Raw genomic sequence first — 57,671 nt, 5'->3', positions numbered from 1 at the left:
CGGGCCGATTCCCTCCAAAAATTACCCAAAAATCCCAACATGTTTTGGCTGGTAGATCCCAGCGAGCCTGGCACCTTGCTTCAGTTTTCCATTCCCTTTACCGAAATTACCCACCCCGAACTCTTTCGAGCCGATTCCCTCTTTGCTGATCAACAGCTCGTATTAAAGGATTGGATAGTCTTTCGATCTGCTGTGAATTTTCAGGAGGAGCTGACACTTCCCCGGCCGGAGCAGCTCCTATCCAATCGGCAAGTAGATCAGCTGCAATTCTTTCTCGAACAGCTGTATCAGGCACATCGGGACTACCACAGTCGGGATTTTCTCACACAAACCGGCGACTGGTTTTCGCAAAAATGGAAAAATAAGTCGGGGATTTTGGAGAAATTTCAATAGCAGCGCATTCAACAGGACCGCTTACTTTATGCGGAAATAGGTATCGTACACATTTCCGGTGAAGAACTTTCCAAAACTGGCGATCGCCCTCAGCCCATCTTCGGTGGATTGGGGATGAATGGCCTTTACCGTTCTCAATTGCCGCAACAAATCGGCTACCTTGATTACCAGTTTCCCTTTCCCTAGAAGTTTTCCACCGGCATGGGTCCCTTCGTACAGGGCAATAAACAGCGTTGTGGTGTCTTTCCATGCATCTACCACCCGATCGTTTTCGATTTCTTTAAACCCTTCAAAGTAGTATTGATTCCCATCCGGATGCAGTAGACCTGCCGTATACTTCATTTTTTTCTGCCTGCTGCTCCCATTCTCGGTAACAAACAGGTTAAACTGCCCACCGCATGCCGTCAAGGCTTGATCTCCCAGGGCTGGAGTTTCCATACTGCCCAGCATGCTTCCCGGATGCTCCTCATTGGCTATAAATTCGTCGATATCCTCCGTTTGGATGGTAAGGGTAAATTCAAACGGTGTATTTTGCTTTTTGCCCCTGGCAAAGCCGGCCTCGAAATCCTCCGTTTCACCCCAACCAATAAATCCTTTCATGGTCTCGGTAAACTGCACGCCGGTGCCCGTCGGCGTGGAAGTACCTGAGCCCTGCTTTTGCATTTCTGTGAAATCATGGGTTAGTGCGTAGTTTTTTTCTTCGGCAATCAATTGGCAGCTTCGCTCTGCCAATGCACTGATTGTCAGCAGGGGGTTGGTGCCCACAGGCCTTGGAATAACCGCTCCGTCCATCACGTACAAGCCTTCGTGGAGTTGTTCCCCTTCTTCGCCGGCAAATACCTGCCCCTTGTGGTCCACCACACCGAGTGCGGCATTGTCTCCCATGGCACATCCTCCCAGAGGATGCACCGTCACCAGGTCGTAATTCATCAACTGATTCCAGGTAGGATTCGGGATCTTGGTTCCGCCAAGGGCTTCCGTTGCCTGGTACATCTCCCCATTTACCTTCTTAAATATTTCCTGTTTCCCGACACCCTGCCAATTGATTGCCAGCTTGCCTTGTTCGTCCATTTTAAGTGATCCATTACCGTCGTCATGGGTCATCACCAGGTATACCTGGGTGCGGGCCAGTGCTCCGTGGAAGGGCCCAAGAAAGAGGCTCCGAATTTCCCGCCACTTCTCTTTGAAATAGTCCTTGAACCCCCTGTCCGTATCCCTTCCCACCAGCCGTGAAAAACCGATAAGGGCCTTTGGCATGATGCCCCGGATTGGTCCGGGAATGGTTCCTTCTTCCAGCGTCATGCCGTCCTCCAACGATTCTCTTTCCCGCAAGTCGATGATACTGGTTATGCAAGGACCCACCTCGGCAACTGCTTCCGTCCCTTTTTTGCCGAGTCCGATGCCGTTGATGCGCACGTCGTTGTTGTAACCAAAACCCAGTACATCGCCGTTTCCGGTAAATCGCTGTCCCAGACGTTTGGATAGCCTAAGACCCATGGCAGCAGAACGTAAGAGAATTTCGGTAGAACCCAATGCACCTGCACCCAAAATCACGTTCTTTGCCTGAAGAAATAGCAAGGGCGCATCAAAAAGATCCCTTCCGATGCCGATGGGGTGAAAATACACCTGCCAGTAAGCGCCTACTTTCTTGACATAGCGCACGTTGATTTCGGTAAATATCTCTGCTCCGTGGAAGTAGGCATCGGGCAGGTAATTCATGGCCGTAGTATTTTTTGCGCCGATATTGCAGCCCGTCACGCAGTCGCCGCAGTTGGTGCATTTTGGCTGATGCACCCCTACCTGATTGATCTGGTCCTCAAAATTCACATTGATATCCAATAACCGGAAGGGTGCAGCCATGTGCGCCGCTGACTTGCGCATGGCTTCCGTTTTTTTCAATACAGGGTATCCGTTTTTGTTTTCCGGATAGGGACTGGGCCGTAGCATGGACCAGGCCCGGGCCACGCCAGTATCAAAGGATTTCAGATCTTCCCGCAAGGCCCTGGGCCAGGCCTCGTCCTGCATCACCCGTGACTCAGGTCGGATGGACACGTTCGCATTGACCAGAGAAGTACCTCCCAAGCCGCATCCTTTGAATACATTGATTCCGCTGCCCATGGTAAACTCGTACAGCCCGTTTTTTTCCAGGTCGACCGACTTTCCACCAACAAAGTTCATTTCACCCGAGGCCTTGATCAAGGTATCGGGAAATTCTCCCGGGAGGAATTCTTTTCCCTTTTCCAGCAGGCAGACCGTCTGACCACTTCGTGCCATGCGGGATGCCGCGATGCTTCCTCCGTATCCCGATCCTACCACAACGTAGTCGTAGGATGGCTTGATGCTGGTTAATGGTTTAGCGAGTCGTTTCATGGTGTATCGTTATAGGATCTTCTATCAATTCATAATTTATGGGTCCACCTTCAAATCGGGGGTTTTCTTCGGTACCGGTATTTTTCCAATTACGCACCACCTGCTTGACACCAATGGGATAAATGGTTAGCCCGTCCGCTGTGACCGCTATTCGAAGGAAATTTTTATACCCTTCCCATCGGTAGGAAGAAGAGGCTTCGGTAATGTGGTTCTTTAAAACCACCACACTAAACGTAAGATATAGCCCAAACAAAACACCACTGATGATCCCTCCTACCAGCACCATTTCCCCAATGAAAAGCAGGATTTGTTCGACCGAGTTTACATCCAAACCCAACGATTGGAGGTTGGTGTACGAGAAGAGCCAAAGAAGAAAATAGAAGTTAAGCAGGTGAAGCAAGGCATGGACTGCTCCGGCAATATAGTTCAGGTTTTTCTTTCCGGATTTGGTATCGGTGAATAGTACCAGACCGATGAGCAGCAAGATATTAAGAAAAAGGGCACTGGGATGATGGCTGATTCCACTCCCGATTGTTTGAAGCACCTCGCCCAAGCCTCCGTCAAAAAGGTTCTGAGCAGCGAGTCGTTCCATCAACGACGTTTCGCCTTCCACCTTGGTCTGTAAAATCCAGGAGGTAAATACATGGTAAATGCCGAAGAAAAAAAGCATGGTCAGGCTAAAATAGGGAAAAAGCAGATTCAGAAAGCTCAGTCTTATCGATTCTTGCCTCGATGGATAAAGCTTTTTCAAATGGGATGTTTCGCCACCAAGGCTTTCGATTTCGGGTTTCAAGGTATGGGTCGGATGCATGAAGGCGCCACCTCCCCCCGCAGTAATCAGCTGGCAGGAAGCTTCCTGCAGCTTGCCGGTTTCGTACCGGGCGTAGTGGTGCAAGTCACCCGTTAGTATGGCCTTGATTTGTATGGACTTGTTCTTGGTCTCGTAGTCTTTTTCTCCCTTCCCAAAAAGAACCTTGTCGATAAAAAATTGCAACCGATCAAAGGATTCGTTTTTATCGTCAAAAGACTTATAAACCCAGGAAGGTTCGGATGTGCAAAGAATGATTTTACTTGCTTCGGTAAAATGGGTTTTGGCAATTTCCCGGAAATAGCAAATTTGGGGGTAATCGATGTCGGCATTGAGCTGTACGTCGATGGCGATCAACCAGTAATCGTGAGGTAATTTCAAGGCAAAATAACTCCGGCTCTGCTGGGTGCGCCAGTTGCCTAGCGATCGTTTTTGGGTAAACAAGCGGAGGAAGTTGGTAAGGCCGTCGTACCAATCATGGTTTCCGGGAACTGCAAACACGTCCGGCCGATTCTCATCTGCCTCGTTTTTGGGAAAAGCCGCCTGATAGGGTCCCCGCAGGCGGTTGGTGTACTCGATGATTTCTGGGGTAGGATATACTTCGTCGCCACCCATAACCAGCACATCGCCCCGTTTCAGGGATTTCCCCCGGAGCGTGAGGGACTCCCGGGCCAACAGTTCAGCAAGCGTGTAGGTGGGATTAAATCCATCGCCTAAATCTGAAATAAAATCAAACCAAAATTCCTTTTTCTCAGAGTAATCGTGGATTTGAATTTCCTGATCCAAGGCTGCAAGCATTTCCCTGCGGTCAGCAAAATTCCCGAAAACCGAGGAAAGCACGGTTTTTACACCGGTAAAAGCCAATTGACGGGGATCGTACCAATTGACCATGGGTTTCTTTTCAAACTTCATCGTACATCATTTTTTTTATCTGTTTCAGTTTAAATCCAATTCCTCCCCTACTTCCTTCATTTGTTATCGCCAGAGCCTTCCAAAAACTTCTAAGTCGTGCGCCAAAGGATTGGTACAGGCTTCCTTCCATTACGATTTCGGGATCGGCTTCCATTTTGGGATACAGCACCAACTCCAATGCCTTGAATTCCATACCGGCCAACCAGTGCCAGGGGCTCTTGACTTCAAATCTCGCCAACAGGTGATACGTACGGCCGTCAATAAGGAAATTGGAAGCGATTTCTGCTACGATTCCCTGGCTGTCTTTGATCGAAAAGTGACCCGCTGTCCCTGGGAATTCCTGGTCTAAATGCCCCAGGTAGAGACTGGAATAAACTTCCGTGTTCCCTTTCCCTTCCCATTCGGTATACCGGAGAAAAACCCGGTACCTGACCTGAGAAATTTCGTCTTTCCAGGGTAATTCCCCGGAATAGTGCAGGCTAATCGCCAGGCAATCACCCAAATTGCGCGTAGCGGTGCTGCGTTCATCTAACGGCGTGCCCGATTTGGGAATGGCAGACAGGTACTCGGTAGCATCGCTATATCCCATGGCCATCAAATCCCTAGTGGTAATCCGGTTAAAAAACAAATCGGGATCGAGGGGAAGCGGTAGTTGCGGGCGAATGACAAAAACCTGGATGGGTTTTCGCTGTCCAAATTCGGATTCCCCACGTAAAATCCCTTTGTTGATCCATTTGATCTGTTCAAATTCCTCCCACAAGCCGCCGTTTGCACTCATTTCAATGGAATGAACGTACTGACGCAATGCACCGGGTAAATAAGCCGGATAGTTTCCAATGCCCCATACCACCCAGATTTCTTCGGCTCCCCGCCTGACGGCCTCCATAAGGTTCGCATCCTTGATCCAAACGGCGTCGATAAACCAATCCTCTCCTACCTGCAACGCCGGCATGACGATGGGTAAGGAAACCCCAGCCAGCAGATGGTTTTCGTGCACGTCTTTCGCCGGAATGGCCTGAACCGATTTTTTGGAAAAATTGCAAAGAGAGAAAGTAATGGGAAGCTTTTTCTGGCGAATACTTGCTATATCTACTCCGAAATGCGGGAATACCTTGCTGCGAATCGCATCCGCATCGCCCATCCCTTTCATCCGCCAGGGTCGTAGGTAGTCGGTGACGCGGGCTGGCGATACAAAATGTGCCATTTTCAAATCGGCCCAGCGATCCATCAGCGCCTGTACCTCCATTCCGGACGCCAGCATGGCCGCATTAAATATGCCTCCCGACGTTCCATCCACGTGATCAAATTGCAAGCCCGCCTCTTCCATGGCCTTCAACACCCCCACCTGATAGGCAACGCGTATTCCGCCGCCGGCCAATACCAGTGACTTCCTGCTTTTGGATTCGTTCGGATGGGATGTAATCAGCATATCATGGAAAGTGCTACGGGTGGCAATGGATAGATCGTTTTTGTGAATCGTTGCAGCGCAAGACAACGCGTCAGCGCAAAGTCCTCAGGTAAAGCAGAAAAACAATGCCGGAAAACAAATCGAAAATAGCGACGCTCAGTGCAAGAATGGAAAACAGGCCCTTGAAAACGCCTACCGTTACCGCAACAAATGCCCCAAACTTTTGAAAGGATGACCAGAGGATGATTTGCGTGTTGCTCACCGAGCCATAGACTGCATGCAAGACCATTCCGCCGAAAAGCGCCATAAACATGCCGACAATGGCAAACAAATGGGCCGATTCCGGAGTCGCCGCTGCTTTCCCCACAAAATTCAGGACAAAAGACGGATGAATCAATTGAACCAATCCGGATAAAAGCGTGATAAATGCGATCAACACGACCAGCAACTCAATGTAGCGGGTAGATATTCCGAATACCTTATCTTGATTCATGACCTTGGTGGTTTGGTTTTGCTTTGGCAATAAAGAAGTACATGGTGATTCCCCACATCACCGTGAGGATAACCCAACGAATGTCGTTGAGCCACATCCATTCCTGCAAGAGTACTTGCAACCTGGCTTCATCGGCCACTCCTGCTTTAAATTCATTGTTGATCTCTTCAATAAAGGCCTGCTGCACCACTACCGGTGCCAAAAGTCCCGGTATCCAGGCGATCGGTACCCAGCGCAGACCGGTTTTCCATTCCGTGATTAACATAATTACCAAGGCTATCGCCATAATCGGAATGGTGATAAAGAAAAACCGTGTGGCCAAATCCGTTTGCGGAATAATGGCATCGTAATAATTATCGAGCGTCAGGGTATTGGGGTAATTCGGAAACCAAAAGAAATGCAGGGACCAAAACATGCCCAGGTATATAGAGGCACAAAAGAAAATGTAGGCATTGTTTAGGTCAAGGAGGGTTTTTTTGATCGGGTTCATGACAGTGCTTGACTAGGGGTTTATATTCGAAATTTCTCGTAATCGGTAATCGACGGCGGCGGCAGCCAGTCCTCGCTATACCCCAGTGGGTAGACCGACTCCAATCCTTCCGGCATTTCTTTGGGAGGATCCGGATAAGTCATGAACCAACACTGGAAATGGTCGTCCAAAATACCGTTGGTTGCTGGCATAAAGGTGGTAAAAAAGGGATCGGGTGAAAGATCAATTCCTCTCAGGGCTGCTACGTTGGGATGATCTCCGATATACAGGTTTCCTTTTGCCTTGCCAAATAGGTTGATCCCAGCCCGGGTTTCAAAATAGATATAAGAAGCCATCAGCATGTTCCGAAACCTGCAGTAATTGGTGGCGCCTACTTTCAATTTGATCGAGGGTGAGCGGGGTTTTTCGATTTCGATGCGGAACACAAATTGTCCGTCTTTTTCGTATTGGCTGCTAACCCCTTCCGGGGATTCCAGAAAATCCAGGTTCGCCTGGTGCTTTGGCATGCCCCATATTCCCTTTCCTCCCTTCACCGAGATTTCGCTGCTTACCGGCAAATCCAGGATATACTGCCCGGTCCCGTAATGCCCCAAAAAGAGTGCATTGGCAATACGTGGAGCCGGACGGGCACCCCGGGTGCAAGCAATGGCGATGCTGTACTCGATGTACTTCCCGATACTGGTATCCAGGTAATCGATCACGGTGATTAACAGCGCGGCCCTACCGTTGGGAAGTTTCAGGGCGTGAATTTCGTTTCCCGGAAGCAATTCGTTCGCTTTTTGCCAATCACAGGAAAAACCGGCCATCAGAGCTGGGGAACGCGAAGAGCGAACCGGCATCTGATAAGGTATTCCATCTACCAGCGCGTACCTACCGGCATATCGTTTGATTCGTTTAGGAGGCATACCGTTTTCTAACCATTGTTTAATTCATTGATCATTTTTGGAAACACATCTAGGTGCGCATTCTTCCCGAAAAATACATCCAGGTGACTGTACGCATCCAACAGGTACAGTTTATGAAATCCTGGTTTTGCGCTTTCCAGGTAGGCAAATGTTCTTTCCTGGCTTTCTGCCAGAAAACACTTGTTCTTTTTCCCTCCAAACAGGACCATGCGGGCATCCGTACGGGGAGCTTCGGACACGTAATCGGGACTACCCTCCGCTACCGGTACCAGTGCTCCGTTTTTCACGCATTTTTGCATGTGTTTGAAAAAAGAGAGCGGTACATGGGCAAATTCGTATTGAATCCAATCCATTGTTTTTTTATCCAGATTTTCCAATTCCCACAAGGCCGGAAAACCGGAACCATAGGTGAAACTCACCATCTTTCCTACGGTGGTATCTTTCTCCCAGTGAGTGGCTTTTACCACACTGAGCAACAGTTTGGATTTGAAATCCGGTGGAGAAAGCCCCCATTGGGGGTCGATGTAATCAAAAAACCGGCTGACCAGGGGAACCAGCGCCTTCAGCTTAAACCTGGAAAACGCCGGTACTACCGGATGCAGGGAAACGGCATTGCTGATAATCAATGTTACTTCCGGCAACAAGCCCATCACCGCCGACATCATAAAGCTGGTACTACCCTGACAGTGGATGATAGCCTTGATTTCTTTCGCTCCAGTCAGTTCCACCACTTTCTTCACTGCCGCGGGATGGTCGTACCGGGCCACCTCATCCAGGTTCCATTCATTCGGCTCCAATACAATGGAACCTCTCCAATTTTCCAACCAGACATCGTAGCCTTCTTCGGCCAATTTGAAAATAATGTTGTTTGGGGTAGGTGGATTAAAAATCATGCTGCTTACCCCTGCCCCGTGCACCAGCAAGACTGGCCCCTTGGAAACATTATTCGACTTGAAATGCTTCAACTCGCAGGGAAACCCATCCAAGGCTTCAAATTCTATGCTCTCAAACTCAGCATTCATAGAAATTATTTTTCATTCGCATAATTTACCAAAATAAAATGAATTCGACATGCATTTCTCAAGTAATTTTCAGAAGCAAAGCGGCAATACGCATTCGTAATCCAACGGATCGTTTGGTTATTAGCTTCTTTCGTTGACAGCCCCAATCTTCTGAGCGCTGTGCTCCCGCAGTAAAACGCCGGGCCATCCCCTTCCACCCATGGCCATTCGTCGGTGGATTAACGGCGGATACCTGAAGCAGGTCCGAAATAAAAATTTTATCTTTGACCGCAAACTAAATCGTCGTTTTCCATGAAATTCATCGCAACTTTCCTTTTCAGCAGTCTGGTACTGCTTCTCGCAAGCAGCTGTAGTCAAAACCCGCAGCCGGGGGAAGCAGCGGACGTGGCAGCCATCAAGGCCATGAGTCAGGCAAGGGCCGATGCCTTCAACGAGGGTGATGCCGGCAGTATCGCCGCCTATTTTACCGAAGACGCAGTACTGATGGCACCCAATAGCCCAAAAAAGACCGGACCCGCAGCAGTTGCCGCTTACTACCAAGAAATTTTTGACAGCTACCACACCGAGCTGGAAAGTGGGTACGAACACGTAACCGTAGACGGGGATTTGGCATTTGGAAGAGGCTTTGCCAAGGTTACCCTGTTTTCCAAAAGTACCGGTGACACCCTGTACTCCACCTCCAAATACCTAAACATCCTGGAAAGACAGGCGGATGGCAGTTGGAAAACCACACACGATATCTGGAATGCCAACGAATAACCAAAACGAGACGGGGATTGACCGGTATTAAAACGGATCCACGTCTATCAAAAACCGAACCGGGCGGAATTTCCTGTCTCCCTGAAGCGTGCGTATGGCTTCCATCAGTTGCACCTTAAACTGCTCCTGCACCGAAACCGATTTTTCCAGCTTGATCCACAGTTCAAACAGGTACAGGTTTTTGATCTTTCCTATCAGGGATTTTTCCGGACCCAGCAAAATCTTTTTGGCCTCGATGGAAGCCAGCAGATTTTTCAGATGTAGCGCCGCCTGCTCGGCGGTTTTGACGTCTTTGTGCTTGGTGGTGATCTTGATGTTTTTGACAAAGGGAGGGTAAAAAAACTGCTTCCGCTCCCGCAGCTCCTGCTGGTAAAAACCCCTGTAATCACCGGCCATTATCTGTCTGAAAATCAGTTGGTCCGGACGCCTCGTTTGAATGACTACATCACCTGTTTTTTCCCGCCTCCCGGCCCTACCCGCCACCTGGGTAATTTGTTGAAATGCCCGCTCACCAGATCTGAAATCCGGAAAATAAAGGATCCGGTCAGCGTCCACAACTCCCACTAGCGAAACCTTATCAAAATCGAGTCCTTTGGTGATCATTTGGGTACCCACCAGTATATCCACATTGCCGGCGCCGAAGTCTTCCAGGATACGCTGGTACCCGTATTTGCTGCGCGTGGTATCCAGATCCATTCGGGCAATTCGGGCTTCGGGAAACAGCAGGGAAAGGTTTTCTTCAATGCGCTCCGTCCCTACCCCTACGGTAGTGATTTTATGGCTTCCGCAGGCGGGGCAGGCCTTTGGAAGTTTTTCTTTAAATCCGCAATAATGGCACCGGAGTTCCTCCTGGTATTGGTGGTAGGTCAGGCTCACGTCGCAATGCTCGCATTCGGGAATCCAGCCGCATTCCTCGCAGGAAAGATACGGTGCATATCCCCGCCGATTTTGAAATATCAGGACCTGCTCCTGCTTGTTTAACGCCTCCTGTATCTTTTCCCGCAATATCCGGGTAAAGTCCAGTTTGAGGAGGTTCTTTTTCTTATCGGCGAGGATATCGGCCAGATGAAAGTAAGGAAGTTCGGCATTTCCATAGCGTTTCTCAAGGCTAACGTAGCCATATTTCCCCGTTTGGGCATTGTAGAAGGATTCAAATGCCGGGGTGGCCGAACCCAAGAGCGTCTTCGCCTGATGCATCCAGGCCAGCATGATGGCGGCATCCCGGGCCTGAAATCGGGGTGCCGGATCAAATTGCTTGTAGGACGGCTCGTGCTCCTCGTCTACGATTACCAACCCCAGACTATCAAAGGGCAAAAACAAGGACGAACGTACGCCAATTATAAAATTAAACCTCCCACTGAGCACGCCTTGCCAGACTTCCACCCGTTCGTTATCGGAGTACTTCGAGTGAAACACGCCCATTTTGCTTCCAAATACTTTCTTTAACCGAAACACCAAATGGGTGGTCAGGGCAATCTCTGGGAGCAGCAAAAGTACCTGGGAGCCACTTTCCAGTACTTCTTTTATCAATTGGATGTAGATTTCCGTTTTCCCGGAACCCGTAATTCCCTGCAGCAGCAAGGTTTGCTTTTCCTGAAACTGACGCTGTATTTCTTCAAGGGTCTGCTGCTGAAGGGGCGATAATTCCACCTGATCCTGGCCGGTTTCCAGCTCATCAAACCGGCTTATCGTCACCTTGAAGGCCTCCAGTATCCCTTTCTTCACCAGGGTATCGATGGAACTTGGCGAGCAGCCATGGTCGATCAAAACCGATTTTACAATTCCCCCGGTATTTTGCTCCGGTTTTTGAAATACCGGCAGTACCTGCAGGTACTTCAGCAGGACTTCTTCCTGCTTTTGCTTGCCTTTTAATTGAGCAAACAACTCCTGCAGCAATCCTTTCTCAGCAAGGTATTGTTGCGCCAGGCGAATCCGCTGCTCCGTCTTCGGGCTGTATTTTTCCCGTACGGATTCGTAAAGCAAAACGGCTCCCTTTGTCAGCAGGCTCTTGATGATTTTATGGCTGATTTTCCCTGGCAAAAGCTGTTCAAACTGCTCCACCTTCATTTCGTCGTGTTTGGCCAGGGTTTCCAACACCAGCAATTCCCGCTCATCCATCGGAAATCCCGGTGCTTCGGGATCGAAGTCCGGATGTACCTGTACCCGGCTTTCCGTGGAAAGTTTCAGTCCGCTGGGAAGTGCCGCATGCATGACTTCTCCGATGTGACAGCAATAATAGCTGGCCATCCAGTTCCAAAATTTGATTTGCAAGGCGTTGACCACCGGAAAATCGTCCAGAACATCCAACAGAGGTTTGGCCAGGTAGGCTTCGGGAGCTTTTTGGTGCACCCTTGCCACGATGCCGGTGAGAATCTTCGTATTTCCAAAACGGACCATCACGCGGTAGCCGATACCAATTCGGTCCTGAAATTCCCGTTCCACCTTATAGGTAAACCATTTCGGAATAGGCACCGGTAAGATCACGTCCGCAAACAGCGTTTTGGCGCTGGTTCCGGGGTAGCTATGCGCAAAAAGGTCTTCCAAAATCAGCTCGTTTGGGGTAGGTTTGGTAACTGATCCAGCGCTTCTTGCAAACGCGCAACGGGTTGCTTGCAGGTCTTGTTGAAACAAACAAAAAATCGGTTGGCATCCAGGGGCTTGTCTTGTAGCAACGGCAAGTCCGCGGTCGTTGACGCTGCGGCCAATACCGTATTCGGACGGTACCCCTTCTGCCAAATCAGGCCATTTTCAGCAGCATCTGGCCCAAGAATGGCGATTTCGGCCGTGGGAATGGATTTTTCCAGGTAAAACGAAGCCCAATAAGCCAGAAAGGAGGGCTCCTGCAGGAGGATACCCTGTACCAACTGCAACATCTTCTCGGCCTGATCTACGTACCGTTGCCGGTAATAATAAATCCCCATGCGATGTAAATTCCGCGCCATAACGGCATTGGAAGAGGGAATTACGTTATCAAAAATCTCCTTTTTATCGGCGATTAACTTTTCCTGGCCGGGGTCATTCAGAAAGAATAAGCCATCGGAATCATCAAAAAATCGTTCCATGGCCCGTTCAAGCAACCGCTCGGAGCGGTCGAGCCATTTCTGGTCAAAAGAAAGCGTATACAGAGAAAGAAAGGCCTGAATAACCGCTGCATAGTCTTCCAAAAAACCGGATGTATACGCCTTTCCATTTTTATAATTGCGAAACAACTCGTCGCCCGCTACCATCTTGCTCCAGATAAACTCCCCGCTAGCAAGGGCCTGGTCCCGATAGGATGCCTCACCGAGTGCATGATACGCCTGGCATATACCCTGAATGACCCAGCCGTTCCAGCCGCTGATAATTTTATCATCCAGTCCGGGCCGTTCCCGCTTGTTTCTGTGTGCAAACAGCTTTGCTTTGATCTCATTGAGCCGTTTGACAAATTCCCTTTCACCCAGACCCAAGGAATCGGCAATCGCCGCATAGGATTCTTTTTGGAAAAGGATATTTTCACCGGATTCCCAGTTGCCCTCGCTTTTGATGCCATACAGCCGGCCAAACCAACCGCGGTCCCCGCCCAGTACCTCCTTGATTTCCTCAGCCGTCCACACGTAATACTTCCCCTCCTTCCCTTCGCTATCGGCATCCAGAGCCGCATAAAACCCATTCTCCGGACTCTTCATTTCCCGCGTCAGCCAATCGATTGTCTCACGCACTTTCTCGCTAAAAAAAAGATCTCCGCTGTACTGATACGCTTTCGCATACAGGGAGAGCAGCTGACCATTGTCGTACAGCATTTTCTCAAAATGCGGTGCAAACCATTCTCCATCCACGCTGTAGCGGCAAAACCCACCTCCCAGGTGATCGTAGATTCCCCCCATGCCGATTTTTTTTAGCGTGTAACACACCTTTTCGCCCAGGTCATGCTGCTGATCCAAAATGGCCAAATCCAGCAAAAATGCCCAAATAGCCGGCATGGGAAATTTCGGTACGCGCTTCAAGCCACCCCAAACCGGGTCATAGCCTTCCATAATTTTAGCGCCAATTTCCCGAACCTTTCCTGGATCAAAGGGAGAAGCATCAAGCGACAAACCGTATTTTTCTACCAGGGACGTGCCCAGACTCTTTCCAAATCCGGCTGCACTTCGGGCCAGCTCCTCGTATTGTTGGGCAAAAGCTGTTGAAATGCCGGAAAGCACCTTTACCCATTGATTTTTCGGAAAATAAGTGCCGCCATAAAAGGGGTGTTGGTCCGGCATCAGAAACACATTCAGCGGCCAACCGCCTTGCAGACCCATTAATTGAACGGCTTCCATGTAGAGGTTATCCAAATCCGGACGCTCTTCGCGATCTATCTTTATGGCCACAAAGTGCTCGTTCATGAGCTCCGCCACTTCCTGATCTTCAAAGCTTTCCTTTTCCATCACGTGGCACCAGTGACAGGCCGAATAGCCAATACTTACCAGGATGGGTTTGTTTTCCGTCCGTGCTTTTTGAAGTGCCTCTTCTCCCCAGGGGTACCAGTCTACCGGATTGGAGGCATGCTGCTTTAGGTAAAGGCTTTGGCTCTGGATAAGTCTATTGGTTTTCATTTGCGCGATTTGATGGGGTACTACTAATTTTCAATTTGATTTAGCTGATCGGTAATGGCCGCCAGTTCGGAGCTAAAATCCAGCCTTTGTGGTAATTGTTGGATCTGATGAGCCAATTTCCTCAGAAATACGCCATGTTGCTGCGAAATCGGCTCAAACGGCCTGTGACTCAAGCTGCGCTGGATTTGCTCGATTTCTTTGACCAGATTCTGTGTAGATCGGTCAAAAAAGCAATCCTGGAACTTCTCCCAAATATACGCTTCTGCCATGGAATTTGGGTGGATGAGGTCATCTTTATAAAACCGATAATCCCGCAAGTCATCCATCATGATTTCGTATGCCGGAAAATAAAAAACATTGGAATAATCACGGGCAAGTTGCTCGCAGAATAGGCGAAGCAAACTTTTGCTTACCTGATTTGCTGTAATCCCGTCCCGGATATGCCGGACGGGACTTACTGTAAATACCAGTTGCACTTTTGGACAAACCTGCCGGAGGATCTTGTAAAAGCGGTCAAACGCCACCCGCATTTGCTCCAGTGTTAATAGCTCCTTTTTAAACTGCTTCTGCGGCACCTTGTGGCAATTGGCTACCAGCGCATTGCTCGGAACGTGTCGAAAAACAAATGCGGTTCCAAAGGTAATAAACAGGTGACTGCTGGCCTGTAAGTGCCGAAGGGTGTCCTGTTGCGCTTTTTCCAGAAGTACCTGTAGTTCCTCCCTTGAAGCGCCACTTAGCCGGGAATGGGCTTGAAAATGGTAAAACCTGGCATGCGATTGCAGGTAGTGCTTCTCCGCCAGAGGCGTTTCACGAAGTGAACACTCCAGCAGCTCAAGGATGGAAATGGGGTTGTAGATCACGCCGAAGGGATTGGCAAGCACGTCAAATTTGCTTTGCAGCAATTTTTCGCCTATCGCTTCTGAAAAACAGGAGCCGATCGTTAGCAGGCTGCCGGAATGCCCTACCTTTTCCGGGCAGGGGTCAATCGTAAACTCGGTTCTGAAACTTCTCATGATCGTTCGTTCGAACAGCAAAATAACCAATGCCTGGGAGGAACAAAAGCGGTAATGCAATTATCCCTGAAGGCCGTCGCTGTAGGATTCAGGTTCAAGCATTTCCCAGGAAAAAAACCTACGAAATACCGGAAAACGAACCGATCCTAAAAAGTAGTTGGGACTAACGAAAAAAGCCGGGAAAAACCCGGCTTTTCATGCGTTGATTGGAATGACTTCCTTATTCTGCTACGACGACAAATTTGATGGAAGTCTTCACTTCCCTGTGAAGATCAACCTCTGCTTCGTATTCTCCAGAAGTGGTCACCGGTTGCGTAATGGCAATTTTTTTACGATCTACCTCAATGCCTTTTTCTGCGAGTGCATCCGAAAGCTGAAGGGTGGTAACTTTTCCAAAAATCTTGCCAGAATCTCCGATTTTCGCTTTGATTTCGAGCGTCAACGCATCGATTTTACCGGCGACTGCCTCGGCTTCGGTTTTGATTTTCTCTGCTTTGTGGGCGGCTTGCTTGATATTTTCTTCCAATATTTTCTTGTTGGATGAAGTAGCCAACACGGCAAAGCCTTGGGGGATTAGATAATTTCGGCCGTAACCTGGCTTCACTTCCACCAGGTCGTTTTTATAGCCAAGTCCTTTTATATCCGTTTTTAAGATAACTTCCATTTAGTGTACTAATTTTAATTGGTGAAGGATACAGAAGATTTTATTTCAATCCATCTGCTACATACGGCAACAAAGCCAAATGCCTGGCTTTTTTGATGGCCTGGGCCACTTTTCTCTGGTATTTCGCAGAGTTACCTGTAAGTCTTCGCGGAAGAATCTTACCTTGCTCGTTCACAAATTTCAACAGGAAGTTGGGATCCTTGTAGTCGATATACTTGATGCCAAGTTTTTTGAATCGACAGTATTTTTTCCTGGTCTGCTCTCTATTGATGGGTTCGTTTTTTAATGTCATTTTGCTGGCTCCTCCTTAGCTTCAGTTTTTTTGTTGAATTCTCCTTTTCTTCGTCGCTCCGCATAAACAATTCCATGCTTGTCCATGACAGTGGTCAAAAATCTCAAGACGGTTTCGTCTCTACGGAAATCCAGCTCAAACTTCTTAATTGTGGTTGGATCGGCCTTGTACTCTACCAATACGTAAAAACCGGTGGTTTTTTTCTGAATCGGATACGCTAGCTTTTTCAGCCCCCAATTCTCTACGTTGATCACATCTGCTCCCAATTCTTTCAACAAGCCTACGTACTTGTCTACGGTATCCTTCATCTGAACTTCAGACAAAACGGGAGTAAGGATGAATACCGTTTCATAATTTTTTTGGAACATTCTTTTACAATTTTTAATTGTTATTCTAAAACAGGTTGCAAAATTAGGGTTTAACCACCAATAAACAAAAAAACAATGGTTTATTTTACTTCAAAGCTACTACGTCCGATTTCAGCGCCCCCTGAAAACACTTTCACCGTATACAGGCCTTTGGCGTAATCGCTTCCCTTTTCGTAGTAATAGGTCAGTTGCTGCTGACTATTGGTGAAAATAAAATCTTGTTTAGCCGTATAAAAAACTTCTTTTCCATCCAGCTCAAAGGTCCCGGAACCTTTGGCAATATCAAAAATAACCTGCTCATTGGGCGTGAGAACTTGAACGTATACATCACGAATTCCTTCGGGCGCCACGTTGTTCTCAGCGATAAAAAACGACACTTTTAATTTACTTAGCTGCCGGTTCCGAAATTCATCTTCGCGCTCACGTCCCCGGGAATTGACCGCCGCGACGCGAATGTTTTCGGCCTTTAATTGCGAGGCCAGGGTAACTTTCTGTTCCAACTCGTCTGTTCTACTATTCAGTTTGACGACCTCTTCTTCCACCTCCGCCTTGCTGCTTTTCAATTCCCGGTTTTCCGAAAACAGTTGCTGGTTTTGTTCCCGCAACCGAAGGATATCGCCATCTTTTTGCTTTAGTAGCCCAGAATAGGTATCGATTTGCGCATTAAGAGTGGCAATCTCTGCTGCCGTCCGATTGATTTCCAATTGCCTTTCCCGCACCAACTGTTCCTTGATTTGGATCAGCGAGTCCACATTTCCACCAAGGCGTTCGATTTCTTGAATTCTCAAATCCAATTGAAAGGTCATGGAGTCCAATCGGATATTTAACTCGCTGTTGTCTTCTGTCAAGATAAGGATCTCTTCATTTTTCTTTGACTTTTCACGGTGGTCATTAAATAACCTCCATCCGCTTAAAATCACCAAAATGATCAAAACAACAATCAGGATATTTTTTCCGTTCTCCGTTCCGGAGAACTTTTTATCAGGCAACTCTCCTTGTGTCATAGCTTTTTGGAAAATTCAATTACTCCAGTTGCGCATGTATGTCTTTCGCAGGTTATAGGTTGAGGGAGCTATCCCTTCCGATTCATCTTACACCTATTCAATTATCAGACCAAGTTTTACACCTACCCAACGCCCCCACAACAGTGAGCTTCAGGAACAAATTTATACATTGTATTACTCCCTCAAAATACAAACCAAAAAAAATCAGCTTTATACATCCAATACGAGGTGTGTGCTACTGCTGCCCGGCCGAAAAAATAGAATTCCGCATGCAAAAAAATCCAGGCTCCCTGAGACTCCCGGCCAGCCTTTTAATTGTTCCCAGGCCCGTTTCATGTCTCGCGACCAATATATGTCCGCTACAACGACGATACTTGACTCGTGCAATTTGGGAAAAATTGTACGAAAATAGGCCATCGTTGGGTCAAACCGATGATTGGCATCCATCAGGACGAAATCAATGCTATCCAGTCTGCGCACGACGTTTTCCAGGGTTTTATCCAGATTGCCCGGAACCAGGCGAATAGTTGGAAACTGACCCAGATGGGCGCTTGCCAACGCGAGCAAATTGGGGTCTCCTTCAAAGGAATACAGCGTTCCGGATACCTGCTTCGCCAAATAACCGGTATTGATTCCCAACGAAGTACCCAAATCCAACACGTTCGCCGCAGGGGTCAGTTGACAAAAATAGCTGTAAAGCAAGGAAGTGCGTAAGGGAGAGATGACCCGTCTTGCTACCGTCGACACCTTTCTGTCGCCCCTGCCCAGCCAACGCGACCCCGCTCCATAGTCCCTACTGCCAATACGGGTGGCCTCGTGAAGAAAAGATCGGCGAAGGTCTTCCAGTTTGCGATTGCCCTTTTTATTTTGCCTGAGATAAGCCTGTAATCCCAGGTAACACTGAAAATAATAGGGCGAATGGATGCTGTGTTCGTTTTCCTTCTTTAAAAAATACCGCAAGTATTCCCACAACTGAAAAAACATGCCGCCAATTCAATTGTCAAACAGATTGGCGATCAGTTGAAATTCAGGAATGGTCACAGTCAACAATTTTCCATCCTGCAATTTTTCCATGATATATTTGCCTCTCATTTTACCCATACCGGACTTTAAATTACATCCGGACATGTAGGCATGACTTCCGCCCGGTTCCAATACGGGCTGCTGTCCAACCACCCCTTCTCCTTCGACTATTTTCAGCGTAGAGGCTGCATCAAAAATCTCCCAGCGTCTTTTGAGCAGCTGTATAGTAAAGGCACTGTGGTTTTCTATGGTTACTTTGTAGGTAAAGACATGGTGGTGCTGTCCTGGATTCGAAAATTCCTTTTGGTAGGTCGCTTCCACACTTACCTTGATGCCCTCTGTAATCGCAGTTACCATGCTGTTTTGTATTACGAAAACTTATTCGAAATTTGACTTGTCAAAACAAATATACCAATAGAAATTTTATTAATGGATGTCAAAATAGAAAATAGTTGGAAAGACTTGCTAAAAGAGGAATTTTCCAAGTCTTATTTCGAATCGCTTACGGCGTTTGTTAAGCAGGAATACCGCCGTACAACGGTTTACCCGAAAGGATCGCATATCTTCAATGCCTTTGCCTTATGTCCCGTACCGCAAACCCGAGTGGTTATCCTGGGCCAAGACCCCTACCATGGGCCGGGACAGGCGCATGGTCTTTCCTTTTCGGTACAGGAAGGAATTCCCTTCCCACCCTCTTTGGTAAATATTTTTAAGGAACTAAAAAGTGATCTGGACCTACCGTTTCCTCCACACGGCAACTTGGAAAAGTGGGCCAGGCAAGGAGTACTTCTGCTCAACGCCACCCTAACGGTGGAAGCCAATAAAGCCGGGAGCCACCAAAAAAAAGGCTGGGAGGAGTTTACCGATCAGGTTGTAGCCCGGTTAGCTGAAAACAGAGAAGGTCTGGTGTTCATGCTTTGGGGCGCCTATGCACAGAAAAAGGCACAAATCATCCCAGATGACAGGCACCTTAAACTCTACGCACCCCATCCCAGTCCACTTTCTGCTCACCGGGGTTTTTTGGGTTGCCGTCATTTCAGCCAGGCAAACGCCTATCTTGAAAAAACGGGCCAAACACCCATCAACTGGTAAAAAAAAGGCACCAGCCATGTGCCGGTGCCTTTCCACTCACTTCTCATTTTTAACTATTAATCAATAGACTTGAAAAAACGATTCCATCGGATTTTATTAAACATGGACTTGTGTTTTTCCAGAGACAACCACAAAAACCATGCCTTTCCTACCACATGGTCCTCCGGTACAAAACCCCAAAACCGGGAATCCAGCGAATCGTGACGGTTATCTCCCATCATGAAATAATAATTCTGCTTAAAGGTATAGGTCTCTTGCTTCTGCCCCGCGATAAATAGTTCGTTACCATCGATCTGCAAATCCTCCAGACCCTCAAATTTCTCAATGGTATAGGCATAGCGACGTACGTTATCTTCGGTAAGCGATATGGTGGTGCCTTCTGCGGGAATTTCCAACGGTCCAAAATTATCTTTATTCCAGCCATAGTAGGCGCCATCCGGAAAAATATTGGGGTCGCCCTGCCCAGGTTTACTCACCCGCTTTTTTACCGAGGTGACGGCAGGCGATGCTTCCAGCTCACGCACCATTTCCTCGGTCGCAAAAATGAAATACCCCGAATTATCGGAAAAGGGGAAATAGCTGTCCGGATTGATACCATACCGATCAAAAAAATCGGCATTTAACGGGCGGTTTGTGGTCAGATCGTAGGAAAATTGCATCTCCTCCGGCACCGCGGCGGATTCTCCGTTTACAAAAAGTTTTGCTTCCCGGATTTCAATTACATCGCCCGGTGCACCAACTGCCCGCTTGATGTAGTTGGTTTTTAAATCCACCGGGTACTGAAACTCCTCCGGGTAATTAAAAACCACTACATCGTTTCTCTGAATGGAAGTGAAGCCCGGAAGCCGGTAATACGGTAGCTGAATGGCCTCCGAATACGATGGTATTTCCGTTCCCCATATTTTCTGGTGGGTAAGCGGTACCTGCAAAATGGTTTTAGGCACCCGGGTGCCGTAGTGCATCTTGCTGACAAATAGAAAATCACCCACGAGGAGCGATTTTTCCATGGAGGCTGTCGGGATCGTAAAGGGCTCCAGCAGAAGCCATCGAATCAGACTTGCCGCTATGACCGCAAACAGTAGGGCGTCTACCCATTCTCTTACGGCTGATTTATTCTTTCTTTCTTGACTCATTTTTTTAGTAGTGTTAAAATTTCAAAAAGTCATTCATGGTTAACATCCCTTTCCTGCCCGGCAACCATTCGGCAACCAGCACTGCTCCCAAAGCAAATCCTTCTCGACTGTGAGCGGTATGCCGGATGCTGATATCGTCGATGGCAGAAGCGTAACTCACCGTATGGGTACCTGGGGCAGGGTCGATACGTTTGGCAGTAATGGGCAAAACACCCGAGGACATGGGAGCATCGCCTGCTAATTGCCAGCTTTGATACTGCCGGTTATTTTCGAGAAGCCCCTCGGCCAGGCTGATGGCTGTGCCACTTGGAGCATCTTTTTTTTCTGTATGGTGGATTTCCTCTATGGACGCCTGGTACGCATCCTGCTCATTCATCAGGCTGGCTAGAAAAGCATTCACTTTAAAAAAGATGTTGACACCGATGCTGAAATTAGACGCATAAAAGACCGTACCATCCGTTGCTTTACAGGCTTTTTCTACGTCCATTTTTTTATCCATCCATCCCGTCGTTCCGACCACCACCGGCACGCGATGTTCGATACACCAAGTGATGTTTCCCACAGCTGATTCGGGCTGACTAAACTCGATGGCAACATCAACGTCCGCTGCATCAACATGCGCCAGGTCCGAGACATTGTCAATGTTTATCTTTGCCACAATCCGGTGGCCCCTTTCTTCGGCTAACTGGCTGATGATTTTCCCCATTTTGCCGTACCCCAAAATCAATATGTTCATATTAGAAGTTTATTTTTATGGCTAAACCGACTGCGCTGTTGCTTGCCAGGGTTGGCTGCACGGAAGGTTCCAATTTGATACTCAAGTCATCGCTGACATCGAAACTCGATAAATGGGCATCCACAAATGCATCTACCGCACCCAATGCGTAAATCGCTCCAAAAACCATGTACATGGCATCCCGGTTTCTGCGCCAGTAATTGACATTCCGAATAATCCCGTCCTCGTTTAGGTTGGGAAAAGGACTGGGCTCTGTACCCTCCCGTACAATTTCCAAGGCTACCAAAAACTCCTGGTACCTTCGGTTATTGAACTCCAAAAAATACACAGCCGTGGCAACGCCTCCGTAAAGTAAAGGCAATTTCCAGACTTTTTCATTATACACCTGGCCCGCACCGGGAACAATTAATGATAAAAGTACTGCTTTTTTAGGATTTTTAACATTTTGCGGGGGCTCTGCCGATAAGGAATCTGGTTCGAAAACCGATACGGGGCCTTCTTCCTGGGCCATCCCAGGGTGCGCCAGGCAGAAGCAACAAAGCAACAGTACGCAGCAGGTAAAAAAAAGCCCGCCACGAAAACGATCACGTACAAAATGTGACGGCCATTTCACTCAGATCAAATCAAGAATTTCCAAAATTCTGTTGAGATCGCTGGTCGAATGAAAAGGTATTTTAATTTCTCCTTTGTCCTTCTGATCCGCTTTCAAGGAAACTTTGGTCCCGAAATGGGAGGCCAGCTTTTGCTGGAGCTTATTGATTTCGTATTTTTTTACCGGATCCAAGTTGGAGGCCTCAGGTGCTTCCTTCTTTTCCTGGCCCTCGTTCAACTCCTTCACCAGGGCCTCGACCTTCCTCACGCTTAATTCTTCCGTCACCATTCGCTTAAAGATGGCCAACTGCTTGTCTACATCCTCAATATTGATGAGGGCTCTGGCATGCCCCATGCTGATCTTCTGATCACGAATCCCCGCTTGTATGTCCGGCGGCAACTTTAGCAATCGCAGGTAGTTGTTTACCGTGGTACGATTTTTTCCCACCCGGTCGCCCAGTTGCTCCTGCTTCAAATCACATTCGGAAAGCAAACGCTGGTAGGAATGGGCAATTTCAAGCGCATTCAGGTTTTCGCGCTGTATGTTCTCGATCAAGGCCATTTCCAGCATCTGCTGATCGTTGGCCAGGCGAACGTAAGCGGGAATCTTTTCCAATCCTGCAATTTTGGAGGCCTGGTACCTACGTTCACCAGAGATAAGCTGGTATTCACCTTCCGCAAGTTTGCGTACCGTAATCGGCTGAATGATGCCTTGAACCCGAATGGACTCCGCCAACTCTTCAAGTGCCGTCTTATCAAAATGCGTTCGGGGCTGAAAGGGATTTACCTGTATCTCTTCCAGGCCAATTTCAAAAATACCCGCAACCGGGTGGGCTGCCTCTTCCTCTCCTTTACCTTTTTGGGGAGAATCCTGAAGCAAGGCTCCCAACCCTTTTCCAAGGGCACCTCGTTTTTTTGTTGTTTTGCTTACTGCCATTTCGTATTAACTAATCAATTTACCTTTGCCATTCCATTTTTGGTAGCAATTTCATTGGCAAGATTCAGGTAAGCCACGGCTCCTTTGCCCGTAGCGTCAAATGCAACGACCGGCATGCCAAAGCTTGGCGACTCACTTAACTTCACATTTCGCGGGATGATGGTTTCAAACGTCATGTTCTTGAAGTGCATTTGCACCTCCTCCACAACCTGGTTGGACAGTCTCAACCGAACATCGTACATCGTCAGTAAGATACCCTCAATTTCGAGGTCCTGGTTAAGCCTGGTTTGGATGATCTTGATGGTATTCAATAATTTTCCCAGGCCTTCCAGGGCAAAATATTCGCACTGAACAGGGATAATCACAGAATTTGCCGCCGTCAGCGCATTAATGGTGATCAATCCGAGCGAAGGTGAACAATCGATGATAATGAATTCGTACTTGTCCCGAATTCCCTCAATCACCGCGCGCATTTTTTCCTCCCGGTTTTCCAGATTTACCATTTCCACTTCTGCACCGACCAGATCGATGTGCGAAGGGACCAGATCTAAGTTGTCGATTTCGGTGGAAATGATGATGTCTTCGATCTCGTTTTCATTGACCATGCATTCGTAAATACTGGTCTCGATAGACTTTGGGTCAAAGCCGAGTCCCGAGGTGGTATTGGCTTGCGGGTCTGCATCGATCACAAGTGTTTTGTATTCCAAAACAGCCAGACTGGCTGCCAGATTCATGGCGGTGGTGGTTTTACCCACCCCTCCTTTTTGGTTGGCAATAGCGATTACTTTTCCCATTATTTCTTAAAGCGTAATACTTTCTCCTAGTTGAAGCACGATCAGTTCTTTGCCCGCATCCCGGGCAATTTGTCGGGCTGCTTCTTTATCAATGGTAATATAGGGAAACGTGTCGTAGTGCATACCTACGATCGTTTCCGTGCCCACGAAATCAGCAGCCTTTACGGCATCTTCTATGCCCATCGTAAAGTTATCCCCTATAGGCAATACAGCAAAATCAATGGCAAAAGAATCTGCGATTAATTTCATATCGTAGGTCAGGGCGGTGTCCCCCGCGTAATAAAACGTGCCTGCATCCGATTCAACGACAAATCCACCGGGATTTCCCCCACTCGCACCGTCCGGCATGGTGCTACTATGAATGGCATTCACGTATTTTACACGTCCAAAATCGAAATTTACAGCGCCTCCATGGTTTAAAGGATGAGCATTGCGAATCCCTTTTTCTTGAAACCAGGATACAATTTCAAAATTGGACACCAACATTGCGCCGCTGTTTTTGGCAATTCGTTCCACGTCCGCTACATGATCCTCGTGCCCGTGGCTTACGAGCAGGTAATCCGGACGTAAATCGTCAATCGCCACCTCCTTCGCGAGTGAATTGGGTGAAATAAATGGGTCAAATAGAATCTTTTTCCCATTAACTCCCATCAAGAAGGTAGAATGACCAAAATACGTTAATTCAATCATTGATTTTTGATTTTTCAAGTCCTGATAGTGTTACAAATATATCATTTTAATCGGAACTACCGTCAGGTACTTATCCACATGGGCCGGTGGAAAACTACTAGTCCCCTGTATTCCAACAGACTAGCAACGTTACAGCCGGATATATCGGTACTCCTTCAGAGACGGGGAATAAAAAAAGGCATGAAATTATTCACGCCTTTCCATGTTGTACATCCGACAACTTATTTTTGCCGACCCTTCTTTTTGGCTGGTTCTGCCTTTTTACTTTCCGCAGCCTTCATGGCTTGCTCGATACGCTGCTGAAATTTCGATTTCTTCTTATTTGCGTTTTTTGCTTTGCTCTCTTCTACTTTCTGTCGGATTTTCGAATCGTCTACAAACTGCTTGATCAAGGCTTGCTGACCAAACGTCACCATGTTTGACACGAAGTAATAAAAGCTCAAGGCGGCAGGAAATGAGTTTAAAACAAACATAAACACAACCGGCATGATGTATCCGATGTTTTTCATTGGCCCCTGGGCAGTGGTGAGTTGGTTGTTGAAATGCGTATACGCGATCTGCGATAGGGTCATCAACAGGGTGAAAAGGCTGACATGGGATCCATAAAAAGGGATCGTAAACGGTAGATTCACAATCGAATCGTAGGTGGATAAGTCATGCGCCCATAGAAAGGACTCTTGCCGCAATTCAATCGAATTTGGGAAGAAAAAGAACATGGCCAGTAGAAAAGGCATTTGCAAGACCATGGGCAAACAACCGGAGATGGGACTGACCCCCAACTGACCAAACAATTTCATTTGCTCCTGCTGCATTTTGGTCTGGTCGTCCCCGTATTTCTCCTTCAACTCATCGATTTCCGGTTTGATGACCCGCATCTTTGCCATCCCGATATAGGATTTGTAGGTCAATGGAAGGAGAAATAACTTGATGATGAACACGATCAAAATGATGATGACTCCGTAATTATCAAAAAAGTTTTCCAACCAGTGAAACAGGTTCACGATGATGTATTTGTTTACCCAGCTGACAAACACATAGCCCATGTCGACGTTTTTATCGAATTCGGGGGTAACCTGCTTTAAAATTTTGTAATTATTCGGACCAAAATAATAACTTACCTCCTCGTTTACTGGCATGCGCAGGGTCGCATACATCCGCTTGACAGCTGAGGCATCAAGCGGTGTTTCCTGGGCCAGGTTACCTTCCAGAAATTGCTGATTGGCGATGATACCGGCGGTAAAGAATCGCTGCTTGAATGCAACCCACTTCAATGGCTCCCCAATCTGCTGGGCATCTTCCGAATCACCCGTGGTCAGGTAATCGTAATCTTCGCCAACGGTGTAGAAATTCATGTAGGTCTTCCGACGGGATTCCAGCATGTCTTCTTCCAGTACCGGCAAATCAGTTTTCCAATTTACAGTGACGATTTCATCCGAGACCAGGGCGTCCAAACCCGACGTTTCCAATGCATGGGACAACTGATAACCGGCGGCTGGAAGCCGATAGCTTCGTTTCAAACTACCTGACCCCACATTGGCGGTAAACACCAATTGATCTACCCGGTCTTCATCGGAACCAGAAACGGACTGGCTTCCCTCAAAATACAAATCATTCAGCCCGATTTTCCCTTCCCTCGCGTTGATTTCGTATTCCAGTTCACCAAATTCCTGATCAAAAAGAATTAGGTCCTGTTGATCATAGGTTTTGAATCCCTTTACCTCTACCGTTTGGATCTCTCCTCCCTTGCTGGAAACGGTTACTTTTAGGTCTTCGTTTTCGAGGGTAAACAGCCGTTCTTCACCCCTAACCAAACTGGAGAAATTCCCGTATTTTCGCTGATCGGAAAGGTTTTTAAGACTATCGCTTTGGGCCCCTTCTCCCAATTGCTCCACATCCTCTTCATCCGAAGATTTCGATTGCACCTGGGTGGCAGCGTCGGTTTGAGGCTCGGTGATTGGCTCGGGTCCACTGGCAAAAAAGAGCGAATAGACCAATATGACCGCTGCGAAAAGAATAAGTCCAGTCGCTTGATTTTTATCCATGTTTTAATCGTTTACGTGACAGATCGCAAAATCTGTTATCCAATGCTATGTTCAATTAAGACTTATTTTGTTTGCATTCCCCTACCGCCTTGATAAATCGTACAAACAAGGGATGTGGGTTCAATACCGTGCTTTTGTATTCCGGATGAAATTGGGTACCGACAAACCAGGGATGCTCTTTTAGCTCGATGATTTCTACCAGTCCTTTGTCCGGATTTTTTCCGGAAGCGATCATTCCGTGTTTTTCAAACTCTTTCAGGTACTTATTGTTAAACTCGTACCGATGTCGGTGCCGCTCAGTCACCTTTTGCTTGCCATAGGCAGCGATGGCTTTGGTCCCCTTTACCAATTCGCAAGGATACGCTCCCAACCGCATCGTACCGCCCATTTGTGTAATGTCCTTTTGCTCCGCCATCAGAAAAATCACCGGATCCTTGCAATCGGGATTGATCTCCGTGGAAGAGGCTTCCGATAACCCCAATACATTCCTCGCGAATTCAATAACCGCAATCTGCATACCCAGGCAAATCCCGAAATAGGGCACCTCATTTTCCCGCGCAAATTTAGCTGCTTCGAGCTTTCCGTCCAAACCCCGGATACCAAAACCCGGTGCAACAAGGACTCCGTCCATATCCGTCAGCTTCTTTGCTACGTTGTCTTTATTGACCTCCTCGGAGGAAATTAAATGAAGGTTGACCTTGCATTCCAGCGAGGTACCGGCATGTATGAACGATTCAATGATCGATTTGTAGGCATCGGGAAGAGAAACGTATTTGCCGATCAAGGCAATGTCTACCTCCATGGTCGGATTTTTGAGTTTTCCCAAAAAATCTTTCCATTGCTCCAATTCGGTGTTGGTCTTGGAGGAAATCTTTAGCTTGCTCAACACCCGCTCGTCCAGGCGTTCTTTTTTCATCAACAGCGGAACGTCGTAAATGGAGTCGGCATCCATCGCTTCTATCACGCAATTCAATTGAACGTTGCAAAAAAGCGCGATTTTCTTTTTCACATCCACCGGCAAGTGATGTTCCGTGCGGCAAACCAAAATATCCGGTTGCACTCCGGCCTCCAACAGTTGCTTTACGGAATGCTGCGTGGGCTTTGTTTTCAGTTCCTTTGCTGCCGAAAGGTACGGAATCAAGGTCAGGTGAATGACTAGAATATTATTGGGGCCCAAATCCCACCTTGCCTGCCTCACTGCTTCCACAAAAGGCAGGGACTCAATGTCGCCCACACACCCGCCGATTTCGGTAATGATAACATCGTATTTGCCGTCTTTCCCAAGCTTGTAAAAATTATTTTTGATTTCGTCGGTAATGTGGGGCACTACTTGTACCGTTTTCCCTAAAAACTCCCCTTTCCGTTCCTTGGTGATGACATTGTTGTAAATACGGCCGGTGGTGACATTATTGTCCTGGGAAGTGGCGGCATTCAAAAACCGCTCGTAGTGACCCAGATCCAAGTCAGTTTCTGCACCATCCTCGGTCACGTAACACTCTCCGTGTTCGTAGGGATTCAGGGTACCTGGATCAATATTCAGATACGGATCAAATTTTTGGATGGTAACAGAAATCCCCCTGGACTGCAGGAGTTTGGCCAAAGATGCCGCAATTATTCCCTTTCCAAGGGAGGAGGTAACCCCTCCGGTGATAAAGATGTGTTTCGTAGACAAACCCATAAGAACGCTTGAATGAAATTTTGTTTATATTCTTATGGGATTCAAAATTAAGTAAAATAATTGACTTGGTTAGGAACAAACCATTTAAAATTTCGAATGCATCGGGCCGCTTTTTGGTACCCGGACAGATGGAGGATTTAACCTCCCCTACCGTAGCTACTTAGCGGCGGTCAGCCACGCTTCTGGTGCATTTCCGTCTGGTCTACCGCATTGATAAGTGTTCCGATGCCTTCTATGTGAATCTTGATACTATCCCCCGGCTGAAGGGTAAAAGACTGGTCCGGAACAATACCTGTACCCGTCATCAGAAAAGCTCCGGAAGGAAACGAATACTCCCTGTATAGAAACTCAACCAACTGTGCAAAACTTCGCTTGATTTGATCGATGGTGATGGAATCACTAAAAACAAGGCTACTATCGCGGATAATTTCCAAAGCAATGGTGGTACTTGCTGGTAGCGGTTCGCTACTTACAAAAACGCAAGGGCCAAGGGAGGTGGCCCCATCATACACCTTTGCCTGGGGCAAGTACAGCGGATTTTCCCCTTCAATGCTTCTGGAACTCATGTCGTTACCAATGGTGTATCCCAGAATTTTACCCGAGCTGGAAATCAGCAACGTCAGTTCTGGTTCGGGTACATTCCAGATAGAATCTTTTCGAATGCGCACGTTTTGCAAATGTCCCACCACGCGTTGTCCGGTGGACTTCATGAACAACTCCGGACGTTCGGCCAGGTACACCTTTTCGTAAAAGGTACCTCCTCCGCTGTCTTTTGATTCCTCTTGTCTACCGAGTTTACTGCGGTAGTAGGTCACTCCACTGGCCCAAACTTCCTGGTTGGCAATCGGCGGTAGCAAGCCGGTAGTTATCCAGTCGTGTGCCTGAGCATCCGGCTTTTTATCGACCAATAGCCGGGCCAGTTTCTGGTACAGGTCGTCGTCGTTGATAAAAGCGTCCCAGTCCTGTTCGTTTACCGCGTAAAGTTCCTGGTTTTTCTCAACTACAATTCCATTTTTGGTTCGGTAGATTTTCATGTTATTGGGTTCGTTACATTGTTTCGATGGATCCTTACTGAATTACCAAAGATAGCAGCAAAACCAGAACAAAACCAGTCAGAGAAATGATGGTTTCCAAAACGGTCCAGGTCTGCAGGGTTTCTTTTTCCGAGATATCCAGGTATTTCTTCACCAACCAGAATCCGCTGTCGTTCACGTGGGAAAGTATGCACGAACCGGCCGCAATAGCAATACCTATCAACGCTTTTTGCGGGTCGGAGTAATCCATGCCACTTATAACAGGAGCGATCATGCCAGCTGCTGTCACCATGGCAACAGTAGCCGAACCCTGAATAACCCGAATGACTACGGCAATCAAATAAGCCATGACAATCGGGGCTACATTATACGCAATAAACACCGCTGCCAGTGCCTCTCCCGCTCCACTCTGTACCAGAATTTCTTTAAACATGCCACCCGCACCGGTAATGACAATGATCAATCCCGCAGGCGCAAGGGCTTTATCGGAAAATTCCAACAGTTGTTTTGCCTTAAATCCTTTTCTAAAACCCAGGAAATAAGAAGCCACTAGCGTGGCGATGGTCAATGCGATAAAGGGATGTCCTAAAAACTGCAGCAATTGAACGAGATAAGCCTCCCCATCAAAGTAGCCCATGTCCACAAACATGTCCGAAGAAGTTGCGATCAGTATCAAAAACAGCGGCAGCACAATGATAAAGGCAATCGTAAAAAAATCACGCTTACTGGCATTTGTTTCTTCGGTATCTGCAAACTCAATGTGTGCAGGAACCGGAACGAAGATTCGTTTTGAAATAAACCCACCAAATACCGGACCTGCAAGAATGGCGCAGGGCAAGCCAATGACTGCACCAAAAAGAATCATCCAGCCAAGTGGCGCACTGATGATTTCGGCGACCGCCACCGGCCCAGGAGTCGGTGGGATAAACGCGTGCGTTACCGCCATGCCTGCCAGTAAGGGCACCGCAAAATGCAGCAATGATTTTTTCGCCTTGTGGGCCAGGGCATATACCAGCGGAATAAGAATAATAAAACCCACGTCCAAAAAAACCGGTATGGATACAATGAAACCGGTAAGCATCAAGGCCCAGGAAGTGCGTTTTTCACCAAAGCCCCGAATCAGAAAATGTGCCATGGTCTGTGCACCACCGGATACTTCAAGCAATTTCCCAAGGATGGCACCCAACCCAACAACGATGGTAATAAACCCAAGGATATCCCCCATCCCTTTTTGTAAACTGGATAGCAACTGCGGAAACGGCATTCCCGCTGCCAGGCCTACAAAACAGCTGGCGAGAAGTAAGGAAATAAACGCATGTACTTTCAGTTTCATTACCAATACCAGCAGGAGCAATATCGATAATGAAGTAATCAGAAATAAATAGATGGTTTGATCCATAGGGATTCGGGTATTGGTTTTTTGGTTTACTTCTACAAGGGGAGTTCCCTTAGGCGTGTTTTTGGTCTGCAAACGTTTGATACGCAGCCAAAAAAGCAATCAGATGCTTCGTGAGTCCGTTCCAGTCCTTTGATCGCAAAAATTCCTTGGGAACCAGCGCACTTCCTACGCCCACCGCCCGGGCACCGGCCTCAAAATACGCAGCGACATTGTGTTGATCAATGCCGCCGGTCGGCATCAGCGCGATCTCATTTAGCGGAGCCAGTACGTCCCGTATGTAGCCAGGCCCCATCTGAGCCGAAGGAAAGACCTTGACCATCGTCGCTCCCATTTGCCAGGCCTTGTATATCTCCGTAGGGGTAAAGGCACCCGGGAATACTGGTATTTTCTGAGCGACACAATAGTTGATCACATCGATGTCCGAAATGGGCGTGACGATGAATTCTGCTCCGGCATCCAGGGCCTCGTGCATGGCGTTCAGGGTGCATACTGTTCCTGCTCCAATGTTAAGGACCTCCCCAAATTCCGCGACCAGCCGCCCGATATCGGTTTTGGCGTTGTCGGAATTTAGCGTGATTTCCATGGTCGATAGCCCTGCTTTTTGGAAGCACGCAGCTACCCGCAACAAGTCGTCGCTTTCAAGATTTCTAAAAATAGATACGATGGGAGCGCTTTCAAAAGCTTCCCAGGAAAATGCTCTTTTCATGATTAATGGTATCATTTACTATTTCGAACTGCCCGTAAACCACCGCCTGGCGCACCTCCTGTGGTGAAAGGACTTCAGCTTTTACATCTAAAATTTCCATCGCCTTGGCGTACCAGAAATGGAGTGCTCCCTCGGCGCAAAGGTAAACGGCACTACCTGCATCTGTTCCCAAATTACAAACTTCGTTTCCAATCAGCAATCCGCTTAGAAAATGAAAATTATCATTCCGCGTCAATTTTCCAAACAGATCGTTTGTTCGCACCTGAAATAAGTTCCCTAGTAGGTTATTTCTCGCCCCCATTCGCACGCCGCTTTCAAACGCCCGCTCCGAGTCCGGTGTAATTTCTTCCCCTTCCGATACACTTTTTGAAAGGATACTGGACCGGGACATCAACCGAAAAACTTCGCCTGTCATGTAGGTTTGGAAATCAGTTATCAAGAAATCCTTGATCATAATATGCTTGGAATGCGTACCCGGAAACACAAATACGCCCGCTCCGCTGAAATCCGCTCGCTGTAGAATGATTCCGATCAGCTGAGTCTCTTCTCCGCGCATTACATCGGAATCACTTTTTACCCCGGAAAGCAAGAAAAGTGGATGATCCATTTCCTCCGACGGTCCATAAAAATGGATGTTCATCTTACTACCATTCGTTGGAAAGGGAAGCTCCGCGTAGGCCAATTCATCGATACCAATGCTAGAGGAGGCCATACCGGAACAGATGATCATGGTTTCGGCCAGATGCACTTGAAGTTTGTGTTCAAGTGAGCGCACTGCCTCTTTTACTAACTTTCGAAAAAAAACGTTTCGGGCAAGTTCTCCCCCTGCCTCCAGGTAGCTGCGGTTAGCCAATTGTACGCCCATTTCCGAAACGAGTTCCCCAATGATCCGCATGTCTTCCACCCGGACCAATCGAAGTCTGAAAGAACTGGTTCCCCAGTCACAACTTAAAAACTGAATCATACCAACCGTAGGTTATTGGGTGTACCTGGGCCATTTTTTTGAGGGAATCTACTCGTGCATGTTCCATTTAGGAAACCCCTACGGTTAAAACAAGGAAGGGCTGCCTCCCACGTTATCTGCAAGAAAGACCTTTTCAGCCTTCGCTTTATCGAATTAGTCCATAGATCCCCCTAAATTTGGTAAGCAAACTGATACCACCAAAAATAAACCGGTTGCTGAAATTAAGGAAATCAAAATTAATTTCAGAAAAAAAAAAGAAAAAATACACGGGTTGTACCGTTTTTCACGAATTACGTACTAAACGCGCTTCGTTTATTTCTAAAACGCTGCATAAAAAGAAACCCTCCTGGGCCTTTGGTGGTTTGGTTTTTGGCTTTTGCCTAAGTTGCCCGCAGCCCAACTTCTCTTCCCATATACGGATCCGAAAAACTGTGTTTTCCAAATTCAAGACGTCCGCAAAACCGGCGGGAAAAGTGAAGACTGCCTACCGTCCGAACAGAAAAATCGTACCAGCCATGGCTGGAATCGGTGGGTATTCGTATCGGTTCTTTTTTGCCCGCATGCAGCACGATGGTTTTTTTACCCAGGCCATACGCATTGTCCTTCACCTCAAGCGTTACACTTCTTTCCATCTGATTTTCCACATCTAGCTGAAATACGCCGGTTCCGGCACGGGTATCCTTTTGCAGGTAAGAAGCGTGCGTCTTCAAACCACTCGATTTTTTACTTCCACTAATCGATCGAAAAAACCCATTGGGGCCATAGATCAGCAATTCGTAGTTCTCTCCCACAAAGTTGTTCAGTGGCCAATCGAAGTACAATTCATCCCCAGCATTTACGGCAAAAGACCAAGTCCGGCAGGATTCCGACTCGCCTGATTCTTCCAAACGGTATGCCCCCGGGGCATAGACAAGAAATGGTGCGGCAAGCGCCTTTTTCCCAAACTGCCGGTCCGAAGCCTCGAATTTGACGCGAAGACTAGTGCCCGGTTTATCCAAATTTCCCTCAACGTAAAGTTCGTAAGGCAGGGCATTGGAAGGCTTGATTCCAGGTTCCTGGGCAGGAATCCAAGGAGACCTTCGTGGATCATTGTTCGCCTGCGCAATTTCATTCTCATCAAGTGCTTTGAAATTATTCGGTAGCTCTTTGAATCCGGCGCTATGAATGGTTTTTACGTGTCCCTCGAAATCCACAAAATCCGGCAGCGGAATTTGCTCTCCATTGTACGGCCTGAAAACCGAGGTCAAATCTCCGCAAACGGCCCGTCTCCACGTACTTATAGTATCCTCGCGGATGGTTTGTTCGGTTTTATGCGAGAGAAATTTCTCAAGAAAAAGTATGGTGGAGGAGATGTCGCAGACCTGAGAATTAACCCATCCCCCCCTACTCCAGGGCGAAGCAACAATTAGCGGCACGCGATAACCCAGACCAACGGGACTTTCCCGGGCATTCTCTGGCTTCATTCCCGGATAGGTTAGCTCCTGCTCCAAGGTCACAAACTCGGTACGTGCATCCAGACCTTCCGAAACGATACCGGTAGCCGGGTCCCCGGGCTTGGGCGGTACAAATGGGGGAATATGGTCAAAATACCCGTCGTTTTCGTCGTAATTGAGAATAAAAATCGTCTTTTTCCACACCTCTGGATTCTTGGTCAAAATCTCCAGGGCTTCCGACACGTACCAGGCGCCGTACCAGGGGGCACTGGGATGGTCTGAAAATTTCTGTGGAGCCACCAGCCAGGATACGGCCGGTAGCTTGCCGGCATCCACATCCTTTCGGAATTGATAAAAAATATCGCCTTTGGGGATTTTTGTGGAACGTTTTTCGGAGCCATCCAGGTATTCCAGGGTTTCGGTACGGTGGTAATTCGGGTCTCCTTGATTTACTGTAAACGCCCGCCGATGCAGCTCTTTTTCTTTCTCGCCTAACCCGGCAAATGTATCCGGATTGTACCTGGATAGGGTATTTTCGACAACTTCCAACGCCTGTCGTTTTGCCTTCATTTCATTTGAAATGGTCGCTTTTTTAGCAGCATCGGCAGCCGCATGTTCCTTCTCCAGCCCGGCTATTTCCTGCGGAAGATTTTTTTGCTGATGCAACAAAAACGCATAATGGCCAGGCGTAAACCGGACGCCAAATTGCGTGAACCATTCCAGGTTGTTATCTGTAAAATTAGCCAGCCAGGATTCATCCTCCCCTTCCAAGAGGGTGTTGACACTTACCTCATTTTGGTAAATCCGCCAATCCACCCCGTGCTCCTGAAGGCGATCAGGGAAGGTTTTCCAGCTCACTTCTTTTCCGTACGTATGTTCACCGTTACGCACCAAGGGTTTTTCTCCGGGATTTCCGACGGACTTTCCCGCCCATAGGTAATTCCTATTGGTAGTGGTGCCGGTAAGCGAAGCACAAAAGTGTTGGTCACAAACGGTAAATGCGTCCGCAAACGCATAGTAAAAGGGGATGTCTTCCCGGTCATAATACCCCATGGTCATGGGCACATGCGCAAATTCCTTTCTACCGGGACGCTTGGCTTCGATCCAGCCATCGTATTTACCCTGGTTTCGGGCATCTACCTGATCTTCCCAGGAGTGAGGAATCGCACTCATCCAGGTGGCCTTCGTGTCTTTGATATTCAAACGAAAGGGTGCAAATGTCTGACCTTTGGCATCTCGCTGCAACCAAACCAAATCTTTGTTGGGAAGCCGGATGGCACGGGGATCGTTAAAGCCACGCACCCCCTTTAATTTTCCAAAACAATGGTCAAAAGAGCGATTTTCCTGCATCAAGATGACCACATGTTCGGCATCCAGAAAAGTGGTACCGGGGTCCGGATTAATGGCCATGGCTTTATGAATGGAGGATGGAAGGGCGCCCCATAGGCCCAATCCACCGGAAAAAAGTGCTGCTTTTTTTAAAAACTCCCTTCTGTTTTCATTCATGAATTTATACGTTTGACGAATCAATTGTACATACCCGAATGCGCAATACCGTGCGGCACTAGCGGCGACTGTATTTCAATCGTCGGCCCCTTGCACGCCCGATTGCGGCTTTTCCGGAAACGCTATGGGTACAAAAAGCCAGGTGGGTACTGACTTTCCCCACCCGGCCAGGATCTATTTATTCCACGTCCCACCAAACTCGGGTAGTAATGCGATCCTCACCTTGCACGCTTACGGCTTGCTGGTAATTTTCCCGATTAAGCGCTTGTACTCCCGTGGGATACATAAACCGAACGGGAACCGTCTCAATATAGGCTGCCGGCCCCGGTTGAATGGCAGGAATCCCGGTTCTTCTCCAATCGAACCATCCTTCCAGCCCGTTGAAGAACAGCGCCAACCATTTCTGGGTGCCGATCTTTTCCAGCTTTTCCTGCTGGCTACCGGTATAGGTCACTGCGGCTTGGGAAAAATAGTCTGCCTCCGGCTGCACGGCATCTGCCAACTCGTTTAAGTTGGCAATTCGCAACCGCTCTTCGTAATAATCAAAGGATGCTTTGATGCCATTATCGTAATAAGTACTTGCATCGCCGACGGAAATATACCCTTTTTCCCTGGCTTCAGCCAAGAGGAACTGCAGTTCTGAATACCCCATCAACATGGTTTGAAAGCCAATTGGCGAAGCGTATTCCGAACAGACCAGGCAGGAAAACAACAAGCCTACGCGGGAAATGAAATTCGAACCTCCCCTGTTGGGATCCCCAGTTGGAGAAAATTCGAGTGCGTCCTCATCCGCAAGGCCATTCGGAACCCCCGCGTAATCCTCCGGATTGCCAATGATTCCTGCACCACTCGCGTTGGTGGGCTGAAAATAGGCGAAAAGACGCGGATCGCCCAGGTCTTTCAAATAGCCTTCAACGGTGGTACTGAGCCGGTACTCGTCGAACGAGCCCGAACGGGTCGTATACAGGTAGTGCTGATTGGGCACATCGGGCAAATACTGAAGGGCGGCATTGTCTTCGTTTCCTTCAAATATGGGAAATTGTTGCGGATTTGACACAATCGCCTGCATGGCTGCTGAGGGATCGTTCCGGCCCGAAAGCCTCATCAATGCCCGTAAACGCAGGGAATTTGCCAGCTTTTTCCATTTCATGATATCGCCTTGAAAAAGAATGTCCCCATTCAGTGCCTCGGCGGAGGTTCCCAGCAACTGATTGGCCTGCTCCAAATCACTCAATATGCCCTGATATATCACTTCCTGCCGGTCAAATTTCGGATAGTTGATTCCCTCCTTTGCGCCGGTGGCCTCTGTATAGGGAAGATCTCCGTACGCATCGGTCATAAAGGCATACATGAGGGATTTCATAACCAATGCGACGCCGACGTAATTGTTTTCCCCTTGATCGGTGGACTGCAGTACCACGTTATTCACGTCTCGAAGGGTATTGTAAAATACGCTGTAGGGATTTCCCTCCGGTCCCCAGTTGTACCGATCTTCATTGGTAAACTGAATTTTCGCCGTGTATTGCATGACCACGTTGCCAATTCCCCATCCCTTGCCGATGATCTCATTGGACGCGTTGCGAATGATGTTCGGTAATAGCAGGGAGGAGCCAACCATTTCCGGGCTATTGGGATTTCGGTTGACTTCTTCAAAATCTTTGTCACAACCCGTTAGCAGTCCTAGCAGCAGGAGCAGAAACCAGGTACTTAATGTATTTATTCGTATTGCTTTCATGATCTGTTTGCGTTTGGAAATTAAAACTTAAGGTTGAGGTTAAACCCAATGCTCCTGGAAGAAGGATATGCCATATCTTCTACGCCCGGGATAAGGGTACCTCCGCTCATGGACATCGTTTCCGGGTCGAAATGTGGATTCTCCGTCCATAAAGCCAGGTTTCTGGCCACCAGGGATAGCCGGGCTTCCTGGAAGGGCAACTTACCCATGGATGTTCCCGGAATGGTATACCCAAGCGTCACCTCGCGAAGCTTTACAAAGGAGGCATCGTATTTTGCTGCTTCCACGTTGCTTCGCTCGTAGTAGCGGTTGTGCCAGTCTCTGGAACTGATTTTTCGGTCATTGGGAACAAAACTTCCATCGGCATTCCGAATCACACCCGGGCTAATGATCCCGTTACCGTCCATGGATAAGTCGTACCCATTTTCACGGCCTAGGAGCGTTTCTTCCAATTGCCCAGCGGTACTTCCGATGGTTTTGGTTCGGGAAACGACGATGCCACCGTACCGAATGTCAAACAGGAAACCAAAGGTAAATTTCTTGTAATTAAAACTATTCTGAATACCGAGCATCCAATCCGGGTTGTAGTTCCCCTGAAGCACGAGTTCGGGCGATGTCAACGGGGTACCGGAGGTATTGTGAATGATTTGTCCAAAATACGGGCTGTTCGCATCATCCACCCGGGCAAATCCCCTTCCGTAGATATTTCCCATTCGCTCGCCGATTCGGGCCTGAATGGTGGCTCCATTTCTTCCCACCATCGAATAGGAATCCAGCTCATCGGTCAACTCCAGAACTTTGCTTCGGTTTCGGGTGAAGTTTGCCATGATGTTCCAATTCAAGCCGTTCACATTTTGCAAGGGACTACCTGAAAGTACGAGTTCGATGCCATTGTTTTGGATTTCACCCGCATTGATGATCCGGCTGGCATAACCCGTGGAAATGTCGAGTTCGATCGGAATAATCTGGTTTCGCGTACGGTTGTCGTAATAGGTGAAATCCAGCCCCAACCTTCCCTTCAACAGGCGGATATCTGTTCCAAACTCCACCGACCCGGTTCGTTCCGGTTTAAGTTCGGCATTTGCCAGCCTATTGGACTCGGTTTTGCTCTGTATGGAACCCCATGCGACTGCCGGGTTAAATACGTTGGTCAGGCTATACGGATTGGTATCGTTTCCAACTTCCGCGTAGGCAGCCCGAATCTTAAAGAAAGAAACGAAATCCGGTAGGGTAACCATGTCTGAGATTACGCCACTCATGGTAGCTGAGGGGTAAAAATAACTGTTGTTCGACACCGGCAAGGTACTGGACCAGTCGTTTCTTCCCGTGATGTCGAGAAAAAGGATGTTTTTGTATCCGATTTGGCCGAAGCCGTACAGGGAATTGATGCGTTTTTCGGAGACCATGTGGTCTACCTGAAGGTTCACCGCAGTATTGGTGAAATTGTAAATTTCCGGAATCAACAACTGGGGTGCCATGGTTCGGGTAAACCGATTTTCCTGGATCATTTGGTTTCCTCCCAAAGAGACCGTGTAGGACCAATTCGGCTTTTCCGTCTCGGAATAACTCAGCAGGAAATCGGTATTACGTTCGTTAAAGAATACGGCATCTTCCCTGTAGCTCCCAAAGGGAAAGCGCTGGGTACTAAAGGCCCGCTTCCGGTCGCGAAGGTCGTTGTACAGGTCCAGCCCTGTCCGTACCATGAGGTTCAGCTTGTCGGTAAATTTATAATTCACCACCACGTTTCCGAAAATCCGGTCCTTGGATTGTCCGTTGGTATTCTCGTATACGTTAAAGTAGGGATTGTCGTGGTAATTGTAATTGTAGTTAAATTGCTGCCTGCCTTCCAAGCCCGGCATCCAGTAATCCCGTAGATTTTGGGTATTGATTTGACGCCCGTACCAAATCCATAGGTACATCAGACTTTCGGTACCGTAACTAATGCTGGGTCTGTTCCCACTTGCGGAATTTTGGTAGTTGATAGCAGTGGTAATGGAAAGCCGATCCGTAATTTGACTCATGCCATTAAACGCCAGGGTATTTCGCTTTAGGTCGGTGTTTGGAATCGTTCCCTTTTGGTCCAGATTGGTCCAGGAAAAGCGGAAATTTGATCGCTCATTTCCAGAAGCAATGGAAATATTATTGGAAAGGGTCCGCCCTGTTTGGAAAAAATCATTGATATTATTTGGTTGGGAGACCCAGGGCGTTGGCGTGATGGTGCTACCCGCCGGAGCATTCAGGTCTCCTCCCCTGAATCCGGCTACATCCCGCGGTGAGTCAAATTGAGGAATCAGGGTTCCCTGGTCCATAAGTGGGCCCCAACTCTCGTCCACACCATCAGCAATACCGGCACCGGCACCGTTTACGAATGTAAACAAGCCATTGTTACCTTGTCCATACTTGTCCTGCCAATCAGGCAGCCGCAAGGGCGTATCGAAGGTGGTATTCGAATTGATGCTTACGCCCAATCCACGTTTGTTTTTACCGGATTTGGTGGTGATCAAAATGGCACCGTTTGCCGCCCGGGAGCCATACAGCGCGGCGGCTGCCGGACCCTTCAAAATACTCATCGAGGCGATGTCGTCGGGGTTGATTTCGCCTGCCGGATTACCGTAGTCCACTTCCTGGTTACGGGATCCGGAGGAACCCACGATATTGTTGCTGATGGGAACCCCATCTACCACGAATAGGGGTTGGTTTGCATTGATATTCAACGAGGATTCACCCCGAATGGTTACCCGTGAAGAGCCCCCCACGCCACTGGAAGAGTTGGTAATCTGTACACCCGCAACCCGGCCACTGAGCGAATTGATCACGTTTGTTTCCCTTGCTTCGGTAAAGCGGTCGCCATCAACTGCCTGCACCGAATACCCCAGCGCTTTTGTTTCGCGCTCCACGCCCAGTGCCGTCACCACTACCTCGTTGAGCTCCTCCGAGGAGTACTCCATCACGACATTTAGTAGGGATTGGTTACCAACGACTATCTCCTGAGACTGAAAGCCGATGTAGGAGAAGACCAAAATCGCCTCATCGGAAGGCACTTCCAATTCAAAATTTCCGTCCAGGTCGGTAACGGTACCCCTCGTGGTTCCTTTTATCAGTACCGAGGCCCCCAAAACCGGCTCCGAATCGGAGCTTTCGGTCACCTGTCCCCGAACCGTTCGGGTTTGCGCCAAAAGCATGTTGGCATTACCCAGCAGTACTACCAGAGTCAGTATTCCCAGTCCGTAGGAAGGACCGAAAAAACGACTCCTTAGGTAAAGTAGTGATTTTTTCATAATGAATGAACTGTTAGTTTGGTGTGGAATAAAAAAAGGGGCAGGTTTTACCCCCGACATTACATGTAGGTTCAATAGGGCCATGCATGACACAACAGTGCTGCTTTGCAAAACGCTACCCGGGGATCCGGTCTTCCCTGGAAAACGCCGCGAAACAAACTATCTAAATTAATTATTATAAATATAAATATATTTTATGTGCGATGCATGCCGAGTCGTAAAATTGATTAGGAAAATGTTTTTAAAAAAAAATTTCCGTTTATCATATTATAAACAAACCATGAAAAGCTTAACGATTCATTAAAAGACCTCAATTGACCGGTCGCAACTTCCCCCTAACCCTTTAGATGATAGGCCTTTGGCTGGGTAAAGGCACGGATACCGAGGTACGATAGCGTGACACCTAGCCCTGAATTCTTTCGCCCGGTCCATGGCAGGTTTGGACTGACCCGGTCGCAACAATTCCAATACGCGGTACCGGTCGGCAATTGCTCCAGGACCTGAACAGCACGGGATTCGCTGTCCGAAAAAACCGCAGCAGTCAACCCATAGCTCGTGTCCTTCATGAGGGCTACGGCTTCTTCATCGTTCCGAACGGATTGAATCCCGATGATCGGGCCAAAAGACTCCTCGCGCATGACTTTCATTTGATGCGATACCTGCGTCAGGACGGTAGGTTCCCAAAAGTATCCCTCCGTCTTGCGTTGCCTACCGCCTGTATGCAGTACGGCTCCTTTCTCAAGCGCATCTTTAACCTGATCCCGCAACACCTCCATTTGCTCCTTTCGGGTGACCGGTCCGATAAACGTTCCTTCCGCTAGCGGATCGCCCATTGCATACCCCTGTACTTCAGCTACAAAGGCCTTGACAAATGCATCGTACACGTTTTCGTGTACGTAGATTCGCTCCACCGCACAGCAACTTTGGCCGTTGTTGTAAAACGCTCCTTCCGCGGCATTGATTGCGGCCTGCCTAATATCCTTCACATCGTCCATAATGTAGAGCGGATCCTTTCCTCCCAGTTCGAGCTGTACCGGCACCATTTTGGCCGCTACCTTTTGAGCGATGTATTTTCCAGTCTGGTAGGATCCGGTAAAAAAATACCCATCCAAATCCGCATCCAAGAGCATTTCTCCCACGGCCGCGCCCCCGATAAAGCAGTCGAACACATTAGCGGGTACTCCGGCTTTGATCAACAAGTCCCTGAATTTAAGTCCGGTCAAACTGGCGTATTCGGAAGGCTTATAGGCGACTGCATTCCCTGCAAGCAGGGCATACAAAAAGACATTGTATCCTACGTTGTAAGGAAAATTCCAGGCAGATATGTTGGCTATTACCCCCAACGGTTCGTGAACGATTTCCTCTCGGACCGCGCCCGCTGTCACGACCCGTTCCCGGGCCAGCCAGGTGGCAGCATTTGCCTGTATGTGTTCGATGCGATTGTGTGCCCCGCGAATTTCGTTACGGGCTTGTTCCAATGGCTTTCCGGTTTCGGAGGTAAGCACCAGCGCCAGGGTTTCGATTTCCTGCTTTACCAGTGTTCCGAATTGAATGATGATTGCTATTCGCTCCTCCAGTGAACGATGGGCCCAATCGGGTTGCCCCTTTTTTAGCCGTTCAATTTTGGCCGCCACTTGACTGGGCGTGTCGGCAGGTAAGGACTGAATAAGCTTCTCGTTTGCTGGATTTATAATGTCCATGTACTTAGCTGTTTTTGATGGTTTCGATAAAATAGTGATACAGGCGGAGGGGATCTAGATGCGGAGCCGTTTTTCCCACCGAAAATTCCGGATGCCATTGCACGCCGATTACAAGCTGTCCGTGAAGATCGTTCGCCTGAATGGCTTCGGTCATGCCGTCTTCCCGACATCTCGCCAATACTTCCAGCCCCTTCCCAAGATCTTTTATTCCTTGGTGATGCACCGAATTAACGGTATCTCGTTCCTTTTCCGGATAAATCTGTTGCAATGTTTTTCCAGGCACCAGGTCAATTTTATGTGTTAGCTGATCGTAGCGCTCGGCATCTCGGTGAAGGATGGCTTCCGGTACCTGATGGGCGATGTCCTGATAAAGGGTTCCTCCAAAATACACGTTAATCAACTGCAAGCCCCTACATATTCCCAGCACGGGTTTTCGATGCCGGATTGCGTAATCCATAATTCCCAATTCATACGCATCCCTATAGGGGTCGCCCAACCACTTTCCTGCAATTATGGGGTTTTCACCATAACTTTTTGGTGCCAGGTCCGTGCCTCCCTGAAACACAAATCCGTCCAATTCCCCCAGCAGGTTCTCCAACCGCTCGACGGGCAAATTGGGAATCAGTACCGGTAGGATTCCTGCTTGAGAAAGGTAAGAAAACATATCACATTCCACATAAGCCAGGTTTTTTGGCCCGAATACCAGGCGGGAAGGATCGGCATACATAAAACAGGCACTGATACCAATTTTGAGCATGGCCTATAACGCGTTTACGTACATGGTTTCAAAATCCTTTTCCGTGACCGGTTTGGGATTATTGGGGTGGCAAAAATCGGCCAGTGCCAGGGCTGACAACGTTGGAATATGTGACTCGAGAACTCCTATAGCGGACAGCCGTGTTGGAAGCCCCAATTTGGAATTCAAATCGTTGATGTAGGCTGGGAGAAACGCGCCTTCTCCCTTCGCAAACCCAAGCATCAGCGCCATTTGATCAAACTTTTCCTCGCATCCCGGATAGTTAAAGGCCAACCCCTGCGGCAAATTGATCGCATTTGCCAGTCCATGGTGGGTATCCAAAAGGCTGGAAAGCGGATGGGCCAGACTGTGCACCACACCCAGACCTTTTTGGAAGGCCACGGCCCCCATCATCGAAGCCATTAGCATGTCGCTACGGGATGCCAGGTCCGGGGCATGGGTAGCTTTTTCCAGTGACTTTCCGATCAGCTGAATCGCTTCCAGGGCAATTCCGCTACACATGGGATGCCAGTTTTTGGACAAATATGCCTCGATATTGTGGGTAAGCGCGTCCATTCCCGTTGCGGCTGTGATAAAAGCGGGCAGTTCCATGGTCAATTCCGGATCGGCAAAAACCATCTTTGCCAAAAGTGAGGGGGCAAAAAGTATCCGCTTCTTCTTACTTTCGTCCTCGGAAATAATGGCACTTCGTCCGACTTCACTTCCGGTTCCGGCCGTCGTAGGAATCGTCACAAAATGGGGAATGGGTTCTGTTACGTATTTATCACCTCCGATCAAATCATCGTAGTCAAAGAGATCCCTTGGATGATGGATGCTCAACGCGATGGCGCGCGCAACGTCCAGACCCACGCCGCCCCCAATGCCAACAATTCCGTCTCGCTGGGTGGAGAGATAGGCTTCTTTGCCTTGTAGTACATCCGATTTTATGGGATTTTTATGCACCTCCGAAAAAATCTCCACGGAGATTCCCGCCTCCTGCAATTGTACACAGATCTTTTTGAAAAAATCTAGTTCACGTACCAACGGGTCGGTGACGAGAAGGGGCCGGCTGAGTCCCTGGCTTTTTAAATAGGCGCCCAATTCAGCGATTACACCGGCACCAAAGCGAATGGCGGTTGGAAAACTAAAACTATATTTTTGTTGGGTATTCATGCGGCAAGGTATGAGTCGTTTTTACGTATTTAAAGGTAACTAGATGATTTCAAAATATCTTTTTCGTTCCCAATCGGTCACTTTGGAAGCAAATTCTCTGCATTCCCATTCCCGGGTCTTGCAGAAATGCTGTACAAAATCGGAACCAAAAAGGGTCGCTGCCAGGTCCGAATTTTTCATGGCCGCTGTCGCTTCCTGAAGCGAGGTAGGAATGATTCCATTGGCGTAATCCTCGTATCCATTCCCCACCGTGGCTGGCTGTTCCAGTTCCAATTGATGTTCGATACCATAAAGACCAGCGGCCAGGCAGGCAGCCATGGCCAGGTACGGGTTTACATCCGAGCCAATTACGCGGGTTTCGAGCCGGGTAGAGGCTTTGCCGCCCGACAGCACACGTAGTGCCGTGGTCCGGTTGTCTCTGGCCCAGGTGAGTGTGGTCGGCGCCCAGGCCCCTTCTACCAATCGTTTGTAACTATTGATCGTGGGAGCAAACATGGGAAGCATGAATGGCAGGCAATGCAATTGACCGGCGATGTACTGCCGCATCAAAGGGCTCATGTTCCATGGATCTGCTGCATCGTAAAACAGGTTGGTATCCAATCCGGTATCCCACAAACTTTGGTGTACATGCCCGCCATTTCCCGGCAGGTCTTCCGTCCATTTGGCCATAAAGGTAGCCATCAATCCGTGTTTGTAGGCAATTTCTTTTACACTGGTTTTGAATAAAACCGCCCGGTCGGCCGCGGCGAGTAGTTCACCGTACTGAATGGCCGCTTCGTATACCCCTGGGCCTGTTTCTGTATGTAGTCCTTCCAGCGGGATCCCAAAGCGGTGGCAAAGATCAAAGAGATCGTTAAAGAAAGCACTTTTTAATGAAGCCCGGAGATGGGAATAACCAAACATGCCCGGGGTCATGGGCTTTGCGTCCCCCGGCTGGTTTCCGGCAAACCCATCGGGGCTTACCTCAAAATTAAACCACTCGAATTCCTGGGAAAAAAGCGGACTGAATCCCATATTCAGGGATTTTTGGCGGATGGTTCGCAGTAGGCTTCGAGGACAGACCAACGCTCCCCCATCGGTATCCCCGTTAAAATCGGCCAAAAAGAAAGGAAGATCATTTTCCCAGGGAATGTTTCGCTGGGTGGATAAATCAACACGCGCCTTAAAATCCGGGTATCCGGTATGCCAACCCGTAACGGACACGTTATCGTAGGATTTATCCTCCATATCCCATCCGAAGACCACCGCACAGAAACCCATTCCGCCTTCCAATAGGGAAGAAAACTTATCCAGGGACACCACTTTGCCTCGCAAGACACCGTCTATATCTACGATGGCTAATTTAACCTTGCCACAGGAACGTTCTTTTAGCGAACGAATAACTTCTTCATTGGTCAATTCCATAGCAGGTCAGGGTTTGTAGATGAATATTCTGAAAAACAGGTACGATCCAATGAGCATCGCAAAAAACAAGAGTGCAAGCATCAGATTATACAGCGTCATTGCAATCAGGGAAATACTGGCGATAACCAGCGCCACCATGGGAAAGAGGGGATACATGGGCACTTTGAAAGGTCTTTCCAGCTCCGGTTCATTTTTACGCAGGTAAAAGAAGGCGATCATCGAAAGGATGTACAATCCCAGGGCACCGAAGACAGCAATGGTGATAATTTCGCCGGTTTTACCGGTTAGCAGGGCAATGATCCCTACAATCATATTGAACAGCAGGGCATTTCCTGGAGTTTTAAAGCGCTTATTTACCTTTCCGATCGCTTTGGGCGCATAGCCGACCCGTCCAAATTCGAAGGTGGTTCTACCGGCAGCGAGGATAATTCCGTTAAAGGAAGCCACCAGACCAAACAAGGCGATAAACGTCAATGCCTGGTAATACGGATGCCCCTGCCCCACTACCATTTCCATGGCAAGCGGCAGCGGCGAATCGGAAGCTACACCGGAATCATCCGGATACACAATGGCCTCCCAGCCTCCTACTCCCACGGCTGCAACAAAGGTCAACACACAAAGAATAACCAACGTCAATAAGGCAGAACCGAAGCCCTTAAGGATATTTTTTTGGGGATTAATGGTTTCTTCCGCCACATTCGCGACTCCTTCTATGGCAAGAAAAAACCAAATAGCAAAAGGAATGGCGGCGACAATGCCCATGTATCCCTGGTGAAAGCCTTTTACAGAAAGGTTTGCCGCGTCAAATTCCGGCAAGGTCACGCCCGCAAAGAAAAGCAATCCCAAAACCGCCACAATCGTGATAAACAATTCAAAGGTAGCGGCTATTTGGAGTCCCACCACATTCAGCAAAGTAAAAATGAGATAGGCCCCTATACCGATCCAAATTATGTCCCATTCCGGAAAAAATATGCCAAAATAAGCCCCAATAGCCGAAGCAATGGCTGGTGGGGCAAAAATAAACTCGATGTTCTGTGACATTCCTGCCAAAAAACCCAGGTGTTTTCCCAGGCCTCTCTCGGCGTAGGAAAACGCTCCCCCCGCACGCGGGATGGCGCAGGCCATTTCAGTATAACTAAAGGTAAAGGTTACATACATGAGAATGACAAAAAATACCGCAATGGCGGCCCCCCATGTTCCCCCTTCCGCCAGTCCCAGGTTCCAGCCAAAATAATTGCCGGAAATCACATAACCTACTCCCAGGCCCCAAAGCATGAAGGGACCCAAGGTCTTTTTAAGTTGGTTTTCGTTGTCAGTGGTTGATTGATTCATGTGTTTCTTACTTGATTAGCGGGTAAACAGACCATAACAAGGCACCATTCATTTCGCGCAAATTTGGGTGGGGCCTCCCAGGGAAAATTTTATAAAATGGCCGCATTAAAATTAAAAATTAATTCGGAATAAAAGACAGCTTCCCTCAATTTTTGAAATAGATCGGACCAACTCTTTAAATCTCTTATGGACGGGAGGCTGAAGTTGGACGGACGGAATCCAAAGGTCATGCGGCATGCATCCAATTCGTAAGCCCATCTATTTGGATACCATCCGTCAATGCAGAGGCAGATGCCAACCGGATTACGTTGAACAAAGGTTTTCAGGTAAACCGGAACCTTTTTGGTAAAAGCGGCATTTAGTTTGGACTCACGTGGCTCAGGGAATCGACGCCCCATTTGGTCTTTGCCTACTCCGAAGACCTGGCCAATGTGATGCGAAAACCTATCAAACACGAAAAAAACGCAGAACCATGCATGTAGCCGTTTCAGGGAACATTGGAAGTGGAAAAACAACCCTTGCAGAAAAACTTGCCGGACACTATGGCTGGACTGCCGAATTCGAATCGGTGGAAGAAAATCCCTATTTGGTCGATTTTTATGACAACATGCCAAAGTGGGCGTTTCATCTGCAAGTCCATTTTTTACACAGCCGGTTTAATCAAGTGCGGCGAATTCAGCAAAGTAAGGTGTCAACCATACAAGACCGGACCATTTACGAAGATGCGCGTATCTTCGCTGCTAACCTTCACGCTTCGGAGCTGCTTTCCAACCGGGATTACAGAAACTACCTGGAGTTGTACCACTCCATGGAGAACTACATCAGCCCCCCGGACCTGTTGATCTATCTAAAAGCAGATATTCCAAAATTGGTGGGCCAGATCGAAAAAAGAGGTAGAAACTACGAAAAAACCATTCAGATTTCCTACCTGAAAAACCTGAACGAGCATTACGAGAACTGGATTCGTACTTACGATCAGGGGAAGCTTCTGGTAATTGATGTCAACGACATGAATTTTGTCGATAACCGGGAGGATTTTTCGGAAATAGTGGCCCGAATCGATCGGGAATTATTTGGTTTATTTCCGTAATTAGCCCATTTTCCGTAGCAACCAGGCGCCAATAGCGCGCATTACCGAATCATCTGGACGTAAAAGCAACTTGTCGATCCGTTGTAGTCTACCCCCAATCATCAGGTTTTCGTAGGCCGGTATCCGGTGCAGTCGGTATCCCTCCAACCTGGAAATAAGATCGTATTGCAAATCATTGTAAGCGTTCAATTTCCATCCAGGTGCACCTGTGCCGCTCAGTTCTCCCGGCACATCGGCAGGCCCAAAACAGGATCGAGCCAACGGAGGTCCGGACCATACGCGCTCCTGTAATCCGGAGAGCAGGCATTCTCGTTCATGCGTGCGGCACATGCGCAGGTAAGCAGCATGCCAGGGATAATTGAACACCCGGTATAGTGCTGACTTTAAGGTGACCAGTCGGTATCGGTTAAAATGATTGGCATCGTCATAGACCAATAGGTGCTTGCCTACCTGTACGGGTACTTTCAGGTGATGAAGCAAGGGGTAATCGTCTTTTCCTTCCAATTCCCGATATGCGGCAGAGAGCAGCTCCTCACCTTTTCCGTTTAAAAGCGAGCGATGAACAGGTAAATTGACGTCGGATGTATACGCTACTTCGGAGGCTTCCAGCGATTCTAAAATTCGGGATACGATTAATTGATGCATTCCAGGATAGTTAAAAAAAAAATTTAAGGCCATTTAAGGCTGATTTTTTTCGATCCGTTCTTTTAAATTACCCTTGGAACCCGGAAAGGTGGTTCTGGACGACATATCCCAGCCGATGATAACCATGGCTATCAGGAAAATAAGCCCAAAAATAAGAAAAATCCACTTGTTTTTATTCATTGGGTAGCGGCGATTGCATGTTTTTTATAGGGTAAAAACTGCTAGCGTTCAAAATAGTTCCCCCCTACGGATAATTTCTTTACGGAAAGCGTTGTCCACGTCCCTAACCAAAGATCTTTGATCAAAACGAAGAATTTCCTGTGATTGTCAATAAAATTCTGTATCTTTTGTTAGAATGTTACATCTTTTAGGCTGTATTATTGCGTTATAGTTTGTGAGGTTTGATACTATCTACCAAAACCCAACCCATATTTATCACGACACTTTATGTACAAGCAGATCAAGCCAGACATGATCTTTCATTATTTTGATCAGGACATTGAACTGATCAATGAAATCCTGGAATTGGTCATGGATCTGAATATTCAGGATCTAAAGCAGCTAATGCCCCTTTACGACCTCGGAGAAATTGCAGCAATAAAACAGAAATTTCACAAATCAAAACCGGTATTTGGCTTTTTGGGAGCCTCTGGCGTCAATCAGCATATTGAAAAAATAGAAGAAGATATCCAAAACAAGTTTCCGATTCACCACAACGAGCTCCTTGTTTTGTTGGACGAACTAGAGACGGATTTACAAGACTTTTTGAAAAAAACGATGGATAAAAAAGATTTAAGTTAATTTTTTTACCCATCCATCCAATTATTGAGATGTTTTTAATAATTTGCTCTCGATATTCACCCATTTAACCTTTTGAATCGACAAAGCCACTAATACATACGTCTTTTTCCATTTCATTGATTCAACCACTAACACATACCTATGAAAGATTACCTTAGCGCAGGAGCATCCTGGGTCCTGATAAGTATCCTAGCCCTTGTCATTTCCTGTCAACCAAAAGAAACAACTACCGGACTACTGGCGACCAATGCCATGGTAGTATCCGCCCACCCGTTGGCCTCCGAAGTAGGAAATGAAATTCTCAAACAAGGCGGTAATGCCGTAGATGCCGCCGTTGCGGTACACATGGCACTGGCAGTCGTGTACCCACAGGCTGGGAATATTGGCGGAGGCGGTTTCATGGTGGTACGGAAAGCAGACGGAAGTTACCATTCCCTGGACTACCGGGAAAAGGCACCCATGGCGGCGGAAAGGGACATGTACCTGGATGAAAACGGAGATGCATTGCCTGAAAAAAGTCAAAATGGGCACCTTGCTTCCGGCGTTCCCGGATCGGTAGACGGCATGGTGAAGGCCCATGAAAAACTGGGATCCATGGAGTGGGCCAAATTAATCGACCCGGCCATCAAACTTGCCGCAGAAGGCTTTCCCCTAACCGAAAACGAAGCATCCTATTACACCCGGGCTTCCGAAAACCTTAAAAAATATTCCTCGGTTGATCCCGTACATTTTACCGGAAAGGCATGGAAGGAAGGTGACGTATTTGTACAGCCGCAATTGGCCACTACCCTTACACTCATTCGGGACCATGGAAGAGAAGGATTTTATGGGGGATCGGTGGCCGATTTTATTGTCGCCGAAATGGAACGAGGGGGAGGCATCATAAGCCATGAAGACCTGACAAATTACGAAAGCGCCTGGCGCACGCCACTGGTAGGCGCATACAAAGACGCGACGGTTATCACCATGGGCCCGCCAAGTAGCGGAGGGTTGATCCTTTTGCAAATGCTTGGTATTCTGGAAGACTATCCCATCTCCAACAAAAACACGGCCTACGCAGAATACCTCCACCTAAAAACCGAGATGGAACGGCGAATTTTTGCCGATAGAGCGGCCTACATGGGGGATGCTGACTTCTTCCCGGTACCTGTCTCCGGATTGTTGGATAAAGCCTACCTTTCCCAACGCTTCGAAGATTTTGACCCTGAATTAGCCACTCCCTCAGACCGGATCATGGAAGGAAACGTACTTACCATGAGTGAAGAAACCACCCATTTTTCGATTGTCGATTCGCAGGGAAATGCCGTATCCTGCACCACCACACTAAACGGCGGCATGGGCTCAAAAGTGCTGGTAGACGGGGCAGGTTTTATTTTGAATAACGAAATGGACGATTTTTCCATCAAACCAGGTTTTCCCAACATGTTTGGTGTACTCGGAGGTGAAGCCAATAAGATTGAGCCGGGCAAGCGGATGCTTAGTTCCATGACTCCGACGATTCTGGAAAAAAATGGCGAATTGTATATGGTCGTAGGAACTCCCGGAGGCTCAACCATCCCTACTTCCGTGTTTCAGGCAATAGTCAATGTTATGGACTTCGACATGAGCATGCAGGAGGCGGTCAACGAAAACCGATTCCATAGTCAATGGAAGCCGGATGTAATCGCCTACGAAAAAGAATTTGCCAACAACGAGATCCTCGAACTGCTGCAAGCAAAGGGACACGAACTCGTAGAAAGAGGGGGCATTGGCCGGGTAGACGCCATATTGGTACGCGAGGATGGGCAACTCGAAGGTGCTGCCGACCCCCGAGGAATGGATGCGGCATCGGGATACTAGCCTAACGATGGATTTTCCTTACCGGGTATGCGCCATTAAAAATGCGCATACCCGGTGGGCAAACGTGTCTTTTTTTCTCCGTGCACTCGTTGCAGGACCCTTATTTTTGATACCTTTGGTTGCTTGCAGGCTCCCGACGGCGCTCGAATCCACCTTCAGGCAATTCGGAACTGTCCCGAGTTTCGCAGAAAAGCAAGCCGGGTAGGGTTGCTCTTCAGATAAAAAAATGCTTCCTGAGCCGTTACGACAACACCTATTAATTTCGTTTTTTCTCAATCGATTATTCGTCGCTGAACTGGCGGTATCCGGGAAAAAAGTACTGATTCCTACAAGCCGGCAGCCCAGCCTGTGTGAACAAATTCACCGTGGCCGACCACTCCAGGATTCGTCTCCTGCGTTTGCTTTTTTTGCTATTTCCAGCTGCTTTTTTCTTTGGTATTTTCCAACCTGTGCGGCTATAATTGGACCCAATTTGATAAATTATTTGTTACCTTTCGATTCGAATTTTATTCCGAACCATGAAGAAAAAGTCTGGAAATGTCAGTATAAAGAATGTTTTTAAAACCATCATCTGGCCACGGCGAAAGTTCGTATTCATCGGATTGGGACTGATTGTGATCAGCAGGTTATCCGGTCTGGTGCTTCCCTATGCCAGCAAATACCTGGTGGATGAGGTAATTCCTTCGAATAATTTTGACCTGCTAAAATGGTTGATTTTAGCTGTCACCATCGCCGTCACCCTACAGGCCGTCACTTCTTACGGTCTGACGCAAATACTGAGCGTGGAAGCACAAAACCTGATTTCAACGCTTCGGGCGCAAGTGCAGGCACATATTATCCGTCTGCCGATTCGGTTTTTTGACAATGCCAAAACCGGCGAACTGGTATCCCGCGTCATGACCGACGTCGAGGGCGTTCGAAATTTGGTCGGAACCGGTCTGGCTCAAATGGTTGGTGGCATACTCACCTCCCTGATTAGCCTGGTTTTGCTCATTTATATCAGTCCAAAGATGACCCTATACGTATTGGTTCCGGTCGCAATTTTTGGATTGATCTCCATGAAAGCTTTTGGCAAGATTCGACCGATTTTCCGAGAACGGGGTAAAATAAATGCGGAGGTAACCGGAAGACTTACCGAGACATTGGGAGGCATTCGGGTAATCAAAGGTTTCAACGCAGAACAACAAGAAACCGAGATATTTGCAGCCGGAGTCAACCGCCTCTTTCTAAATGTGAAAAGTAGCCTTACCGCTACAAGTATTGTCACCAGTTCGGCTACCTTTCTGCTGGGCCTGGCATCGGCAGGTATAATGGGTATTGGGGGCTACCTGATCATGGAGGAGCAGCTGACCTTTGGCGACTTTCTGGCATTTACCCTACTTTTGGGATTTATGATCGCACCCATCCTGCAAATGAGCAATATCGGCAGTCAATTGACCGAAGCCTTTGCCGGGCTGGACCGGACCGAAGAACTGATGAACTTACCACTGGAAGCAGACCCTGCCAATCGGACCATTCAGCTACCAACCATAGAGGGACGCGTGGTATTTCGGGATGTTCATTTTGGCTACGAACCGGGCAATGAAGTTATCAAGGGGATTAATTTTGAAGCAGCGCCAGGATCAGTCACCGCGTTGGTGGGGAGTTCAGGTTCTGGAAAAACCACTATTTCGGGCTTGCTGGCTTCCTTTTTGGTACCTACAAAAGGACGTATAACCATTGACGGAGAAGATCTAAGTAAAGTTGATCTGAATTCGTTTCGAAGCCAGCTCGGGGTGGTTTTACAGGATGATTTTTTGTTTGAGGGTAGCATTCGGGAAAACATTTTGTTTCCAAGACCTCAGGCAAGCGAAGCGTCATTCCAGGAAGCCGTGCGGTCTGCCTACGTAAATCAGTTCACGGATCAATTTGAAAAAGGCCTGGACACCGTCATCGGCGAACGCGGCGTGAAGCTATCCGGAGGCCAACGGCAGCGACTGGCCATTGCCCGGGCAATATTGGCAGATCCACGAATTTTAATCCTGGATGAGGCCACCAGCAACCTGGATGCCGAGAGCGAAAATTACATTCAATCCAGCCTTAAACGGTTGATGCAGGGCAGAACCACCTTTGTAATTGCGCACCGGCTGAGTACGATCCGGCAGGCAGATCAAATTCTGGTGATTGAAGGCGGTAGGATCGTGGAAAGAGGACGCCACGACGAGTTGATAGGATTACAGGGTCGGTACTACGATTTGTATACCTTTCAGGCAAGAATATAAAAACTGCCCCGGAAAAATTACCGCAGGGCGACCAAACAGGGAAAACCGACACGCGTAGCGGTTATCCTGGCCTTGGCTATTCTCCGCCGATCAGCGCTTCTGCGGCAAGCCGCCCCGACGTCATGGCCGCATTGATGGATCCGTTCAGCAGGTGATCCCCCGCCAGGTATACGTGATCGTATAATTTGGCATGCTGTGGGGGTATCCAGTTTTTTACATCGTCGATATGGGGTAAGGCCCGGGGAATGGAAAACGTTTTCACATGCTGGAAATAACTGGCGCTAATTCCCGAAAGCACCTCCAACTCCAGCGCAATGAGCTCCTCCAGGTTTTCTATACCTGCAACGTTTTTAACCACAGAAACGGATAATAGCGCCCTACCATCGGCAGCGTATTCGGGACTAACATCGGTCATAAAGACCAGGTTATTGATCAAGAATTTGTCGTCGGTCACCAATCCAATCATCGGCTTACCAATGAACGACTGTTGCAACGTAAAATACAGGTTTGTCACCTGGTGAAATGCTTCTTCCGGATGCCCCGTGAGCTTCCCATGGGCGGTGGCGATGATGATTTTGTCCGCAGTAATGGTGTTTCCATCGGCCAACAAAATCTGGTTTTTTTTCACCCCGGCTACCGGCGTATTGAAACGGACCTGGCTGTGGTTCAACTGCTCGAAAAGTTGGCGGGTAATTTGCCCCATCCCTTTAGCAGGTACACTGGCAAAGCCTTCGGCAAACATTTTGAATACAAACTCAAACATCCGGGAGGAGGTAGACAGGGAAGTCTCCAGGAAAATACCGGTAAAAAACGGAGCAAAGAAGTTTTCGATGATGCGCTTAGAAAAGCCGGCGCTTCTCAAATAATCCAGCGTACTGCTCTGAGCCGATGAAAAAATGAGATCGGTGCTTTTTGCTTTCAGCACCTTGGTCAGCCGGTAGAGCCGTAGCTTGTCCAGGAGGGTACCGACCTGGGAAAAGGCCATGGCCAGTCCCTTTAATGGATCCCGCATGGGATCGTGTATGGCAAAGGTCGCTCCCGGACGAAAGACGATGGCACCGGATTTAAACTTTTTCAATTCCAATTTGTCCAAATCCAGGTACCGATGGATCTCCGGATAGGCAGTCAGAAGTACTTGAAATCCCCGGTCCAACAGGTACCCATTCACTTCATCGGTCTGTACCCTACCCCCGACCTGGCCCTGTGCTTCCAATATCACGGGGTAATAACCGGCTTTTTCCAGTTCGATCGCCGCCACCAAACCGGAAATGCCAGCGCCTATGATGTAGATGCTTTTTTCGTTCATGAGCTCTAGGGTTTAATGTAGGACAACGGACCTATTCTTCCTGAATGTTTTTACGCTTTCGAAACTTTCCTTCCTCGGATGAGCGGCTCGCTGTTTGTGAATCGTTTGCAGAAGGGTTCGTATGTTGTTCCGAATTGGATGCCCCGCGGGGTTTTCGTTTGGGTTTGTTCCGTTTACCTTTGGGTTTGCCGGTTCCCTGGTGTTTTTCCCCACCTCTTGGTTTTCTGGGTCCTTCGTTTTTCAAATCCGGTCCGGGACCGATGCCTTCCGGATTCGGTACCACTTCAATTTGCAACCCAATCAGGTTTTCGATATTTCGGTATTTATAGCGATCTTTTTCGTTAACAAAGGTTACCGCCTTTCCCTTTTTCTCAGCCCGGGCGGTACGGCCCACACGGTGCACGTAGTCTTCCGGATCATTGGGTGTATCAAAATTTATGACCATTTCAATGTCTTCCACATCAATCCCACGGGACAGAATATCGGTAGCGACCAGAATCTTCAAAGACTTGTTTTTAAAGGAAGACATGATTTGCTCCCGCTCCGACTGATCGAGATCCGCATGAAAAGCTTCGACCTGAAACTGTTTTCGTAGGGTTTTAAACAAGGACTTCACTTTATCCTTGGTAGAACAAAAAACGATAACTGCCTGAAAATCCTGAGATTTCAGAATCTGTTGGACCAGGGCCTCTTTTTGGCTGTCGTACACATGGTACACGTATTGACTTACCCCTTTCGCGGTTTTGCCCAGCGCAATGGAAATTTGCTCCGGCTCCTGAAGTATTTGCTGGGAAAATTTGCGAATTTTAGGGGGCATGGTCGCAGAAAACAGCAAGGTTTGCCGTTTTTTGGGCAAATGTTGCAGGATCGTGAGGATGTCTTCCGAAAAACCCATGTCCAGCATGCGGTCCGCTTCGTCGAGGATTAGATGCTGCAAGGCATCAAACTTTACCTTGCCTCCCGCCAAAAGAGCGATTAATCGACCCGGCGTGGCCACGACGATTTCCGCACCCAATTCCAGCGCCTTGCGTTGCTGCTCCCAGGTGTTGCCATCGCCACCACCATAAATGGGAATGGAACTGATCCCAAGAAAATAGGCCAGCCCCTGTATTTGCTGATCAATCTGTATGGCCAGTTCCCTGGTCGGCGCAATGATCAATACTTTCACCCCCTTGTTCTGGCTTTGACTAATTTGATTCAATACCGGCAAAATAAAAGCGGCGGTTTTCCCCGTTCCGGTTTGAGCGGTAGCGATCAGGTCTTTGCCATCCAAAATCAATGGAATGGCTTGTTCCTGTATCGGGGTGGGCTTTTCAAATCCCATGGCGTCCAGTCCTTCCTGGAGCTCGGGAACAAATTTAAATTCACTAAAGGTCAAATTTTCTCAATTTTAAGTGTACACATACGCCCAGCCAATCAATACAAGTTGCAGGGGAAGTCGGAGTAATAACAACCACCTGGGAAGTCCTTTGTTCTCCTTCTGGTACATGTACAAATTTGCTGGAAATACTGCAATCAATAACAGGATGATTCCGTAGGCAGCCAAGCTTCGGGTGGATTCGAAAACCAACCCCAGTCCCAATACCATCTCCACGATTCCTACGATCCGGTTAACCAATTTTGGAGCGGGAACATAGGGTGGGATGATACGGATATACAACCTCGCTTTCACAAAATGCATGAAACCGGCGATTGTATAAAAAATTGCCATTGCATAAAGAAAAGCTTCATCCATAAAAATTAATTGCATCAATTTCTTTATTCAATAAAATTAGGACTTCCAAGCGGTAATACAAAAATTTAACCCGGTAATACTGTATTTATTTTATGTAGTCGCCATAACAAGCGTAATACCGTAGCCGTATTTGGGCAGGGAAGCCAAAAACCGGTTTTTGCACGCCAGGCATTGGATGACCATTGCCCGAAGACCATTGGGAGCTACTGCATCATGTAGGTAGTAGCGTGAGTTGGGGAAGTGATGCCTAGGAGCAGAACCTGCAGCGGCTTTTTTGACTAAGGAAGCATTCGATAGGATCCTAGAGGAGACTACCACAGCCGTGCTTGGTATTTGCCACCTAATGCAGTCCACTTTTGGAATCCAAGAGGTTTAGCCGGGAACAATGATTTGCCACGGAAACCCCGCTAAGGGTGCAGGCTGAACTGCAAAAGAGCGATTATTCCATCCACTATTGAGACCGGACGCCCCATCGATGTCAATTGGTTGGATTGGGAATTAGGGACCCTTTAGTAGTAAGGCTTTCGGCAACCTTTCAGTGGCAGGTAATTTTCGTTGCCTTTAGCCGTAGGTCCCAGGCGATTTTCAGCACAAAGGGAGCCGGGATCGTTACCCGGTTTTCACTCCGGTTGCCGTAAAACTCCAGAAACTCGGGCGTATTTTTGTTTGGGCCACCGGGTAGCAGGTACGATCTTTTCCGGTCTCCGGGTGGATCTTCCTCGGCCATGCTAAAATATAAAGGCCAATTCCCCGAAACCAAATTGGGTTTGGGTGCGCCACAAGCCGTCTACCGGACCGCCGTCAATGCCTTTCTCTTTGGCCCCAATTGAATCATGGCGGTAGTTTTGGGGGTATTGGGCATTCGAGGATCCATTCCCTCAATTTGATACAAGGCAGCCAGGGTATTTTTTTTCAGTATGCCATCAATGGCTCTCTGATAAAGCTGTTTTTCTGGCAGACCGACTCGAAAAACGTGATTTTTTGTTTCCGGACTCCTGAGTTTCAAATAATCATAATGCATAATTTGGTTTTAATCCAAACAAAAAATAATTTTTAAAAAAATAATTTCTTATTCGGTATTGATTATAATTTAAACTATTCATAAATTAATATTCTAAATAGACATTTTTTTCGGAACTTAATGCCAAATACGAAACTTAAATGAATTTATAAAAAAGTAGGGGAAAGCGGGGTAAAAAACGATCATGTAATCTAACTACAATAACTATGGAAAAGCATCCCATTTGTCCCCTCCTCTTGCTTTTGTCCTTATTTTTTTCATTTAGTTGTAAAACTAATCTCCTGGTATTGGAGGATATGCTTCCGAGTGCAAAGCATCGCGACTTTGATGTTACATTTAGCCAAACTTCGCTCGATGATTTTTCAATTGGTTTCATTTTAAC

General features: G+C 47.9%; 49 protein-coding genes (2 of these 49 cut by a window edge). 8 read left to right on the top strand and 41 right to left on the bottom strand.

The window, feature by feature from the left end; translation table 11 throughout:
* Positions 1–393 carry the 3' end of a DUF4230 domain-containing protein gene (locus BMW71_RS02925; protein ID WP_092169226.1) on the top strand. Its footprint begins 1,716 nt before the window's first position, so only the last 393 of its 2,109 coding nucleotides appear in the window; the start codon falls outside the window, past its left edge; its stop codon occupies positions 391–393.
* Positions 394–414: 21 nt separating this feature from the next.
* On the opposite strand, the gene BMW71_RS02920 is transcribed toward BMW71_RS02925, so the two are convergent.
* The 7 genes from BMW71_RS02920 to BMW71_RS02890 all read right to left on the bottom strand — a co-directional run bounded on the left by BMW71_RS02920 (position 415) and on the right by BMW71_RS02890 (position 8,801).
* Entirely contained in the window at positions 415–2,763 is a 2,349-nt protein-coding gene (locus BMW71_RS02920; protein ID WP_092169223.1) for a GMC family oxidoreductase N-terminal domain-containing protein, read from the bottom strand.
* Entirely contained in the window at positions 2,747–4,483 is a 1,737-nt protein-coding gene (locus tag BMW71_RS02915) for a metallophosphoesterase (RefSeq protein ID WP_092169220.1), read from the bottom strand. The genes BMW71_RS02920 and BMW71_RS02915 overlap by 17 nt, the downstream gene beginning before the upstream one ends.
* A complete protein-coding gene (locus tag BMW71_RS02910; RefSeq protein ID WP_092169217.1) occupies positions 4,473–5,912 on the bottom strand; it encodes a patatin-like phospholipase family protein in 1,440 nt (479 codons plus the stop codon). Before BMW71_RS02910 ends, BMW71_RS02915 begins: the two co-directional genes overlap by 11 nt.
* 70 nt (positions 5,913–5,982) lie before the next feature.
* Positions 5,983–6,384, bottom strand: coding sequence for a patatin (locus BMW71_RS02905; RefSeq protein WP_092169214.1), 402 nt, complete (start codon positions 6,382–6,384; stop codon positions 5,983–5,985).
* Entirely contained in the window at positions 6,371–6,874 is a 504-nt protein-coding gene (locus BMW71_RS02900) for a hypothetical protein (protein ID WP_092169211.1), read from the bottom strand. Before BMW71_RS02900 ends, BMW71_RS02905 begins: the two co-directional genes overlap by 14 nt.
* Before the next feature lie 20 nt (positions 6,875–6,894).
* Complete coding sequence (locus tag BMW71_RS02895; RefSeq protein ID WP_092169208.1) at positions 6,895–7,779, bottom strand: acetoacetate decarboxylase family protein; 885 nt, start codon at positions 7,777–7,779, stop codon at positions 6,895–6,897.
* An 8-nt stretch (positions 7,780–7,787) separates the two neighbouring features.
* On the bottom strand, positions 7,788–8,801 hold the full coding sequence (locus tag BMW71_RS02890) for a lipase family protein (RefSeq protein ID WP_092169205.1): 1,014 nt from the start codon (positions 8,799–8,801) through the stop codon (positions 7,788–7,790).
* Positions 8,802–9,092: 291 nt separating this feature from the next.
* On the opposite strand from BMW71_RS02890, the gene BMW71_RS02885 reads away from it, so the two are divergent.
* Positions 9,093–9,560 (top strand): YybH family protein, encoded by a 468-nt coding sequence (locus BMW71_RS02885; RefSeq protein WP_092169202.1) that lies wholly within the window; start codon positions 9,093–9,095, stop codon positions 9,558–9,560.
* Between the two features lie 27 nt (positions 9,561–9,587).
* Here BMW71_RS02885 and priA read toward each other — a convergent pair whose 3' ends face one another.
* The 9 genes from priA to apaG form a co-directional block, all read right to left on the bottom strand.
* Positions 9,588–12,104 carry a replication restart helicase PriA gene (gene priA, locus BMW71_RS02880; RefSeq protein WP_092169199.1) on the bottom strand — a complete coding sequence of 839 codons (2,517 nt, stop codon included), beginning with the start codon at positions 12,102–12,104 and terminating at the stop codon, positions 9,588–9,590.
* Positions 12,105–12,106: 2 nt separating this feature from the next.
* Positions 12,107–14,134 carry a thioredoxin domain-containing protein gene (locus BMW71_RS02875; RefSeq protein WP_092169196.1) on the bottom strand — a complete coding sequence of 676 codons (2,028 nt, stop codon included), beginning with the start codon at positions 14,132–14,134 and terminating at the stop codon, positions 12,107–12,109.
* A gap of 23 nt (positions 14,135–14,157) precedes the next feature.
* Positions 14,158–15,147: a GSCFA domain-containing protein gene (locus BMW71_RS02870; RefSeq protein WP_092169194.1), complete on the bottom strand. Its 990-nt coding sequence runs from the start codon at positions 15,145–15,147 to the stop codon at positions 14,158–14,160.
* 220 nt (positions 15,148–15,367) lie between these two features.
* Entirely contained in the window at positions 15,368–15,811 is a 444-nt protein-coding gene (gene rplI / locus BMW71_RS02865) for a 50S ribosomal protein L9 (protein WP_092169191.1), read from the bottom strand.
* A gap of 40 nt (positions 15,812–15,851) precedes the next feature.
* On the bottom strand, positions 15,852–16,103 hold the full coding sequence (gene rpsR / locus BMW71_RS02860; protein WP_092169188.1) for a 30S ribosomal protein S18: 252 nt from the start codon (positions 16,101–16,103) through the stop codon (positions 15,852–15,854).
* Positions 16,100–16,471, bottom strand: coding sequence for a 30S ribosomal protein S6 (gene rpsF / locus BMW71_RS02855; protein ID WP_092169185.1), 372 nt, complete (start codon positions 16,469–16,471; stop codon positions 16,100–16,102). Before rpsF ends, rpsR begins: the two co-directional genes overlap by 4 nt.
* Positions 16,472–16,551: 80 nt before the next feature.
* Positions 16,552–17,475 (bottom strand): hypothetical protein, encoded by a 924-nt coding sequence (locus tag BMW71_RS02850; protein WP_092169183.1) that lies wholly within the window; start codon positions 17,473–17,475, stop codon positions 16,552–16,554.
* Positions 17,476–17,685: 210 nt separating this feature from the next.
* On the bottom strand, positions 17,686–18,459 hold the full coding sequence (locus BMW71_RS02845; RefSeq protein ID WP_092169180.1) for an O-methyltransferase: 774 nt from the start codon (positions 18,457–18,459) through the stop codon (positions 17,686–17,688).
* A 9-nt stretch (positions 18,460–18,468) separates the two neighbouring features.
* Entirely contained in the window at positions 18,469–18,855 is a 387-nt protein-coding gene (gene apaG / locus BMW71_RS02840; RefSeq protein WP_092169177.1) for a Co2+/Mg2+ efflux protein ApaG, read from the bottom strand.
* A gap of 72 nt (positions 18,856–18,927) precedes the next feature.
* Here apaG and ung point away from each other — a divergent pair, with 72 nt between their 5' ends.
* Positions 18,928–19,590: a uracil-DNA glycosylase gene (gene ung / locus BMW71_RS02835; protein WP_092169174.1), complete on the top strand. Its 663-nt coding sequence runs from the start codon at positions 18,928–18,930 to the stop codon at positions 19,588–19,590.
* Positions 19,591–19,646: 56 nt separating this feature from the next.
* Here ung and lepB read toward each other — a convergent pair whose 3' ends face one another.
* From lepB to eat, 20 genes are all read right to left on the bottom strand, one after another.
* A complete protein-coding gene (lepB, locus tag BMW71_RS02830) occupies positions 19,647–20,723 on the bottom strand; it encodes a signal peptidase I (protein WP_092169171.1) in 1,077 nt (358 codons plus the stop codon).
* A 13-nt stretch (positions 20,724–20,736) separates the two neighbouring features.
* Positions 20,737–21,459: a 4-hydroxy-tetrahydrodipicolinate reductase gene (gene dapB, locus BMW71_RS02825; RefSeq protein ID WP_092169168.1), complete on the bottom strand. Its 723-nt coding sequence runs from the start codon at positions 21,457–21,459 to the stop codon at positions 20,737–20,739.
* Between the two features lies 1 nt (position 21,460).
* Positions 21,461–21,970, bottom strand: a complete 510-nt coding sequence (locus BMW71_RS02820; protein WP_244891054.1) for a DUF5683 domain-containing protein — start codon at positions 21,968–21,970, stop codon at positions 21,461–21,463.
* A 102-nt stretch (positions 21,971–22,072) separates the two neighbouring features.
* The gene (locus BMW71_RS02815; protein WP_092169165.1) at positions 22,073–22,987 is read right to left on the bottom strand and encodes a ParB/RepB/Spo0J family partition protein; all 915 of its coding nucleotides are present in this window, start codon (positions 22,985–22,987) and stop codon (positions 22,073–22,075) included.
* Between the two features lie 14 nt (positions 22,988–23,001).
* Positions 23,002–23,781: a ParA family protein gene (locus BMW71_RS02810; protein WP_092169162.1), complete on the bottom strand. Its 780-nt coding sequence runs from the start codon at positions 23,779–23,781 to the stop codon at positions 23,002–23,004.
* Positions 23,782–23,787: 6 nt separating this feature from the next.
* Positions 23,788–24,471, bottom strand: coding sequence for a metal-dependent hydrolase (locus tag BMW71_RS02805; protein ID WP_092169159.1), 684 nt, complete (start codon positions 24,469–24,471; stop codon positions 23,788–23,790).
* A 221-nt stretch (positions 24,472–24,692) separates the two neighbouring features.
* Positions 24,693–26,513 (bottom strand): membrane protein insertase YidC, encoded by a 1,821-nt coding sequence (gene yidC, locus BMW71_RS02800; RefSeq protein ID WP_092169156.1) that lies wholly within the window; start codon positions 26,511–26,513, stop codon positions 24,693–24,695.
* 55 nt (positions 26,514–26,568) lie between these two features.
* On the bottom strand, positions 26,569–28,191 hold the full coding sequence (locus BMW71_RS02795; RefSeq protein WP_092169153.1) for a CTP synthase: 1,623 nt from the start codon (positions 28,189–28,191) through the stop codon (positions 26,569–26,571).
* Positions 28,192–28,361: 170 nt separating this feature from the next.
* On the bottom strand, positions 28,362–29,225 hold the full coding sequence (locus BMW71_RS02790) for a fumarylacetoacetate hydrolase family protein (protein ID WP_092169150.1): 864 nt from the start codon (positions 29,223–29,225) through the stop codon (positions 28,362–28,364).
* Positions 29,226–29,259: 34 nt separating this feature from the next.
* Positions 29,260–30,624 (bottom strand): GntP family permease, encoded by a 1,365-nt coding sequence (locus tag BMW71_RS02785; RefSeq protein WP_092170206.1) that lies wholly within the window; start codon positions 30,622–30,624, stop codon positions 29,260–29,262.
* Between the two features lie 49 nt (positions 30,625–30,673).
* The gene (locus BMW71_RS02780) at positions 30,674–31,330 is read right to left on the bottom strand and encodes a bifunctional 4-hydroxy-2-oxoglutarate aldolase/2-dehydro-3-deoxy-phosphogluconate aldolase (protein ID WP_092169147.1); all 657 of its coding nucleotides are present in this window, start codon (positions 31,328–31,330) and stop codon (positions 30,674–30,676) included.
* On the bottom strand, positions 31,299–32,294 hold the full coding sequence (locus BMW71_RS02775) for a 2-dehydro-3-deoxygalactonokinase (protein ID WP_092169144.1): 996 nt from the start codon (positions 32,292–32,294) through the stop codon (positions 31,299–31,301). Before BMW71_RS02775 ends, BMW71_RS02780 begins: the two co-directional genes overlap by 32 nt.
* A gap of 380 nt (positions 32,295–32,674) precedes the next feature.
* Positions 32,675–35,233: a phosphocholine-specific phospholipase C gene (locus BMW71_RS02770; RefSeq protein ID WP_092169141.1), complete on the bottom strand. Its 2,559-nt coding sequence runs from the start codon at positions 35,231–35,233 to the stop codon at positions 32,675–32,677.
* Between the two features lie 178 nt (positions 35,234–35,411).
* Entirely contained in the window at positions 35,412–36,968 is a 1,557-nt protein-coding gene (locus BMW71_RS02765; protein ID WP_092169138.1) for a SusD/RagB family nutrient-binding outer membrane lipoprotein, read from the bottom strand.
* Positions 36,969–36,988: 20 nt separating this feature from the next.
* On the bottom strand, positions 36,989–40,246 hold the full coding sequence (locus BMW71_RS02760; protein ID WP_092169135.1) for a SusC/RagA family TonB-linked outer membrane protein: 3,258 nt from the start codon (positions 40,244–40,246) through the stop codon (positions 36,989–36,991).
* Positions 40,247–40,581: 335 nt separating this feature from the next.
* Positions 40,582–41,946 carry an aldehyde dehydrogenase family protein gene (locus BMW71_RS02755; protein ID WP_092169132.1) on the bottom strand — a complete coding sequence of 455 codons (1,365 nt, stop codon included), beginning with the start codon at positions 41,944–41,946 and terminating at the stop codon, positions 40,582–40,584.
* 4 nt (positions 41,947–41,950) lie between these two features.
* Positions 41,951–42,703 carry a gamma-glutamyl-gamma-aminobutyrate hydrolase family protein gene (locus tag BMW71_RS02750; RefSeq protein ID WP_092169129.1) on the bottom strand — a complete coding sequence of 251 codons (753 nt, stop codon included), beginning with the start codon at positions 42,701–42,703 and terminating at the stop codon, positions 41,951–41,953.
* A gap of 3 nt (positions 42,704–42,706) precedes the next feature.
* Positions 42,707–43,855 (bottom strand): iron-containing alcohol dehydrogenase, encoded by a 1,149-nt coding sequence (locus BMW71_RS02745; protein WP_092169126.1) that lies wholly within the window; start codon positions 43,853–43,855, stop codon positions 42,707–42,709.
* A gap of 39 nt (positions 43,856–43,894) precedes the next feature.
* On the bottom strand, positions 43,895–45,253 hold the full coding sequence (locus BMW71_RS02740; RefSeq protein ID WP_092170203.1) for a glutamine synthetase family protein: 1,359 nt from the start codon (positions 45,251–45,253) through the stop codon (positions 43,895–43,897).
* 12 nt (positions 45,254–45,265) lie between these two features.
* Positions 45,266–46,591: an ethanolamine permease gene (gene eat, locus BMW71_RS02735; protein ID WP_092169123.1), complete on the bottom strand. Its 1,326-nt coding sequence runs from the start codon at positions 46,589–46,591 to the stop codon at positions 45,266–45,268.
* A gap of 472 nt (positions 46,592–47,063) precedes the next feature.
* On the opposite strand from eat, the gene BMW71_RS02725 reads away from it, so the two are divergent.
* The gene (locus BMW71_RS02725; protein WP_092169118.1) at positions 47,064–47,681 is read left to right on the top strand and encodes a deoxynucleoside kinase; all 618 of its coding nucleotides are present in this window, start codon (positions 47,064–47,066) and stop codon (positions 47,679–47,681) included.
* On the opposite strand, the gene BMW71_RS02720 is transcribed toward BMW71_RS02725, so the two are convergent.
* The gene (locus BMW71_RS02720; protein ID WP_092170200.1) at positions 47,682–48,326 is read right to left on the bottom strand and encodes a DUF7255 family protein; all 645 of its coding nucleotides are present in this window, start codon (positions 48,324–48,326) and stop codon (positions 47,682–47,684) included.
* A 447-nt stretch (positions 48,327–48,773) separates the two neighbouring features.
* Here BMW71_RS02720 and BMW71_RS02715 point away from each other — a divergent pair, with 447 nt between their 5' ends.
* The 3 genes from BMW71_RS02715 (at position 48,774) to BMW71_RS02705 (ending at position 53,227) form a co-directional block, all read left to right on the top strand.
* The gene (locus BMW71_RS02715) at positions 48,774–49,127 is read left to right on the top strand and encodes a hypothetical protein (protein ID WP_092169115.1); all 354 of its coding nucleotides are present in this window, start codon (positions 48,774–48,776) and stop codon (positions 49,125–49,127) included.
* Between the two features lie 141 nt (positions 49,128–49,268).
* Positions 49,269–50,966: a gamma-glutamyltransferase gene (gene ggt, locus BMW71_RS02710; RefSeq protein WP_218145547.1), complete on the top strand. Its 1,698-nt coding sequence runs from the start codon at positions 49,269–49,271 to the stop codon at positions 50,964–50,966.
* A gap of 518 nt (positions 50,967–51,484) precedes the next feature.
* Positions 51,485–53,227 carry an ABC transporter ATP-binding protein gene (locus BMW71_RS02705; protein ID WP_092169112.1) on the top strand — a complete coding sequence of 581 codons (1,743 nt, stop codon included), beginning with the start codon at positions 51,485–51,487 and terminating at the stop codon, positions 53,225–53,227.
* 76 nt (positions 53,228–53,303) lie between these two features.
* On the opposite strand, the gene BMW71_RS02700 is transcribed toward BMW71_RS02705, so the two are convergent.
* The 4 genes from BMW71_RS02700 to BMW71_RS02685 all read right to left on the bottom strand — a co-directional run bounded on the left by BMW71_RS02700 (position 53,304) and on the right by BMW71_RS02685 (position 56,995).
* Positions 53,304–54,533 carry an NAD(P)/FAD-dependent oxidoreductase gene (locus BMW71_RS02700; protein WP_092169109.1) on the bottom strand — a complete coding sequence of 410 codons (1,230 nt, stop codon included), beginning with the start codon at positions 54,531–54,533 and terminating at the stop codon, positions 53,304–53,306.
* Positions 54,534–54,564: 31 nt separating this feature from the next.
* Positions 54,565–55,911 carry a DEAD/DEAH box helicase gene (locus BMW71_RS02695; protein ID WP_394333673.1) on the bottom strand — a complete coding sequence of 449 codons (1,347 nt, stop codon included), beginning with the start codon at positions 55,909–55,911 and terminating at the stop codon, positions 54,565–54,567.
* 12 nt (positions 55,912–55,923) lie between these two features.
* On the bottom strand, positions 55,924–56,214 hold the full coding sequence (locus BMW71_RS02690) for a DoxX family protein (RefSeq protein ID WP_317041123.1): 291 nt from the start codon (positions 56,212–56,214) through the stop codon (positions 55,924–55,926).
* A 589-nt stretch (positions 56,215–56,803) separates the two neighbouring features.
* Complete coding sequence (locus BMW71_RS02685) at positions 56,804–56,995, bottom strand: hypothetical protein (protein WP_092169106.1); 192 nt, start codon at positions 56,993–56,995, stop codon at positions 56,804–56,806.
* Between the two features lie 500 nt (positions 56,996–57,495).
* On the opposite strand from BMW71_RS02685, the gene BMW71_RS02675 reads away from it, so the two are divergent.
* Positions 57,496–57,671: the start of a hypothetical protein gene (locus BMW71_RS02675; RefSeq protein WP_143057532.1), read on the top strand. Its footprint extends 1,237 nt past the window's final position; only the first 176 of its 1,413 coding nucleotides appear in the window; it begins with the start codon at positions 57,496–57,498; its stop codon lies off the right edge, out of view.

This window comes from Cyclobacterium xiamenense, from assembly GCF_900109255.1.
Taxonomy (GTDB): Bacteria; Bacteroidota; Bacteroidia; order Cytophagales; family Cyclobacteriaceae; genus Cyclobacterium; species Cyclobacterium xiamenense.
Note: the sequence above shows the minus strand (reverse complement) of the source record. Positions and strands in the feature narration are given on the sequence as shown.

Excerpts from the sequence above, each read along its gene's own strand:
- BMW71_RS02920 (WP_092169223.1), bottom strand. The coding sequence starts at position 2,763 with ATGAAACGACTCGCTAAACCATTAACCAGCATCAAGCCATCCTACGAC.
- BMW71_RS02915 (WP_092169220.1), bottom strand. The coding sequence starts at position 4,483 with ATGAAGTTTGAAAAGAAACCCATGGTCAATTGGTACGATCCCCGTCAA.
- BMW71_RS02910 (WP_092169217.1), bottom strand. The coding sequence starts at position 5,912 with ATGCTGATTACATCCCATCCGAACGAATCCAAAAGCAGGAAGTCACTG.
- BMW71_RS02905 (WP_092169214.1), bottom strand. The coding sequence starts at position 6,384 with ATGAATCAAGATAAGGTATTCGGAATATCTACCCGCTACATTGAGTTG.
- BMW71_RS02900 (WP_092169211.1), bottom strand. The coding sequence starts at position 6,874 with ATGAACCCGATCAAAAAAACCCTCCTTGACCTAAACAATGCCTACATT.
- BMW71_RS02895 (WP_092169208.1), bottom strand. The coding sequence starts at position 7,779 with ATGCCTCCTAAACGAATCAAACGATATGCCGGTAGGTACGCGCTGGTA.
- BMW71_RS02890 (WP_092169205.1), bottom strand. The coding sequence starts at position 8,801 with ATGAATGCTGAGTTTGAGAGCATAGAATTTGAAGCCTTGGATGGGTTT.
- BMW71_RS02885 (WP_092169202.1), top strand. The coding sequence starts at position 9,093 with ATGAAATTCATCGCAACTTTCCTTTTCAGCAGTCTGGTACTGCTTCTC.
- BMW71_RS02875 (WP_092169196.1), bottom strand. The coding sequence starts at position 14,134 with ATGAAAACCAATAGACTTATCCAGAGCCAAAGCCTTTACCTAAAGCAG.
- BMW71_RS02870 (WP_092169194.1), bottom strand. The coding sequence starts at position 15,147 with ATGAGAAGTTTCAGAACCGAGTTTACGATTGACCCCTGCCCGGAAAAG.
- rplI (WP_092169191.1), bottom strand. The coding sequence starts at position 15,811 with ATGGAAGTTATCTTAAAAACGGATATAAAAGGACTTGGCTATAAAAAC.
- rpsR (WP_092169188.1), bottom strand. The coding sequence starts at position 16,103 with ATGACATTAAAAAACGAACCCATCAATAGAGAGCAGACCAGGAAAAAA.
- rpsF (WP_092169185.1), bottom strand. The coding sequence starts at position 16,471 with ATGTTCCAAAAAAATTATGAAACGGTATTCATCCTTACTCCCGTTTTG.
- BMW71_RS02850 (WP_092169183.1), bottom strand. The coding sequence starts at position 17,475 with ATGACACAAGGAGAGTTGCCTGATAAAAAGTTCTCCGGAACGGAGAAC.
- BMW71_RS02845 (WP_092169180.1), bottom strand. The coding sequence starts at position 18,459 with ATGTTTTTTCAGTTGTGGGAATACTTGCGGTATTTTTTAAAGAAGGAA.
- apaG (WP_092169177.1), bottom strand. The coding sequence starts at position 18,855 with ATGGTAACTGCGATTACAGAGGGCATCAAGGTAAGTGTGGAAGCGACC.
- ung (WP_092169174.1), top strand. The coding sequence starts at position 18,928 with ATGGATGTCAAAATAGAAAATAGTTGGAAAGACTTGCTAAAAGAGGAA.
- lepB (WP_092169171.1), bottom strand. The coding sequence starts at position 20,723 with ATGAGTCAAGAAAGAAAGAATAAATCAGCCGTAAGAGAATGGGTAGAC.
- dapB (WP_092169168.1), bottom strand. The coding sequence starts at position 21,459 with ATGAACATATTGATTTTGGGGTACGGCAAAATGGGGAAAATCATCAGC.
- BMW71_RS02820 (WP_244891054.1), bottom strand. The coding sequence starts at position 21,970 with ATGGCCCAGGAAGAAGGCCCCGTATCGGTTTTCGAACCAGATTCCTTA.
- BMW71_RS02815 (WP_092169165.1), bottom strand. The coding sequence starts at position 22,987 with ATGGCAGTAAGCAAAACAACAAAAAAACGAGGTGCCCTTGGAAAAGGG.
- BMW71_RS02810 (WP_092169162.1), bottom strand. The coding sequence starts at position 23,781 with ATGGGAAAAGTAATCGCTATTGCCAACCAAAAAGGAGGGGTGGGTAAA.
- BMW71_RS02805 (WP_092169159.1), bottom strand. The coding sequence starts at position 24,471 with ATGATTGAATTAACGTATTTTGGTCATTCTACCTTCTTGATGGGAGTT.
- yidC (WP_092169156.1), bottom strand. The coding sequence starts at position 26,513 with ATGGATAAAAATCAAGCGACTGGACTTATTCTTTTCGCAGCGGTCATA.
- BMW71_RS02795 (WP_092169153.1), bottom strand. The coding sequence starts at position 28,191 with ATGGGTTTGTCTACGAAACACATCTTTATCACCGGAGGGGTTACCTCC.
- BMW71_RS02790 (WP_092169150.1), bottom strand. The coding sequence starts at position 29,225 with ATGAAAATCTACCGAACCAAAAATGGAATTGTAGTTGAGAAAAACCAG.
- BMW71_RS02785 (WP_092170206.1), bottom strand. The coding sequence starts at position 30,624 with ATGGATCAAACCATCTATTTATTTCTGATTACTTCATTATCGATATTG.
- BMW71_RS02780 (WP_092169147.1), bottom strand. The coding sequence starts at position 31,330 with ATGAAAAGAGCATTTTCCTGGGAAGCTTTTGAAAGCGCTCCCATCGTA.
- BMW71_RS02775 (WP_092169144.1), bottom strand. The coding sequence starts at position 32,294 with ATGATTCAGTTTTTAAGTTGTGACTGGGGAACCAGTTCTTTCAGACTT.
- BMW71_RS02770 (WP_092169141.1), bottom strand. The coding sequence starts at position 35,233 with ATGAATGAAAACAGAAGGGAGTTTTTAAAAAAAGCAGCACTTTTTTCC.
- BMW71_RS02765 (WP_092169138.1), bottom strand. The coding sequence starts at position 36,968 with ATGAAAGCAATACGAATAAATACATTAAGTACCTGGTTTCTGCTCCTG.
- BMW71_RS02760 (WP_092169135.1), bottom strand. The coding sequence starts at position 40,246 with ATGAAAAAATCACTACTTTACCTAAGGAGTCGTTTTTTCGGTCCTTCC.
- BMW71_RS02755 (WP_092169132.1), bottom strand. The coding sequence starts at position 41,946 with ATGGACATTATAAATCCAGCAAACGAGAAGCTTATTCAGTCCTTACCT.
- BMW71_RS02750 (WP_092169129.1), bottom strand. The coding sequence starts at position 42,703 with ATGCTCAAAATTGGTATCAGTGCCTGTTTTATGTATGCCGATCCTTCC.
- BMW71_RS02745 (WP_092169126.1), bottom strand. The coding sequence starts at position 43,855 with ATGAATACCCAACAAAAATATAGTTTTAGTTTTCCAACCGCCATTCGC.
- eat (WP_092169123.1), bottom strand. The coding sequence starts at position 46,591 with ATGAATCAATCAACCACTGACAACGAAAACCAACTTAAAAAGACCTTG.
- BMW71_RS02725 (WP_092169118.1), top strand. The coding sequence starts at position 47,064 with ATGCATGTAGCCGTTTCAGGGAACATTGGAAGTGGAAAAACAACCCTT.
- BMW71_RS02720 (WP_092170200.1), bottom strand. The coding sequence starts at position 48,326 with ATGCATCAATTAATCGTATCCCGAATTTTAGAATCGCTGGAAGCCTCC.
- BMW71_RS02715 (WP_092169115.1), top strand. The coding sequence starts at position 48,774 with ATGTACAAGCAGATCAAGCCAGACATGATCTTTCATTATTTTGATCAG.
- ggt (WP_218145547.1), top strand. The coding sequence starts at position 49,269 with ATGAAAGATTACCTTAGCGCAGGAGCATCCTGGGTCCTGATAAGTATC.
- BMW71_RS02705 (WP_092169112.1), top strand. The coding sequence starts at position 51,485 with ATGAAGAAAAAGTCTGGAAATGTCAGTATAAAGAATGTTTTTAAAACC.
- BMW71_RS02700 (WP_092169109.1), bottom strand. The coding sequence starts at position 54,533 with ATGAACGAAAAAAGCATCTACATCATAGGCGCTGGCATTTCCGGTTTG.
- BMW71_RS02690 (WP_317041123.1), bottom strand. The coding sequence starts at position 56,214 with ATGCATTTTGTGAAAGCGAGGTTGTATATCCGTATCATCCCACCCTAT.
- BMW71_RS02685 (WP_092169106.1), bottom strand. The coding sequence starts at position 56,995 with ATGGCCGAGGAAGATCCACCCGGAGACCGGAAAAGATCGTACCTGCTA.